Source organism: Citrobacter telavivensis, from assembly GCF_041807075.1.
Classification (GTDB): Bacteria; Pseudomonadota; Gammaproteobacteria; order Enterobacterales; family Enterobacteriaceae; genus Citrobacter_A; species Citrobacter_A telavivensis.
Genome location: NZ_JBGUBF010000004.1, coordinates 287,357 through 330,766 on the forward strand (window position 1 = coordinate 287,357; position 43,410 = coordinate 330,766).

General features: G+C 53.4%; 40 protein-coding genes (1 of these 40 running past the window's edge). 27 read left to right on the top strand and 13 right to left on the bottom strand.

Annotation, left to right across the window (positions count from 1 at the left end):
- The 3 genes from dgt to cdaR form a co-directional block, all read left to right on the top strand.
- Positions 1 to 1,343, top strand: the 3' portion of a protein-coding gene (dgt, locus tag ACERJC_RS18495) for a dGTPase (protein WP_152405822.1). It extends 175 nt beyond the left edge of the window; 1,343 of the gene's 1,518 nt are visible here — the last part of the coding sequence; the start codon falls outside the window, past its left edge; its stop codon occupies positions 1,341 to 1,343.
- A gap of 129 nt (positions 1,344 to 1,472) precedes the next feature.
- Positions 1,473 to 2,903, top strand: a complete 1,431-nt coding sequence (gene degP / locus ACERJC_RS18500) for a serine endoprotease DegP (RefSeq protein ID WP_046475779.1) — start codon at positions 1,473 to 1,475, stop codon at positions 2,901 to 2,903.
- Between the two features lie 150 nt (positions 2,904 to 3,053).
- Positions 3,054 to 4,211, top strand: coding sequence for a DNA-binding transcriptional regulator CdaR (cdaR, locus tag ACERJC_RS18505; RefSeq protein WP_042323710.1), 1,158 nt, complete (start codon positions 3,054 to 3,056; stop codon positions 4,209 to 4,211).
- Positions 4,212 to 4,477: 266 nt separating this feature from the next.
- On the opposite strand, the gene ACERJC_RS18510 is transcribed toward cdaR, so the two are convergent.
- The 4 genes from ACERJC_RS18510 to map all read right to left on the bottom strand — a co-directional run bounded on the left by ACERJC_RS18510 (position 4,478) and on the right by map (position 9,404).
- A complete protein-coding gene (locus tag ACERJC_RS18510; protein ID WP_042289892.1) occupies positions 4,478 to 4,864 on the bottom strand; it encodes a DUF3461 family protein in 387 nt (128 codons plus the stop codon).
- Between the two features lie 109 nt (positions 4,865 to 4,973).
- Complete coding sequence (gene dapD / locus ACERJC_RS18515; RefSeq protein WP_152405821.1) at positions 4,974 to 5,798, bottom strand: 2,3,4,5-tetrahydropyridine-2,6-dicarboxylate N-succinyltransferase; 825 nt, start codon at positions 5,796 to 5,798, stop codon at positions 4,974 to 4,976.
- Between the two features lie 30 nt (positions 5,799 to 5,828).
- Positions 5,829 to 8,501 carry a bifunctional uridylyltransferase/uridylyl-removing protein GlnD gene (glnD, locus tag ACERJC_RS18520; protein ID WP_371896251.1) on the bottom strand — a complete coding sequence of 891 codons (2,673 nt, stop codon included), beginning with the start codon at positions 8,499 to 8,501 and terminating at the stop codon, positions 5,829 to 5,831.
- Between the two features lie 108 nt (positions 8,502 to 8,609).
- The gene (gene map / locus ACERJC_RS18525) at positions 8,610 to 9,404 is read right to left on the bottom strand and encodes a type I methionyl aminopeptidase (RefSeq protein ID WP_152405820.1); all 795 of its coding nucleotides are present in this window, start codon (positions 9,402 to 9,404) and stop codon (positions 8,610 to 8,612) included.
- Between the two features lie 405 nt (positions 9,405 to 9,809).
- Here map and rpsB point away from each other — a divergent pair, with 405 nt between their 5' ends.
- The 20 genes from rpsB (at position 9,810) to tilS (ending at position 33,358) form a co-directional block, all read left to right on the top strand.
- Positions 9,810 to 10,535 (top strand): 30S ribosomal protein S2, encoded by a 726-nt coding sequence (rpsB, locus tag ACERJC_RS18530; protein WP_042323700.1) that lies wholly within the window; start codon positions 9,810 to 9,812, stop codon positions 10,533 to 10,535.
- A 134-nt stretch (positions 10,536 to 10,669) separates the two neighbouring features.
- On the top strand, positions 10,670 to 11,521 hold the full coding sequence (gene tsf / locus ACERJC_RS18535) for a translation elongation factor Ts (protein ID WP_042323696.1): 852 nt from the start codon (positions 10,670 to 10,672) through the stop codon (positions 11,519 to 11,521).
- Positions 11,522 to 11,675: 154 nt separating this feature from the next.
- Positions 11,676 to 12,401: a UMP kinase gene (gene pyrH / locus ACERJC_RS18540; RefSeq protein WP_042323694.1), complete on the top strand. Its 726-nt coding sequence runs from the start codon at positions 11,676 to 11,678 to the stop codon at positions 12,399 to 12,401.
- Positions 12,402 to 12,543: 142 nt separating this feature from the next.
- Positions 12,544 to 13,101, top strand: coding sequence for a ribosome recycling factor (gene frr, locus ACERJC_RS18545; protein ID WP_371896238.1), 558 nt, complete (start codon positions 12,544 to 12,546; stop codon positions 13,099 to 13,101).
- 158 nt (positions 13,102 to 13,259) lie between these two features.
- Positions 13,260 to 14,462 carry a 1-deoxy-D-xylulose-5-phosphate reductoisomerase gene (ispC, locus tag ACERJC_RS18550; RefSeq protein ID WP_152405819.1) on the top strand — a complete coding sequence of 401 codons (1,203 nt, stop codon included), beginning with the start codon at positions 13,260 to 13,262 and terminating at the stop codon, positions 14,460 to 14,462.
- A gap of 182 nt (positions 14,463 to 14,644) precedes the next feature.
- Positions 14,645 to 15,403, top strand: a complete 759-nt coding sequence (ispU, locus tag ACERJC_RS18555; RefSeq protein ID WP_152405818.1) for a (2E,6E)-farnesyl-diphosphate-specific ditrans,polycis-undecaprenyl-diphosphate synthase — start codon at positions 14,645 to 14,647, stop codon at positions 15,401 to 15,403.
- Between the two features lie 12 nt (positions 15,404 to 15,415).
- Positions 15,416 to 16,273: a phosphatidate cytidylyltransferase gene (gene cdsA, locus ACERJC_RS18560; protein ID WP_152405817.1), complete on the top strand. Its 858-nt coding sequence runs from the start codon at positions 15,416 to 15,418 to the stop codon at positions 16,271 to 16,273.
- An 11-nt stretch (positions 16,274 to 16,284) separates the two neighbouring features.
- On the top strand, positions 16,285 to 17,637 hold the full coding sequence (gene rseP / locus ACERJC_RS18565) for a sigma E protease regulator RseP (protein ID WP_152405816.1): 1,353 nt from the start codon (positions 16,285 to 16,287) through the stop codon (positions 17,635 to 17,637).
- Between the two features lie 31 nt (positions 17,638 to 17,668).
- A complete protein-coding gene (bamA, locus tag ACERJC_RS18570) occupies positions 17,669 to 20,098 on the top strand; it encodes an outer membrane protein assembly factor BamA (RefSeq protein WP_371896239.1) in 2,430 nt (809 codons plus the stop codon).
- A gap of 122 nt (positions 20,099 to 20,220) precedes the next feature.
- Entirely contained in the window at positions 20,221 to 20,706 is a 486-nt protein-coding gene (gene skp / locus ACERJC_RS18575) for a molecular chaperone Skp (RefSeq protein WP_042323679.1), read from the top strand.
- 3 nt (positions 20,707 to 20,709) lie between these two features.
- On the top strand, positions 20,710 to 21,735 hold the full coding sequence (gene lpxD, locus ACERJC_RS18580; RefSeq protein WP_042323678.1) for a UDP-3-O-(3-hydroxymyristoyl)glucosamine N-acyltransferase: 1,026 nt from the start codon (positions 20,710 to 20,712) through the stop codon (positions 21,733 to 21,735).
- 103 nt (positions 21,736 to 21,838) lie between these two features.
- Entirely contained in the window at positions 21,839 to 22,294 is a 456-nt protein-coding gene (fabZ, locus tag ACERJC_RS18585; protein ID WP_003018528.1) for a 3-hydroxyacyl-ACP dehydratase FabZ, read from the top strand.
- Between the two features lie 3 nt (positions 22,295 to 22,297).
- On the top strand, positions 22,298 to 23,086 hold the full coding sequence (gene lpxA, locus ACERJC_RS18590; RefSeq protein ID WP_373672225.1) for an acyl-ACP--UDP-N-acetylglucosamine O-acyltransferase: 789 nt from the start codon (positions 22,298 to 22,300) through the stop codon (positions 23,084 to 23,086).
- Complete coding sequence (gene lpxB, locus ACERJC_RS18595) at positions 23,086 to 24,234, top strand: lipid-A-disaccharide synthase (protein ID WP_373672226.1); 1,149 nt, start codon at positions 23,086 to 23,088, stop codon at positions 24,232 to 24,234. Before lpxA ends, lpxB begins: the two co-directional genes overlap by 1 nt.
- A complete protein-coding gene (rnhB, locus tag ACERJC_RS18600) occupies positions 24,231 to 24,827 on the top strand; it encodes a ribonuclease HII (RefSeq protein WP_152405813.1) in 597 nt (198 codons plus the stop codon). The genes lpxB and rnhB overlap by 4 nt, the downstream gene beginning before the upstream one ends.
- Before the next feature lie 24 nt (positions 24,828 to 24,851).
- The gene (dnaE, locus tag ACERJC_RS18605; RefSeq protein ID WP_373672227.1) at positions 24,852 to 28,334 is read left to right on the top strand and encodes a DNA polymerase III subunit alpha; all 3,483 of its coding nucleotides are present in this window, start codon (positions 24,852 to 24,854) and stop codon (positions 28,332 to 28,334) included.
- Between the two features lie 12 nt (positions 28,335 to 28,346).
- Positions 28,347 to 29,306, top strand: a complete 960-nt coding sequence (accA, locus tag ACERJC_RS18610) for an acetyl-CoA carboxylase carboxyl transferase subunit alpha (protein WP_046475834.1) — start codon at positions 28,347 to 28,349, stop codon at positions 29,304 to 29,306.
- Between the two features lie 98 nt (positions 29,307 to 29,404).
- Entirely contained in the window at positions 29,405 to 31,543 is a 2,139-nt protein-coding gene (gene ldcC, locus ACERJC_RS18615) for a lysine decarboxylase LdcC (protein WP_286631213.1), read from the top strand.
- A 65-nt stretch (positions 31,544 to 31,608) separates the two neighbouring features.
- Positions 31,609 to 31,998, top strand: a complete 390-nt coding sequence (locus ACERJC_RS18620) for a VOC family protein (protein ID WP_373672228.1) — start codon at positions 31,609 to 31,611, stop codon at positions 31,996 to 31,998.
- A gap of 61 nt (positions 31,999 to 32,059) precedes the next feature.
- Positions 32,060 to 33,358: a tRNA lysidine(34) synthetase TilS gene (gene tilS / locus ACERJC_RS18625; RefSeq protein WP_373672229.1), complete on the top strand. Its 1,299-nt coding sequence runs from the start codon at positions 32,060 to 32,062 to the stop codon at positions 33,356 to 33,358.
- 91 nt (positions 33,359 to 33,449) lie between these two features.
- Here tilS and rof read toward each other — a convergent pair whose 3' ends face one another.
- Both rof and ACERJC_RS18635 read right to left on the bottom strand, forming a co-directional pair.
- On the bottom strand, positions 33,450 to 33,710 hold the full coding sequence (gene rof / locus ACERJC_RS18630; protein ID WP_042323659.1) for a Rho-binding antiterminator: 261 nt from the start codon (positions 33,708 to 33,710) through the stop codon (positions 33,450 to 33,452).
- The gene (locus ACERJC_RS18635; RefSeq protein WP_042323658.1) at positions 33,697 to 33,897 is read right to left on the bottom strand and encodes a YaeP family protein; all 201 of its coding nucleotides are present in this window, start codon (positions 33,895 to 33,897) and stop codon (positions 33,697 to 33,699) included. Before ACERJC_RS18635 ends, rof begins: the two co-directional genes overlap by 14 nt.
- Before the next feature lie 188 nt (positions 33,898 to 34,085).
- Between ACERJC_RS18635 and ACERJC_RS18640 the strand changes: the two genes are divergently transcribed.
- Genes ACERJC_RS18640 through nlpE form a run of 3 tightly spaced genes read left to right on the top strand, consistent with a single transcriptional unit; the run spans position 34,086 to position 35,778 of the window.
- Positions 34,086 to 34,631, top strand: a complete 546-nt coding sequence (locus tag ACERJC_RS18640; protein WP_152405808.1) for a YaeQ family protein — start codon at positions 34,086 to 34,088, stop codon at positions 34,629 to 34,631.
- Positions 34,628 to 35,047 carry an alternative ribosome rescue aminoacyl-tRNA hydrolase ArfB gene (arfB, locus tag ACERJC_RS18645; protein WP_042323653.1) on the top strand — a complete coding sequence of 140 codons (420 nt, stop codon included), beginning with the start codon at positions 34,628 to 34,630 and terminating at the stop codon, positions 35,045 to 35,047. Before ACERJC_RS18640 ends, arfB begins: the two co-directional genes overlap by 4 nt.
- Before the next feature lie 32 nt (positions 35,048 to 35,079).
- Entirely contained in the window at positions 35,080 to 35,778 is a 699-nt protein-coding gene (gene nlpE, locus ACERJC_RS18650) for an envelope stress response activation lipoprotein NlpE (protein ID WP_371896247.1), read from the top strand.
- 77 nt (positions 35,779 to 35,855) lie between these two features.
- Here nlpE and ACERJC_RS18655 read toward each other — a convergent pair whose 3' ends face one another.
- From ACERJC_RS18655 to metN, 7 genes are all read right to left on the bottom strand, one after another.
- Positions 35,856 to 36,680 carry a YaeF family permuted papain-like enzyme gene (locus ACERJC_RS18655; RefSeq protein WP_152405806.1) on the bottom strand — a complete coding sequence of 275 codons (825 nt, stop codon included), beginning with the start codon at positions 36,678 to 36,680 and terminating at the stop codon, positions 35,856 to 35,858.
- 53 nt (positions 36,681 to 36,733) lie between these two features.
- Entirely contained in the window at positions 36,734 to 38,452 is a 1,719-nt protein-coding gene (gene proS, locus ACERJC_RS18660) for a proline--tRNA ligase (RefSeq protein WP_373672230.1), read from the bottom strand.
- Positions 38,453 to 38,562: 110 nt separating this feature from the next.
- Positions 38,563 to 39,270 carry a tRNA (N6-threonylcarbamoyladenosine(37)-N6)-methyltransferase TrmO gene (gene tsaA / locus ACERJC_RS18665; RefSeq protein ID WP_152405804.1) on the bottom strand — a complete coding sequence of 236 codons (708 nt, stop codon included), beginning with the start codon at positions 39,268 to 39,270 and terminating at the stop codon, positions 38,563 to 38,565.
- Entirely contained in the window at positions 39,267 to 39,671 is a 405-nt protein-coding gene (gene rcsF, locus ACERJC_RS18670; protein WP_042323642.1) for an envelope stress sensor lipoprotein RcsF, read from the bottom strand. Before rcsF ends, tsaA begins: the two co-directional genes overlap by 4 nt.
- A gap of 118 nt (positions 39,672 to 39,789) precedes the next feature.
- Positions 39,790 to 40,605 (bottom strand): methionine ABC transporter substrate-binding lipoprotein MetQ, encoded by an 816-nt coding sequence (gene metQ, locus ACERJC_RS18675; protein ID WP_373672231.1) that lies wholly within the window; start codon positions 40,603 to 40,605, stop codon positions 39,790 to 39,792.
- A gap of 39 nt (positions 40,606 to 40,644) precedes the next feature.
- A complete protein-coding gene (locus ACERJC_RS18680) occupies positions 40,645 to 41,298 on the bottom strand; it encodes a methionine ABC transporter permease MetI (RefSeq protein ID WP_042323638.1) in 654 nt (217 codons plus the stop codon).
- Positions 41,291 to 42,322, bottom strand: coding sequence for a methionine ABC transporter ATP-binding protein MetN (metN, locus tag ACERJC_RS18685; RefSeq protein ID WP_046475860.1), 1,032 nt, complete (start codon positions 42,320 to 42,322; stop codon positions 41,291 to 41,293). The genes ACERJC_RS18680 and metN overlap by 8 nt, the downstream gene beginning before the upstream one ends.
- A 189-nt stretch (positions 42,323 to 42,511) precedes the next feature.
- Between metN and gmhB the strand changes: the two genes are divergently transcribed.
- Entirely contained in the window at positions 42,512 to 43,078 is a 567-nt protein-coding gene (gmhB, locus tag ACERJC_RS18690; RefSeq protein ID WP_152405803.1) for a D-glycero-beta-D-manno-heptose 1,7-bisphosphate 7-phosphatase, read from the top strand.
- Positions 43,079 to 43,410: the final 332 nt, after the last annotated feature.

The window sequence follows — 43,410 nt, forward strand, 5'->3', positions numbered from 1 at the left end:
GTAATGCCGCCGTGCGTACGCGTCTTACCCATTCGATGGAAGTTCAGCAGGTGGGGCGCTATATCGCCAAAGAGGTCTTAAGCCGCCTCAAAGAACAGAAATTGCTGGAACAATACGGCCTGGATGAGTTGACGGGACCGTTTGAGAGCATCGTCGAAATGTCCTGCCTGATGCATGACATTGGCAACCCGCCGTTTGGCCATTTTGGTGAGGCGGCGATCAATGACTGGTTTCGCCAGCGCTTACATCCGGCGGATGCGGAAAGCCAGCCCTTAACGGAAGATCGTTGCATTGTGGCGACGTTGCGTCTGCGTGAAGGCGAGGAGTTGCTGAATGATATCCGTCGTAAAGTACGCCAGGATCTGTGTCATTTCGAAGGGAATGCGCAGGGAATTCGGCTGGTACACACGTTGATGCGGATGAACCTGACATGGGCCCAGGTTGGCGGGATCTTAAAATATACTCGCCCGGCATGGTGGCGGGGAGACACACCCGCGACGCACAACTATTTAATGAAAAAACCGGGCTATTACCTTTCTGAAGAACCGTATATTGAGAGGTTACGTAAAGAACTGGATCTCGCCCTTTACAGTCGCTTTCCGTTAACCTGGATAATGGAAGCCGCCGACGATATCTCTTATTGTGTAGCCGATCTGGAAGATGCAGTAGAGAAAAGAATCTTCAGCGTTGAGCAACTCTATCATCATTTACATGAAGCCTGGGGACAGCATGAGAAAGGTTCGCTCTTTGCGCAGGTTGTCGAAAATGCCTGGGACAAATCACGCGCAAATTATCTGAGTCGCAGTACTGAAGATCAGTTTTTCATGTATTTGCGGGTAAATACGCTTAATAAACTGGTGCCCTACGCCGCGCAGCGTTTCATTGATAACCTGGCGGAGATCTTCGACGGAAGGTTTAATCAGGCGTTGCTGGAAGACGGCAGCAGTTTTAGTCGGTTGCTGAAGATCTATAAAAATGTTGCGATGAAACATGTGTTTAGCCATCCTGATGTGGAGCAACTCGAATTACAGGGTTACCGGGTGATCAGTGGCTTACTCGATATCTACCGTCCTTTATTAAGCCTGCCGCTTGCGGATTTCAGTGAATTAGTGGAAAAAGAGCGCCTGCAGCGTTTTCCTATCGAATCGCGCTTATTTCAGAAACTGTCAACGCGTCACCGACTGGCCTACGTGGAGGCCGTGGGTAAATTAACGTCAGATTCACCTGAGTATCCTGTGCTGGAATATTATTACCGTTGCCGGCTGATCCAGGATTATATCAGCGGCATGACCGACCTCTATGCCTGGGATGAATATCGTCGCCTGATGGCGGTTGAACAATAAGCTGAGTTTTGTAAAGACGGACAATAAATTTTTACCTTTTCCATAAACTTCTGTCCGGAACTTAGCGCTATAAAATGAATCTGACGTACACAGCAATTTTGCGTTATCTGTTAATCGAGATTGAGACACATGAAAAAAACCACATTAGCAATGAGTGCACTGGCTCTGAGTTTAGGTTTGGCGTTATCCCCGCTTTCTGCAACGGCAGCTGAAACTGCATCAGCCACGACCGCACAGCAGATGCCAAGTCTGGCACCGATGCTCGAAAAAGTGATGCCATCGGTGGTCAGCATTAACGTGGAAGGTAGTACAACCGTCAATACGCCGCGTATGCCGCGTAATTTCCAGCAGTTCTTTGGTGATGATTCCCCGTTCTGCCAGGACGGTTCACCGTTCCAGAGCTCGCCATTCTGTCAGGGTGGCGGTATGCAGGGCGGTAACGGTGGCGGCCAGCAGCAGAAGTTCATGGCGCTGGGTTCTGGTGTCATCATTGATGCTGCGAAAGGCTATGTCGTCACCAACAACCACGTGGTGGATAACGCCACGGTGATTAAGGTTCAACTGAGCGATGGCCGTAAATTCGACGCTAAGATCGTCGGCAAAGACCCGCGTTCTGATATCGCGCTGATCCAGATTCAGGATCCGAAAAACCTGACGGCGATTAAACTGGCTGACTCCGACGCACTGCGCGTGGGGGATTACACCGTCGCCATCGGTAATCCGTTTGGTCTGGGCGAGACGGTGACTTCCGGTATTGTCTCAGCGCTGGGTCGTAGCGGCCTGAATGCGCAAAACTATGAAAACTTCATCCAGACCGATGCGGCGATCAACCGGGGTAACTCCGGCGGTGCGTTGGTTAACCTGAACGGCGAGCTGATCGGCATTAACACGGCGATCCTCGCGCCGGATGGCGGCAACATCGGTATCGGTTTTGCGATCCCAAGTAATATGGTGAAAAACCTGACCTCTCAGATGGTGGAATTCGGCCAGGTGAAACGCGGTGAGCTGGGGATCATGGGTACCGAACTGAGCTCTGAGCTGGCGAAAGCGATGAAAGTCGACGCTCAGCGCGGCGCGTTTGTCAGCCAGGTCATGCCGAACTCGTCTGCCTCGAAGGCCGGAATTAAAGCCGGGGATGTGATCACCTCTCTTAATGGTAAACCGATCAGCAGCTTCGCCGCACTGCGTGCGCAGGTTGGCACCATGCCGGTGGGCAGCAAAATTACGCTCGGCCTGCTGCGTGACGGTAAGCCGGTTACCGTTAATCTGGAACTGCAGCAGAGCAGCCAGACTCAGGTTGATTCCAGCTCCATCTTCAGCGGCATTGAAGGGGCTGAAATGAGCAACAAAGGTCAGGATAAAGGCGTCGTGGTGAACAACGTGAAAGCGAACACCCCGGCGGCGCAGATTGGCCTGAAGAAAGGGGATGTGATTGTTGGCGCTAACCAGCAGCCGGTGAAAAACATCGCTGAACTGCGTAAAATCCTCGACAGCAAACCGTCTGTCCTTGCGCTGAACATTCAGCGTGGCGACAGCAATATCTACCTGTTGATGCAGTAATTCCCCCAGAACCCCTTCCTTTCACAGGAAGGGGTTTCTTTTTGTGATACTTCCCACAACTCCATACTTCTTCCCTTTGCTTTGTGCATTTGCACAATGCCAGCGTTCCTTATCTTCTTTATGCTGGAGCTCTGCTCACAGGAGGGGTTTATGGCTGGCTGGCATCTTGATACCAAAATGGCGCAGGATATCGTGGCACGCACGATGCGCATCATTGATACCAATATCAACGTAATGGATGCCCGTGGGCGGATCATCGGCAGCGGCGATCGCGAGCGTATTGGTGAATTGCACGAAGGCGCACTGTTAGTCCTCTCTCAGGGCCGTGTGGTGGATATTGATGACGCTGTCGCGCGCCATCTGCACGGTGTTCGTCAGGGGATCAACCTGCCGCTGCGTCTGGAAGGCGAGATCGTGGGCGTGATAGGCCTGACCGGCGAGCCTGAGCATCTGCGCAAGTATGGCGAACTGGTGTGCATGACGGCGGAGATGATGCTGGAACAATCGCGCCTGATGCACCTGCTCGCGCAGGACAGTCGCCTGCGTGAAGAGCTGGTGATGAACCTGATTCAGGCAGAAGAGAACACGCCGGCGTTGACCGAATGGGCGCAACGTTTAGGCATTGATCTCAACCAGCCGCGCGTAGTGGCGGTGGTGGAAGTGGACAGCGGGCAACTCGGCGTGGACAGCGCCATGGCGGAGCTGCAGCAGTTACAGAATGCACTGACCACCCCGGAGCGTAATAACCTGATTGCGATTGTTTCGCTGACTGAGATGGTGGTGTTAAAACCGGCGCTGAATTCGTTTGGCCGCTGGGATGCGGAAGATCACCGCAAGCGCGTTGAGCAGCTTATTGCGCGCATGAAAGAGAACGGGCAGTTACGCTTTCGCGTTTCGCTGGGCAATTACTTTACCGGGCCTGGCAGTATCGCGCGTTCGTACCGTACCGCGCGCACAACGATGATGGTTGGCAAACAGCGAATGCCGGAAAGTCGTAGCTATTTTTATCAGGATTTGATGCTGCCGGTGCTGCTCGACAGTCTGCGCGGCGGCTGGCAGGCCAATGAGCTGGCGCGTCCGCTGGTACGACTGAAGGCGATGGACAATAACGGTCTGTTGCGCCGCACTCTGGCGGCATGGTTTCGTCACAACGTGCAGCCGCTGGCCACCTCGAAGGCGCTGTTTATTCACCGTAACACGCTGGAGTATCGACTGAATCGCATCTCGGAATTGACCGGTCTGGATTTAGGGAACTTTGACGACCGGTTGCTGCTGTACGTAGCGTTGCAACTGGATGAGCAGCGTTGATGAATTGCCTGATGGCGCTACGCTTATCAGGCCTACGAGGATGCACCTGTAGGCTGGATAAGGTGTATGAGGATGCACCTGTAGGCCGGATAAGGCGTATGACGCCGCCATCCGGCAACAAACTGGATGAGCAGCGTTGATGAATTGCCTGATGGCGCTACGCTTATCAGGCCTACGAGGATGTACCTGAAGGCCGGATAAGGCGTATGAGGATGCACTTGTAGGCCGGATAAGGCGTATAACGCCGCCATCCGGCAACAAACGGCTTATTTACGCGTCAGTTTTTCCAGATCGGCTTCGATCTCGGTGATTTTATTCGCCACCACGCTTTCCAGATGGCGTAAGTCATCAAGGATCTTGCGTTTCAGATCCACTTCAGTGCGATCGCGCTGGCAAATTTGATCGAGTTCGTCGATCACGTAGCGCAGGTTAGGACTGATCTCCTGCACCTCTTTGTATCCCTGACCGATACCATCGGCGACCACGGTTTTGCGTTGGCGGGGGTATTTAAACTTCACGCTTTTGGCAAAGAATTCACCTTTATCCTTCTGGAAATAGATTTTCAGGATATCGTTGTTGGCTTCTTGCCGCAGGCTGTAACGATCGATTTCTTCAGGATTAGTAATGCCCAGACTTTTCAGATTGTCATACATAGCGGTACCCTTAAGCTCACTATAACTATTGAATAATTAACGAAAAGCCCTGTTTCTGCCACTCGCAGATGTAAAAAAAGCGGGCTAAGCCCGCTTTTTCAAATCACCGTTAGTCGATGGTGCGCAACAACTCGTTGATGCCGACCTTGCCGCGCGTTTTGGCGTCGACTTTTTTCACAATCACCGCACAGTACAGGCTGTACTTGCCATCTTTCGACGGCAGGTTGCCGGAAACGACAACCGAGCCCGCCGGAACGCGGCCATAATGAACTTCGCCAGTTTCACGGTCGTAAATACGGGTGCTCTGACCAATATAAACGCCCATTGAAATCACGGAGCCTTCTTCCACGATCACGCCTTCTACCACTTCAGAACGCGCGCCGATGAAGCAGTTGTCTTCGATAATGGTCGGGTTCGCCTGCAGCGGTTCCAGTACGCCACCGATGCCGACGCCGCCGGACAGGTGAACGTTTTTGCCGATCTGCGCGCAGGAACCGACGGTTGCCCAGGTATCGACCATCGTGCCTTCATCAACATAAGCGCCGATGTTGACATAAGACGGCATCAGCACGGTGTTACGGGCGATAAATGCACCCTGACGCACTGCTGCAGGCGGAACCACACGGAAGCCTTCTTTCTGAAAGCGCGCGTCGTCGTAGTTCGCGAATTTCATCGGCACTTTATCGAAGTAGCGGCTTTCCGCACCGTCGATCACCTGGTTATCGTTGATACGGAAAGAGAGCAGAACCGCTTTCTTCAACCACTGGTGAGTCACCCACTGACCGTCTACCTTTTCTGCCACGCGCAGTACGCCGGAATCCAGCAGAGAAATCACCTGATTCACCGCTTCACGGGTCACGGTATCCACATTGGCCGGAGTAATGTCGGCACGGCGCTCAAAAGCGGTCTCAATAACGTTCTGTAACTGCTGCATTGTTAAACTCTTTCCCTATAAATAAACACACTACCCTTTATCGTTTGGATTGAGGGCCTCTGTCAACCGTTGATGCACTTCCTGCTGAAGCTCATTATTAAGCGCACGCCGGTCCGCTGTGGCGATTATGAATAAATCTTCTACTCGCTCGCCAATGGTTGTAATTCGGGCGCCATGAAGCGAAATTCCGAGATCGGCAAAAATTTGCCCGACCCGCGCCAGCAGCCCGGGCTGATCGAGCGCGATAAGCTCGAGGAACGATTTGCGGTCGGTGTGTGTCGGCAGGAACGTGACCTCGGTATCGACGGTAAAATGGCGCAATTTTGCCGGCTGTCGACGCGGCTGCGGCGGCTGCCAGCTGTGCTGGGTGATTGCCTGTTCCAGTCCAAAGCGGATGGCTTCATGTCGGTCTGACGACAATGGACTGCCGTCCGGTTCCAGTACGATAAAGGTATCCATCGCCATTCCGTCGCGGGTCGTAAAAATCTGCGCATCGTGGACGCTCAGATTACGTCTGTCCAGCTCGGCGCAGACGGCGGCAAACAGATACGGTCTGTCCGGACTCCAGATGAATATTTCCGTCCCGCCGCGCGTCGCCTGCGGGCTGAGCAGAATTAACGGCTCGCTGAGGTTGTGCTGCAACAGATGACGCGCATGCCAGGCCAGCTGATTTGGGCTGTGGCGCACGAAGTAGTTGGCGCGACAGCGCGACCAGATATGGTGCAGCGCTTCTTCATCAATGTTATCCATCCGCAGCAAAGCCAGCGCCTGCAACTGATGATGACGCACGCGCTCGCGCATGTCCGGCGTGTTTTGCATCCCCCGACGCAGCTGTTTTTCCGTGGCGAAGTACAGTTCACGTAGCAGGCTTTGCTTCCAGCTGTTCCACAGCGTTTCGTTGGTGGCGCAAATATCCGCTACCGTCAAGCAGACCAGGAAGCGCAGGCGGTGTTCCGTCTGCACTTCTTCGGCGAACTGCTTAATGACTTCGGGATCCTGAATATCCCGGCGCTGAGCGGTCACCGACATCAGCAGATGCTGGCGAACCAGCCAGGCAATCAGTTGCGTTTCGCGCGAGTTCAGACCATGCAGTTCAGCGAATTTGAGCACGTCTTGCGCACCCAGCACCGAGTGGTCGCCGCCGCGCCCTTTGGCAATATCATGGAACAGCGCGGCGATAAAAATCAGCTCGGGCTGACGCAGACGCGGCCAGAGATCTACGCACAGCGGGTGACGCTGACGGGTCTCTTCTTTGGCAAAACTTTCCAGCTTCAGCATCACGCGAATCGTGTGCTCGTCCACCGTGTAGGCGTGGAACAGGTCAAACTGCATCTGCCCGACAATACGTGACCACTGCGGCATGTAGGCCCACAGCACGCTATGGCGGTGCATTGGGAGCAGACCGCGGCTGACCGCGCCAGGGTGACGCAGCATACTGAGAAACAGCGACCGCGCCTCCGGGATATAGCACAGCGGCTGATTCAGATGGCGGCGCGCATGACGCAGATGGCGCAGAGTGGTGGAGTAGATCCCGGTGATCGCACTGTTGCGTACCATGGTGTAGAACATCCGCAGGATCGCTTCCGGTTCACGGATGAACAGATCGTCCTGACGCAGATCGATTAGCGTGCCGCGCAGTTGAAAGTCGTCATCAATAGGACGCGGTTTCTCGTCGGCGGACAGCGCGAGGATCGCTTCGTCAAACAGTTGCAGCAGCATCTGGTTGAGTTCAGTAACGCGGCGGGTGACGCGGAAATAATCCTTCATCATCTGCTCGACCGGTTCGTTACCTTCGCCGCTGTAGTTCAGGCGTTGAGCGACGCTCAACTGGCGATCGAACAGCAGGCGGTTATCGTAACGACTGACCACTAAATGCAGAGCAAAACGAATACGCCACAGAATGTGCAGGCATTCGTTCAGCTCAGCGCGCTCTGCTTGGGTCAAAAAGCCGAAGCCCACCATCTCGTCGAGCGAGGTGGCGCCAAAATGGCGACGAGCGACCCACTGCAGCGTATGGATATCGCGCAGGCCGCCGGGACTGCTTTTGATATCGGGTTCGAGATTATAGCTGGTACCGTGATAGCGCTGGTGGCGCTGATGCTGCTCTTCCACTTTGGCGGCGTAAAACTTATCGGACGGCCAGAAGCCTTCGCTGAAGATATGCTTTTGCAGCTCCAGAAAAAGGGCCACGTCGCCAATCAACAAACGGGTTTCAATCAGGTTGGTGGCAACAGTCAGGTCCGATAACCCTTCCAGCAGGCACTCTTCCAGCGTACGCACGCTGTGCCCGACCTCCAGTTTGACGTCCCATAGCAGCGTCAGCAGTTCGCCGACCTTTTGCGCCTGTTCGTCCGGTAATTTTTTACGGCTCAGGATGAGCAGGTCGATGTCGGAAAGCGGATGCAGCTCACCGCGCCCGTATCCGCCAACGGCGACCAGCGCCAGGTCGGCAATCTGTCCAAAACCGGCGTCGATCCACAGGCGTTGCAGCAACTGGTCGATAAATTCGGTACGGGCTTCAATCAATTGTTCGGCGGAAATTCCACTGTCGAAGGCATCGCCCAACCACTGCTGGAAGGTGTCGATGCGCGTTTTGACTCCGGAGACGGTGAGTTCGTCGCGAGACCAGGTACCCGGATTCTGCGGCTGACCGGGGAGGGTGGGGAGTGCGGTATTCGCGTGCTGTTCAGGAAGTGTATTCATCATGCGCCACCCATTAAAAAAGCCGGATACGGCGAAAGCGCCTTATCCGGCCTACGGAATAGTGCCATTTGTAGGCCTGATAAGCGAGAGCGCCATCAGGCAAAAAAGTTATACGTCGTGCGTGAGTACCGCCGGGATGGTGTCATCCTTGCGTAACGTCAAAATTTCACAGCCGTTTTCGGTTACCACAATAGTATGCTCGTATTGCGCAGACAAGCTCCTGTCTTTGGTTTTGACCGTCCAGCCGTCTTTCATGGTACGGATGCGGTAATCACCGGCGTTCAGCATCGGTTCGATGGTAAAGGTCATGCCCGGCTGCAGTACCACGCCGCCGTCGTCCGCATCATAGTGCAGCACCTGCGGCTCTTCGTGGAAGCCGCGGCCAATACCGTGTCCGCAGTATTCACGTACCACGGAGAAACCTTCGCCTTCCGCATATTTCTGGATTGCCGCGCCGAGGGTGCGCAGACGGATACCCGGTTTTACCATTCGCAGCGCCAGATACAGGCTTTCCTGCGTGACGCGGCACAGACGCTCGCCCAAAATGGTCGGTTTGCCGACGATAAACATTTTGGAGGTGTCACCGTGGTACTCATCTTTGATGACGGTCACGTCGATGTTGACGATATCGCCGTCTTTCAGATGCTTGGCATCATCCGGAATGCCGTGACACACCACTTCATTAATAGAGATGCAGACGGATTTCGGATAACCGTGATAGCCGAGACAGGCGGAGATCGCGTGCTGCTCGTTGACGATATAGTCATTACAGATACGATCCAGTTCACCCGTGCTGACGCCCGGTTTGATATACGGTTCGATCATCTCCAGCACTTCCGCGGCCAGACGGCCCGCGACGCGCATTTTTTCGATTTCTTCAGGGGTCTTGATTGAGATAGCCATGAATTCTGTCCATCAGTGTCGGTTATTTCGACAATAATTGTGTAAGTGCTGCCAATGGTATCAGCCAGGGGTATACCCTGCCAAATTGAGAATCATTCTGAACTTCGCCTTTCGTGCCACAAGTGCGTTGGCTGCTTAGTGACTCCGCCCCTGTCGGGGCCGCTGCTGGCATCGTTCAATTCAGCACAGACCGCCAACAATTATTGGTGTCTGTGGCGTATTTGTGGTATAAAGCGCGCCGGACTTCCGATCTCATTTCGTATACACAGAATAGACGGAAGCGACAAATCTCACTTTGTGTAACAACACACACGTATCGGCACATATTCCGGGGTGCCCTTTGGGGTCGGTAATATGGGATACGTGGAGGCATAACCCCAACTTTTATCTATAGAGGTTTTAATCATGGCAACTGTTTCCATGCGCGACATGCTCAAGGCTGGTGTTCACTTCGGTCACCAGACCCGTTACTGGAACCCGAAAATGAAGCCGTTCATCTTCGGTGCGCGTAACAAAGTTCACATCATCAACCTTGAGAAAACTGTACCGATGTTCAACGACGCTCTGGCTGAACTGAACAAGATTGCTTCTCGTAAAGGTAAAATCCTTTTCGTTGGTACTAAACGCGCTGCAAGCGAAGCGGTGAAAGACGCTGCTAACAGCTGCGACCAGTTCTTCGTGAACCATCGCTGGCTGGGCGGTATGCTGACTAACTGGAAAACCGTTCGTCAGTCCATCAAACGTCTGAAAGACCTGGAAACTCAGTCTCAGGACGGTACTTTCGAAAAGCTGACCAAGAAAGAAGCGCTGATGCGTACTCGTGAGCTTGAGAAACTGGAAAACAGCCTGGGCGGTATCAAAGACATGGGCGGTCTGCCGGACGCTCTGTTCGTTATCGATGCTGACCACGAGCACATTGCTATCAAAGAAGCAAACAACCTGGGTATTCCGGTATTTGCTATCGTTGATACCAACTCTGATCCGGACGGTGTTGACTTCGTTATCCCGGGTAACGACGACGCCATCCGTGCTGTTAGCCTGTACCTGGGCGCTGTCGCTGCAACCGTTCGTGAAGGCCGTTCTCAGGATCTGGCTTCCCAGGCGGAAGAAAGCTTCGTAGAAGCTGAATAATAAGGCACGCTCGTTCGAGCCCCCTTATAAACCAGGTAGTATCACGTTTGGTTAGGGGCCCTTTAGGCCCCTTTTTCACTTTTAAATCTGTGCGGTTTGACGCCGGGCAGATCAAATCTTCCGAGGATTTTAGAATGGCTGAAATTACCGCATCCCTGGTAAAAGAGCTGCGTGAGCGTACTGGCGCAGGCATGATGGATTGCAAAAAAGCACTGACTGAAGCTAATGGCGACATCGAGCTGGCAATCGAAAACATGCGTAAGTCCGGTGCTATCAAAGCAGCGAAAAAAGCAGGCAACGTTGCTGCTGACGGCGTAATCAAAACCAAAATCGATGGCAACATCGCTTTCATTCTGGAAGTTAACTGCCAGACTGACTTCGTTGCTAAAGATGGTGGTTTCCAGGCATTTGCTGACAAAGTCCTGGACGCTGCTGTTGCGGGCAAAATCACTGACGTTGAAGTGCTGAAAGCGCAGTTCGAAGAAGAGCGCGTTGCGCTGGTTGCGAAAATCGGTGAGAACATCAACATCCGTCGTATCGCTTCTCTGGAAGGCGACGTTCTGGGTAGCTATCAGCACGGTGCGCGTATCGGTGTTCTGGTTGCGGCTAAAGGCGCTGACGAAGAGCTGGTTAAACAGCTGGCGATGCACGTTGCTGCAAGCAAGCCTGAATTCGTTAAGCCGGAAGACGTGTCTGCTGAAGTGGTAGAAAAAGAATACCAGGTCCAGTTGGACATCGCGATGCAGTCTGGTAAGCCGAAAGAAATCGCAGAGAAAATGGTTGAAGGCCGCATGAAGAAATTCACCGGCGAAGTTTCTCTGACTGGTCAGCCTTTCGTTATGGAGCCGAGCAAGTCTGTTGGTCAGTTGCTGAAAGAGCACAATGCTGACGTAACTGGCTTCATCCGCTTTGAAGTGGGCGAAGGCATCGAGAAAGTTGAGACTGACTTTGCAGCAGAAGTTGCTGCGATGTCCAAGCAGTCTTAATTGTCGAAAAGGAGCCGCCTGAGGGCGGCTTCTTTTTGTCACCCATCACGCAAAAATCAGTATGGCTCTTATTTCGTTGTACTGAGTAGCGGCATATCATTTGTCGCCAGAATTAACCCCCATTTTTAATCGTCGACAGTCTCAGGAAAGAAACATGGCTACCAATGCAAAACCCGTCTATAAACGCATTCTGCTTAAGTTAAGTGGCGAAGCTCTGCAGGGTTCGGAAGGCTTCGGTATTGACGCAAGCATACTGGATCGTATGGCTCAGGAAATCAAAGAACTGGTTGAACTGGGTATTCAGGTTGGTGTGGTGATTGGTGGCGGTAACTTGTTCCGTGGTGCTGGTCTGGCGAAAGCGGGTATGAACCGCGTTGTGGGCGACCACATGGGCATGCTGGCCACCGTGATGAACGGCCTGGCAATGCGCGATGCGCTTCACCGCGCCTATGTGAACGCCCGCCTGATGTCCGCCATCCCACTTAATGGCGTATGTGACAACTATAGCTGGGCAGAGGCTATCAGCCTGCTGCGCAATAACCGCGTGGTTATCCTTTCTGCGGGTACGGGGAATCCTTTCTTCACCACTGACTCTGCGGCCTGCCTGCGTGGCATTGAAATCGAAGCTGACGTGGTTCTGAAAGCGACGAAAGTTGATGGCGTCTTTACTGCCGATCCGGCGAAAGATCCTTCTGCTACCATGTACGAGCAACTGACTTACAACGAAGTGCTGGATAAAGAACTGAAAGTAATGGATCTGGCTGCGTTCACGCTGGCGCGTGACCATAAGTTGCCGATTCGTGTCTTTAACATGAACAAGCCTGGCGCACTGCGTCGCGTAGTCATGGGTGAAAAAGAAGGCACATTAATTACGGAATAATTCCCGTAACGGCTAAATAGAGGTAAGATTCCGCGTTAATATCGCGGGCTTACCCGCAATATTTTAATCAGGGCTATACTAAGCACACCTCTGCAGGTGTCCTGTCTGGTCTGACTGAGACAAGTTTTCAAGGATTCGTAACGTGATTAGCGATATCAGAAAAGATGCTGAAGTACGCATGGAAAAATGCGTAGAAGCGTTCAAAAACCAAATCAGCAAAATACGCACGGGTCGTGCTTCTCCCAGCCTGCTGGATGGCATTGTCGTGGAATATTACGGCACGCCTACGCCGCTGCGTCAGCTGGCAAGCGTAACGGTAGAAGATTCCCGTACCCTGAAAATCAACGTGTTTGACCGCTCCCTGAGCCCGGCCGTTGAGAAAGCGATTATGGCTTCTGACCTCGGTCTGAACCCGAGCTCTGCGGGCAGCGATATTCGCGTTCCACTGCCTCCGCTGACGGAAGAACGTCGTAAAGATCTGACGAAAATCGTTCGTGGTGAAGCTGAACAGGCGCGTGTTGCCGTACGTAACGTCCGCCGTGACGCAAACGACAAAGTGAAAGCGCTGCTGAAAGACAAAGAGATCAGCGAAGATGACGATCGCCGCTCTCAGGACGACGTACAGAAAATGACTGACGCCGCTATCAAGAAAGTGGATGCGGCGCTGGCAGATAAAGAATCAGAACTGATGCAGTTCTGATTCTCCTGTACGCTCAAAACGCCGCTCAGAAGATCGTTTAGGATCGGCTGGCGGCGTTTTGCTTTTTAATCTGTCCATACCCTGGATAATTTGCGTCGCAGGAAAGCTAACACACCTGCAATGTGAAGGATGACAGGTATCATTTTGCTGGATGTTTGATGAAGCAATTAACCATTCTGGGCTCGACCGGCTCTATCGGCTGCAGCACGCTGGACGTGGTGCGCCATAATCCTGAGCACTTCCGTGTTATCGCGCTGGTGGCAGGTAAAAATGTCAGTCGTATGGTGGAGCAGTGCCTGGAATTTTCCCCGCGCTATGCCGTGATGGATGATGACGCCAGCGCGCGCCTCCTCAATGCCACGCTGAAACAGCACGGTAGCCAGACGGAAGTCCTGAGCGGACAACAGGCGGCCTGTGATATGGCGGCGCTTGATGAGGTTGATCAGGTGATGGCTGCCATCGTGGGCGCTGCGGGCCTTCTGCCAACACTTGCCGCTATTCGTGCGGGAAAGACCATTCTGCTGGCAAACAAAGAATCTCTGGTGACCTGTGGACGCCTGTTCATGGATGCCGTGAAGCGCAGTAAAGCCCAACTTTTGCCGGTAGACAGCGAACATAACGCTATTTTTCAGAGTATGCCCCAACCCATTCAACACAATCTGGGATACGCTGACCTGGAGCAGAATGGCGTGATGTCCGTTTTGCTTACCGGGTCTGGTGGCCCGTTCCGGGAAACGCCGCTGCATGAGCTGGTGTCGATGACGCCCGATCAGGCATGCCGTCATCCGAACTGGTCGATGGGACGTAAGATCTCCGTCGACTCAGCCACTATGATGAATAAAGGTCTGGAATACATTGAAGCGCGTTGGTTGTTTAACGCCAGTGCACGCCAGATGGAAGTGCTGATTCACCCGCAGTCGGTGATTCACTCGATGGTGCGTTATCAGGACGGCAGCGTTCTGGCGCAATTGGGTGAGCCGGACATGCGCACGCCTATCGCTCATACGATGGCCTGGCCGAATCGCGTAACCTCCGGCGTGAAGCCGCTCGACTTCTGCAAACTCAGCGCGTTGACGTTCAGCGCGCCGGATTACCAACGTTACCCATGCCTGAAGCTGGCGATGGAGGCGTTTGAGCAGGGGCAAGCTGCCACAACCGCGCTGAATGCAGCCAATGAAGTTGTCGTTGCTGCATTTCTTGCTGAAGAAATACGCTTTACCGATATCGCCGATCTCAATTTAGCTGTGCTGGAGCAGATGGATCTGGAGGAACCCCAGAGCGTTGATGACGTACTGAGGGTGGATGCGATTGCGCGAGAAGTCGCCAGAAAACAAGTGATGCGACTCGCAAGCTTAGGATAATCCTTCTACAGGAGATCGTGCTATTTGTTAGCGTTGTGCTTCAGTGATATAGTCTGCGCCACCTGATCGCAGGTATTTGGCTTTTTTGGGTCAGGTAAGCCGTGGTTTGACACGGCTTTTTTGTGTAAAGGCTTCAGTATTCCTGAGTACCGCTAAATCCTTTCAGGGACTATAAACGCGTTATGTTGTCTGCAACTCAACCAGTAAGCGAAAATTTGCCTGCACATGGCTGTCGTCATGTCGCGATCATTATGGATGGCAATGGTCGCTGGGCGAAAAAGCAAGGGAAGATTCGCGCATTTGGGCATAAGGCCGGAGCGAAATCCGTCCGCCGGGCCGTCTCTTTTGCTGCCAACAATGGTATTGATGCGTTAACGCTGTATGCCTTTAGTAGTGAAAACTGGAACCGACCGGCGCAGGAAGTGAGTGCGTTAATGGAGTTATTTGTGTGGGCGCTTGATAGTGAAGTTAAAAGCCTGCATCGCCATAACGTCCGCCTGCGCATTATTGGCGACACCAGTCGATTTAACGCGCGTTTGCAAGAACGTATTCGTAAGTCTGAAGCGATTACCGCCCAGAATACCGGGTTGACGCTGAATATTGCGGCGAATTACGGCGGACGTTGGGATATTGTCCAGGGAGTCAGACAGCTGGCAGAACAGGTGCAGGAAGGTTTACTGCGGCCTGAGCAGATTGATGAAGACATGCTCAATCAACAAATCTGTATGCATGAGCTGGCTCCGGTGGATTTAGTAATTAGGACTGGGGGAGAGCATCGAATAAGTAACTTTTTGCTTTGGCAAATCGCCTATGCCGAACTTTACTTTACAGATGTTCTCTGGCCCGATTTCGATGAACAAGACTTTGAAGGTGCGCTGCATGCCTTTGCTAATCGAGAGCGTCGTTTCGGCGGCACCGAGCCCGGTGATGATAAAGCCTGATGGGGGTCGCTTTTGCTGAAGTATCGCCTGATTTCTGCTTTCGTTTTAATACCCGTGGTCATCGCGGCGCTGTTTCTGTTGCCGCCGGTGGGGTTCGCCATTGTGACGCTGGTTGTTTGTATGCTGGCCGCGTGGGAATGGGGACAGTTAAGCGGTTTTGCCACGCGCACGCAACGCGTCTGGCTGGCGGTGCTGTGCGGGTTGTTGCTCGCACTGATGCTGTTTCTGCTGCCGGAATATCATCATAATATTCATCAGCCGTGGGTCGAGGCCTCGCTGTGGGCGTCGTTGGGCTGGTGGATTGTTGCGTTAGTGCTGGTGTTTTTTTATCCTGGCTCGGCGACTCTCTGGCGCAATTCGAAGACATTACGCATAATTTTTGGCGTGCTGACGATCGTTCCCTTCTTTTGGGGAATGCTGGCGCTGCGTGCCTGGCACTACGACGAGAATCATTACAGTGGCGCAATATGGCTACTCTATGTCATGATCCTGGTCTGGGGAGCGGACTCCGGGGCGTATATGTTTGGCAAACTGTTTGGCAAGCATAAACTGGCACCAAAAGTGTCGCCGGGGAAAACCTGGCAGGGCTTTTTTGGTGGCCTTGCCACGGCAGCTGTCATCTCCTGGGGTTACGGCATGTGGGCGAATCTGGATGTTGCGCCTGTCACCTTATTAATCTGCTCTATTGTCGCCGCGCTGGCCTCCGTGCTGGGCGATCTGACTGAGAGCATGTTTAAGCGTGAAGCGGGAATTAAAGACAGCGGTCATTTGATTCCAGGACACGGTGGTATTCTGGACCGTATTGATAGCCTGACGGCGGCAGTGCCGGTCTTTGCTTGCCTGTTGTTACTGGTATTCAAAACGCTTTAACGGAAGGTTTTATGCTGAGTATTCTCTGGAATCTGGCTGCATTCATTGTCGCACTGGGTGTGCTGATCACCGTGCATGAATTTGGTCATTTCTGGGTTGCCCGGCGCTGCGGTGTCCGTGTTGAGCGCTTTTCCATTGGATTTGGTAAAGCGCTCTGGCGCCGTACCGATCGGTCTGGGACCGAATATGTCATCGCCCTGATCCCTTTGGGCGGCTATGTCAAAATGCTGGATGAGCGCGCGGAACCGGTGATCCCGGAGCTGCGTCACCACGCTTTCAACAATAAAACCGTTGGCCAGCGCGCAGCAATCATTGCAGCCGGTCCGGTTGCCAATTTCCTCTTTGCCATCTTCGCTTACTGGCTGGTGTTTATCATCGGCGTCCCCGGTGTTCGTCCGGTTGTTGGTGAAATAACGCCCAACTCGATTGCCGCCCAGGCGCAAATTATTCCAGGCACGGAACTTAAAGCCGTTGATGGCATCGAAACCCCTGATTGGGATGCAGTGCGTTTACAGTTGGTCGCAAAAATTGGCGATGAACAGACGACAATCAGCGTGGCGCCTTTCGGCAGCAACCAGCGACAGGAAAAAACGCTGGATTTGCGGCAGTGGGCATTTGAGCCTGATAAGGAAGATCCTGTATCTTCTTTAGGGATTCGACCGCGCGGACCGCAGATTGAACCGGTGCTGTCAGAAGTCCAGCCGCAGTCCGCCGCAAGTAAGGCGGGTTTGCAAGCAGGCGACAGGATCGTTAAAGTCGATGGTCAACCGCTAACGCAATGGATGACGTTCGTGACCCTGGTGCGCGATAATCCAGGTCAGCCGTTAGCGCTGGAGATTGAAAGACAGGGGAGCGCCTTGTCTTTAACATTAATTCCGGATTCGAAATCGGGTAATGGGAAGGCAGAAGGTTTTGCCGGCGTTGTGCCGAAAATCATTCCTCTGCCGGATGAGTACAAGACAGTACGCCAGTATGGGCCGTTCAGCGCCATTGCACAGGCCACGGATAAAACGTGGCAGTTGATGAAGCTGACGGTCAGTATGCTGGGAAAATTGATAACCGGTGATGTGAAACTGAACAACCTCAGTGGGCCGATTTCTATCGCTCAGGGGGCTGGGATGTCAGCGGAGTTCGGGGTGATTTATTATCTGATGTTCCTTGCGCTGATTAGCGTGAACTTAGGGATAATCAACCTGTTTCCGTTGCCCGTTCTTGACGGGGGGCATCTGCTGTTCCTGGCGATTGAAAAGCTTAAGGGCGGACCGGTATCCGAGCGGGTTCAAGACTTTAGTTATCGCATTGGCTCGATATTGCTGGTGCTGTTAATGGGGCTTGCACTTTTCAATGATTTCTCTCGGTTGTAAGAGAGATAGTTAGGAAGAACGCATAATAACGATGGCGATGAAAAAGTTGCTCATAGCGTCGCTGCTGTTTAGCAGCGCGACCGTATACGGTGCTGAAGGGTTCGTAGTGAAGGACATTCATTTCGAAGGCCTGCAGCGTGTCGCCGTTGGTGCGGCCCTCCTCAGTATGCCGGTGCGCACAGGCGACACGGTTAATGATGAAGATATCAGTAATACCATTCGCGCACTGTTTGCCACTGGCAACTTTGAGGATGTTCGTGTCCTTCGCGATGGCGATACGCTTCTGGTTCAGGTAAAAGAACGTCCGACTATTGCCAGCATCACCTTCTCCGGTAACAAATCGGTGAAAGATGACATGCTGAAGCAAAACCTCGAGGCTTCTGGCGTGCGTGTTGGCGAATCTCTGGATCGCACCACCATTGCCGATATCGAGAAAGGTCTGGAAGACTTCTACTATAGCGTCGGTAAATACAGTGCCAGTGTGAAAGCGGTTGTCACACCACTGCCGCGCAACCGTGTTGACCTTAAACTGGTGTTCCAGGAAGGGGTATCGGCGAAGATCCAGCAGATCAACATCGTCGGTAACCATGCCTTCAGCACGGATGAACTGATCTCTCACTTCCAGTTGCGTGATGAAGTCCCGTGGTGGAACGTCGTTGGCGATCGCAAATACCAGAAGCAGAAACTGGCAGGTGACCTTGAAACCCTGCGCAGCTACTATCTGGATCGCGGTTACGCACGTTTCAACATCGATTCAACGCAGGTCAGCCTGACCCCGGATAAGAAAGGGATCTACATTACCGTGAACATCACGGAAGGCGAGCAGTATAAGCTTTCTGGCGTTCAGGTAACGGGGAACCTGGCGGGGCACTCAGCGGAGATAGAAAGCCTGACGAAAATTGAGCCGGGCGAACTCTATAACGGCACCAAAGTGACCAAAATGGAAGATGATATTAAAAAGCTTCTGGGTCGCTATGGCTATGCTTATCCGCGCGTTCAGTCACAGCCTGAAATCAACGACGCTGACAAAACCGTTAAACTGCGCGTAAACGTCGATGCGGGTAACCGTTTCTACGTGCGTAAGATCCGTTTTGAAGGTAACGATACGTCCAAAGATGCCGTCCTGCGTCGCGAAATGCGTCAGATGGAAGGGGCATGGCTGGGCAGCGATATGGTTGATCAGGGTAAAGAGCGTCTGAACCGTCTGGGTTACTTTGAAACGGTCGACACCGACACGCAGCGTGTTCCGGGCAGTCCGGACCAGGTTGATGTGGTCTATAAGGTGAAAGAGCGTAACACCGGTAGCTTCAACTTCGGTGTCGGTTACGGTACGGAAAGCGGCGTAAGCTTCCAGGCGGGTGTTCAGCAGGATAACTGGCTGGGTACGGGTTACGCGGTGGGGATTAACGGTACCAAGAACGATTACCAGACCTACAGCGAACTCTCCGTTACCAACCCGTACTTCACCGTTGATGGTGTGAGTCTGGGCGGTCGTATCTTCTATAACGACTTCGATGCGAACGATGCGGATCTGTCTGACTATACCAACAAAAGTTATGGTACAGACGTCACGCTGGGCTTCCCGGTCAACGAATACAACACGTTGCGTGCTGGCTTAGGGTATGTGCATAACTCCCTGTCCAACATGCAGCCGCAGGTCGCGATGTGGCGTTATTTGAACTCCGTGGGTGAATACCCGAGTGAATCGAATGACCGTAACTCTTACAGTGCCAACGACTTCACCTTCAACTATGGTTGGACGTATAACAAGCTTGACCGTGGCTTCTTCCCGACGGAAGGGACCCGCGTTAACCTGAACGGTAAGGTGACCATTCCTGGCTCTGATAACGAGTTCTACAAAGCGACGCTGGATACCGCGACCTACGTACCGATCGATGACGATCACAAGTGGGTGGTCCTCGGTCGTACCCGTTGGGGCTACGGGGATGGAATCGGCGGTAAAGAGATGCCGTTCTATGAGAACTTCTATGCCGGTGGCTCCAGCACCGTGCGTGGCTTCCAGTCTAACACCATTGGTCCGAAAGCCGTTTATTATCCATCCAGCAGTCGTCATGATGGCGATAGCGACTACGATAACGAATGTGAGAGCACTCAGTCAGCGCCGTGTAAATCGGATGATGCAGTGGGCGGTAACGCCATGGCTGTCGCCAGCCTGGAATTCATTACCCCAACACCGTTCATCAGCGATAAATACGCGAACTCGGTGCGTACCTCGTTCTTCTGGGATATGGGTACCGTCTGGGATACTAACTGGGATTCAAGTGCATATTCCGGTTATCCAGACTACAGTGATCCGAGCAATATCCGTATGTCTGCTGGTATCGCATTACAATGGATGTCCCCATTGGGGCCGTTGGTCTTCTCCTACGCCCAGCCGTTTAAGGATTACGATGGAGACAAAAAAGAGCAGTTCCAGTTTAACATTGGTAAAACCTGGTAATTGTTCTTCGCAAAGGAATGTAATGGTAGTGTAGCGATGACTTTAGGCGATCTTGCATGGGATCGCCTGGCCACGCAAAGAACTGTACCTTCGGGTGCAAATGGGATGGTAAGGAGTTTATTGTGAAAAAGTGGTTATTAGCGGCAGGTCTCGGTTTAGCAATGGTTACGTCTGCACAGGCTGCTGACAAAATTGCAATCGTCAACATGGGTAGCCTGTTCCAGCAGGTTGCGCAGAAGACCGGTGTTTCCAACACGTTGGAAAATGAGTTTAAAGGCCGCGCGAGCGAACTGCAGCGTATGGAATCCGATCTGCAATCTAAAATGCAGCGTCTGCAGTCCATGAAAGCGGGGAGCGATCGTACCAAGCTGGAAAAAGACGTGATGGCTCAGCGCCAGACCTTCTCTCAGAAAGCGCAGGCTTTTGAGCAGGATCGTGCACGTCGTTCCAACGAAGAACGTGGCAAACTGGTTACCCGTATCCAGACTGCTGTGAAATCTGTTGCCAGCAGCCAGAGCATCGATCTGGTCGTTGACGCGAACACCGTTGCTTACAACAGCAGCGACGTAAAAGACATCACTGCTGACGTACTGAAACAGGTTAAATAAGTAATGCCTTCAATTCGACTGGCTGATTTAGCAGAGCAGTTGGATGCAGAATTACACGGTGATGGCGATCTCGTCATCACCGGCGTTGCGTCCATGCAATCTGCGCAAACGGGTCACATCACGTTCATGGTGAATCCGAAATACCGTGAGCACCTGGCCTTATGCCAGGCGTCTGCCGTTGTCATGACGCAGGACGATCTTCCTTTTGCTAAGAGTGCTGCGCTGGTAGTGAAGAATCCCTACCTGACGTACGCGCGAATGGCGCAAATTTTAGATACCACGCCGCAGCCGGCGCAGAACATTGCACCGAGTGCAGTGGTTGATGCGACGGCAACGCTGGGTAGCAATGTTTCAATTGGCGCGAATGCGGTGATTGAGTCTGGCGTGGAGCTTGGCGATAACGTGGTTATCGGCGCGGGCTGCTTCGTCGGAAAAAATACGAAAATTGGGGCCGGTTCGCGCCTGTGGGCGAATGTATCGGTTTACCACGACATTCAGATCGGTGAGAATTGCCTGATCCAGTCCAGTACGGTCATTGGTGCTGACGGTTTTGGCTATGCCAACGATCGTGGCAATTGGGTGAAGATCCCGCAGTTAGGTCGCGTCATTATTGGCGATCGTGTGGAGATCGGCGCTTGTACTACCATCGACCGCGGTGCACTGGATGATACGGTGATCGGCAATGGGGTTATCATTGATAACCAGTGTCAGATTGCACATAACGTTGTGATTGGCGACAATACGGCGGTTGCCGGGGGCGTCATCATGGCGGGCAGCCTGAAGATTGGCCGTTACTGCATGATCGGCGGTGCCAGCGTAATCAACGGGCATATGGAAATATGCGACAAGGTTACCGTGACGGGCATGGGGATGGTGATGCGTCCCATCACTGAACCTGGCGTCTATTCCTCAGGCATTCCGCTGCAACCTAACAAAGTATGGCGTAAGACAGCCGCACTGGTGATGAATATTGATGATATGAGCAAGCGCCTCAAAGCCATTGAGCGCAAGGTTAATCAACAAGACTAAACTCTCACCCGGTCACACATACTTTACGGCCTGTCGGCATTCATACGATTGCGGCAGGCCGTGTTATTATTGGCTTTTAGTATATTTGGACAGGAAGAGTATTTTGACTACTAACACTCATACTCTGCATATTGAAGAGATTTTAGAACTTCTGCCGCACCGTTTTCCGTTTTTACTGGTTGACCGCGTGCTGGACTTTGAAGAAGGTCGTTTTCTGCGCGCAGTGAAAAATGTCTCCGTTAACGAGCCGTTTTTCCAGGGCCATTTCCCGGGTAAACCTATTTTCCCAGGCGTGCTGATTCTGGAAGCAATGGCACAGGCTACGGGTATTCTTGCGTTTAAAAGCGTAGGGAAACTGGAGCCAGGAGAACTCTACTATTTCGCGGGTATCGATGAAGCACGCTTTAAGCGTCCCGTCGTGCCAGGCGATCAGATGATCATGGAAGTCACTTTCGAGAAAACGCGCCGTGGCCTGACCCGCTTTAAAGGGGTTGCGCTGGTTGACGGTAAAGTAGTTTGCGAAGCAACGATGATGTGCGCTCGTAGCCGGGAGGCCTGATACGTGATTGATAAATCCGCCTTTATTCATCCAACCGCCATTGTGGAAGAAGGCGCCTCACTCGGCGCTAACGTTCACATTGGTCCTTTTTGCCTCGTTGGACCCCATGTTGAAATTGGTGAAGGTACCGTACTGAAGTCTCACGTTGTCGTGAATGGTCATACTAAAATTGGCCGCGATAACGAGATATATCAGTTCGCCTCCATCGGTGAAGTGAACCAGGATCTGAAATATGCGGGTGAACCGACCCGTGTGGAAATTGGCGATCGTAACCGCATTCGTGAAAGCGTTACCATTCATCGTGGTACAGTACAGGGCGGTGGATTGACGAAGGTGGGCAGCGATAACTTACTGATGATTAATGCCCATGTGGCACACGATTGCACAATAGGGGATCGCTGTATTCTGGCAAATAACGCCACGCTTGCGGGTCACGTTTCGCTGGATGATTACGTCATCATCGGTGGCATGACCGCAGTGCATCAGTTCTGCATTATTGGTGCACACGTGATGGTCGGTGGCTGTTCTGGCGTTGCTCAGGACGTTCCACCGTACGTTATTGCTCAGGGCAACCACGCGACGCCGTTTGGCGTCAACATCGAAGGGTTGAAGCGTCGCGGATTTACCCGCGAAGCGATCACCGCTATCCGCAATGCTTACAAAGCGTTGTACCGTAGCGGCAAAACCCTGGACGAAGTGAAACCGGAAATCGCTGAACTGGCGAAGCAGTATCCGGAAGTTCAGGCGTTCAGCGATTTCTTTGCCCGCTCAACGCGCGGACTGATTCGTTAATGGCTGAACAGCGCCCCTTAACGATTGCCCTGGTCGCCGGAGAAACCTCCGGCGATATTCTTGGTGCTGGCTTAATCCGGGCGCTGAAAGCGCGCGTACCTGATGCGCGTTTTGTCGGCGTCGCCGGCCCGCGCATGCAGGCTGAAGGCTGTGAAGCCTGGTATGAAATGGAAGAACTGGCGGTGATGGGCATTGTGGAAGTGCTTGGACGCCTGCGTCGTCTGCTGCATATCCGCGCCGATCTGACCCGTCGATTCACCGAGTTGCAGCCCGATGTTTTCGTCGGTATCGATGCACCCGATTTCAATATCACTCTCGAAGGGAATTTGAAAAAACAGGGCATCAAAACGATTCATTATGTCAGTCCGTCCGTCTGGGCGTGGCGACAGAAACGCGTTTTCAAAATAGGCAGATCCACCAACATGGTTCTGGCTTTTCTGCCTTTCGAAAAAGCGTTTTACGACAAGTTTAATGTACCGTGCCGTTTTATCGGTCACACGATGGCGGATGCCATGCCGCTGGACCCGGATAAAAACGCGGCGCGGGATGTGCTGGGTATTTCCCATGATGCCCACTGCCTGGCGTTATTGCCTGGTAGCCGTGGTGCAGAAGTCGAAATGTTGAGTGCCGATTTTTTAAAAACAGCACAACTGTTGCGACAGACATACCCTGACCTTGAAGTCGTGGTGCCATTGGTCAATGCCAAACGCCGCGAACAGTTTGAACGCATCAAGGCTGAGGTTGCACCCAATCTTCATGTTCACTTGCTGGATGGGATGGGACGCGAAGCGATGGTCGCCAGTGATGCAGCATTGCTGGCATCGGGCACCGCTGCGCTTGAGTGCATGCTGGCGAAATGCCCGATGGTAGTGGGATATCGCATGAAGCCCTTTACGTTCTGGCTGGCGAAGCGGTTGGTGAAGACTGATTATGTCTCACTGCCAAACCTGCTGGCGGGAAGGGAACTGGTGAAAGAGCTATTGCAGGAAGAGTGTGAGCCCCAAAAGCTGGCTGAGGCGCTCCTCCCCTTGTTGGCCAACGGTAAAACCAGCCATGCGATGCATGATACTTTCCGCGAACTGCATCAGCAGATCCGCTGTAACGCCGATGAGCAGGCGGCGGATGCGGTCCTGGAGTTAGTACAATGATCGAATTTGTTTATCCGCACACGCAGTTAGTGGCGGGTGTGGATGAAGTCGGACGCGGTCCATTGGTCGGCGCGGTCGTCACTGCTGCCGTGATCCTCGACCCAGCGCGCCCGATTGTGGGTCTTAACGATTCCAAAAAATTATCTGAAAAGCGCCGTCTGGCGCTGTATGACGAAATCAAAGAAAAAGCGTTGAGCTGGAGCCTCGGTCGTGCAGAACCACACGAAATCGATGAGCTGAATATTCTCCACGCCACCATGCTGGCTATGCAGCGAGCGGTGGCGGGGTTACACATTGCGCCGGAATATGTGCTGATCGATGGCAATCGCTGTCCGGCATTGCCTGTGCCATCCCTGGCGGTGGTGAAGGGCGACAGTCGGGTGGCGGAAATCAGCGCCGCGTCTATTCTTGCAAAAGTCACGCGTGACGCCGAAATGGCCGAGCTGGATATCGTTTTCCCGCAATATGGTTTTGCCCAACACAAAGGGTATCCAACCGCTTTCCATCTGGAAAAACTGGCTGAACATGGCGCAACGGAGCATCACCGACGTAGTTTTGCTCCCGTTAAACGCGCACTGGGACTCGCGTCCTGATTCTTGTGTTGAAGGAATCTGAAGATGTCTGAACCTCGTTTCGTCCACCTGCGGGTGCACAGCGACTACTCCATGATCGATGGGCTGGCGAAAACCGGGCCGCTGGTGAAAAAGGCGGCCGCGTTAGGCATGCCTGCATTGGCGATCACCGATTTTATGAACCTCTGTGGTCTGGTGAAGTTCTACGGAGCGGGTCATGGCGCAGGGATTAAACCCATTGTTGGCGCTGACTTCCATGTTCAGAGTGAGCAGATGGGCGATGAACTCACGCATCTGACGGTACTCGCCGCGAATAACACCGGTTATCAAAATCTCACCCTGCTGATCTCCAAAGCCTATCAGCGCGGCTATGGTGCGGCGGGGCCGATCATCGACCGCGACTGGCTGATCGAGCTGAAAGAAGGGTTGATCCTGCTCTCCGGCGGCCGGATGGGCGACGTCGGGCGTAGCCTGCTGCGCGGCAATAGCGCGCTGGTGGAAGAGTGTGTCGCTTTCTACGAAGAGCACTTCCCGGACTGTTACTTCCTTGAGCTGATCCGTACCGGTCGACCGGATGAAGAGACCTATCTGCATGCGGCCGTTAAGTTGGCGGAATCGCGGGGGTTGCCGGTGGTGGCCACCAACGACGTGCGCTTTATCAACAGTGAAGACTTTGACGCGCATGAAATCCGCGTCGCCATTCACGATGGCTTTACGCTCGACGATCCCAAGCGTCCGCGCAACTATTCGGCGCAGCAGTATATGCGCTCGGAAGAGGAGATGTGTGAGCTCTTCTCCGACATTCCGGAAGCGCTGGAAAACACCGTCGAAATTGCCAAACGCTGCAACGTAACGGTGCGTCTGGGCGAATACTTCCTGCCACAGTTCCCGACCGGCGATATGACCACGGAAGATTTCCTGGTACAGAAATCGAAAGAGGGTCTGGAAGAGCGTCTGGAATTCTTGTTCCCGGATGAAGCCGAGCGGAAAGAGAAACGTCCGCCGTACGATGAACGCCTGGACATTGAGCTACAGGTGATCAACCAGATGGGGTTCCCAGGCTACTTCCTCATCGTGATGGAGTTTATCCAGTGGTCGAAAGACAACGGCGTGCCGGTAGGCCCTGGCCGTGGTTCCGGTGCGGGATCGCTGGTGGCCTATGCGCTGAAAATCACCGACCTCGATCCGCTGGAATTTGACCTGCTGTTCGAACGTTTCCTTAACCCGGAACGTGTCTCCATGCCTGACTTCGACGTTGACTTCTGTATGGAGAAACGCGACCAGGTGATTGAACACGTTGCGGACATGTACGGTCGTGATGCGGTATCGCAGATTATTACCTTCGGTACGATGGCGGCGAAAGCGGTTATTCGCGACGTGGGCCGTGTACTGGGCCACCCGTACGGTTTTGTCGACAGGATTTCGAAGCTGGTACCGCCTGATCCTGGGATGACGCTGGCGAAAGCCTTCGAAGCTGAACCGCAACTGCCAGAAATTTACGAGGCAGATGAAGAAGTTAAAGCGCTGATCGACATGGCGCGTAAGCTGGAAGGCGTGACCCGTAATGCCGGTAAACATGCCGGTGGGGTGGTTATCGCACCGACGAAAATCACCGATTTTGCGCCGCTGTACTGTGATGAACAGGGGCTGCATCCGGTTACCCAGTTTGATAAAAACGATGTGGAATATGCCGGCCTCGTGAAGTTCGACTTCCTCGGCCTGCGTACGCTCACCATCATCAACTGGGCGCTGGAGATGATCAACGCCCGCCGCGAGAAGCACGGCGAGCCGCCGCTGGATATTGCCGCTATCCCGCTGGACGACAAGAAAAGTTTCGATATGCTGCAACGCTCGGAAACTACGGCGGTCTTCCAGCTTGAATCCCGCGGCATGAAAGACCTGATTAAGCGTCTGCAGCCTGACTGCTTCGAAGATATGATAGCCCTGGTGGCCTTGTTCCGTCCGGGGCCGTTGCAGTCCGGGATGGTGGATAACTTCATCGACCGTAAGCACGGGCGTGAAGAGATTTCCTATCCGGATGTGCAGTGGCAACACGAAAGCCTGAAACCGGTACTGGAGCCGACCTACGGCATCATCCTGTATCAGGAACAGGTCATGCAGATTGCTCAGGTGCTCTCTGGCTATACCCTTGGCGGCGCGGACATGCTGCGTCGTGCGATGGGTAAGAAAAAGCCGGAAGAGATGGCCAAGCAGCGCGGCACCTTCGAAGAAGGGGCGAAAAAGAACGGCGTTGACGGCGAACTGGCAATGAAAATCTTCGACCTGGTGGAGAAATTCGCCGGGTACGGATTTAACAAATCGCACTCTGCTGCCTACGCGCTGGTCTCTTACCAGACGCTGTGGCTGAAAGCACACTATCCTGCCGAGTTTATGGCGGCGGTCATGACCGCTGATATGGACAACACCGAGAAGGTGGTTGGACTGGTGGACGAATGTTGGCGCATGGGGCTGAAGATCCTGCCGCCCGATATCAACTCCGGGCTGTATCACTTCCACGTCAACGACGACGGCGAGATTGTTTACGGTATCGGCGCGATCAAAGGCGTGGGGGAAGGTCCGATCGAGGCGATCATTGAGGCGCGTAACAACGGCGGCTATTTCCGCGAGTTGTTCGATCTTTGCGCGCGCACCGATACCAAAAAGCTCAACCGTCGGGTGCTGGAAAAACTGATCATGTCCGGGGCGTTTGACAGGCTGGGGCCGCATCGCGCCGCACTGATGAACTCGCTGGGCGATGCGCTGAAAGCCGCCGACCAGCACGCGAAAGCGGAAGCGATTGGCCAGGCGGATATGTTCGGTGTGCTGGCAGAAGAGCCGGAGCAAATTGAACAGTCCTACGCCAGCTGCCAGCCGTGGCCGGAACAGGTGGTGTTAGATGGGGAACGTGAAACGTTGGGGCTGTACCTGACGGGTCACCCTATCAATCAGTATTTGAAAGAAATTGAGCGCTATGTCGGAGGCTACCGGCTGAAAGACATGCATCCGACAGAACGTGGTAAAGTGACCACGGCTGCGGGGCTCGTCATTGCCGCAAGGGTTATGGTCACCAAGCGCGGCAATCGTATCGGCATCTGTACGCTGGATGACCGTTCCGGACGTCTGGAGGTGATGTTATTTACCGACGCCCTGGATAAATACCAGCAATTGCTGGAAAAAGACCGCATACTTATCGTCAGCGGACAGGTCAGCTTTGATGACTTCAGCGGGGGGCTTAAAATGACCGCCCGCGAAGTGATGGATATTGACGAAGCCCGGGAAAAATATGCTCGCGGGCTTGCTATCTCGCTGACGGACAGGCAAATTGATGACCAGCTTTTAAACCGACTCCGTCAGTCTCTGGAACCCCACCGCTCGGGGACAATTCCAGTACATCTCTACTATCAGAGGGCGGATGCACGTGCGCGGTTGCGTTTTGGCGCAACGTGGCGTGTCTCTCCGAGCGATCGTTTGCTAAACGATCTCCGTGGCCTCATTGGTTCGGAGCAGGTGGAACTGGAGTTTGACTAATACAGGAATACTATGAGTCTGAATTTCCTTGATTTTGAACAGCCGATTGCAGAGCTGGAAGCAAAAATCGATTCTCTGACTGCGGTGAGCCGTCAGGACGAGAAACTGGATATTAACATCGATGAAGAAGTGCATCGCCTGCGTGAAAAGAGCGTAGAGCTGACGCGCAAAATCTTCGCCGATCTTGGCGCATGGCAGGTTGCCCAACTGGCACGCCATCCGCAGCGTCCTTACACCCTGGATTATGTTCGCCTGGCGTTTGATGAATTTGACGAACTGGCGGGCGATCGCGCCTATGCCGACGATAAAGCTATCGTCGGCGGCATCGCGCGTCTGGACGGTCGTCCGGTGATGATCATTGGTCATCAGAAAGGCCGCGAGACCAAGGAAAAAATCCGTCGTAACTTTGGTATGCCGGCGCCGGAAGGCTATCGTAAAGCGCTGCGTCTGATGGAAATGGCCGAGCGTTTCCACATGCCGATCATTACCTTTATCGACACGCCGGGTGCCTATCCAGGCGTCGGTGCGGAAGAGCGCGGTCAGTCTGAAGCTATCGCACGAAACCTGCGTGAAATGTCACGTCTGAGCGTTCCGGTTATCTGCACCGTGATCGGTGAAGGGGGATCCGGTGGCGCGCTGGCAATCGGCGTGGGTGACAAAGTGAATATGCTGCAATACAGCACCTATTCCGTGATCTCCCCGGAAGGCTGTGCGTCCATTCTGTGGAAAAGCGCGGACAAAGCGCCGTTGGCCGCTGAAGCAATGGGTATCGTCGCTCCGCGTCTGAAAGAGCTGAAGCTGATTGATTCCATCATCCCTGAACCACTGGGCGGTGCGCACCGCAACCCGGAAGTGATGGCGGCTTCGCTGAAAGCGCAACTGCTGGCCGATCTTGCCGATCTCGATGTACTGAGCACCGAAGATTTGAAAAACCGTCGCTATCAGCGTCTGATGAGCTACGGTTACGCATAAACGTTGACCATTCCGAAAAGGGCCACAAATTGTGGCCCTTTTTTTTACCTGTGGTTTGAACCCGCTATGATTAGCGTAGGTTTTTCCAGGAGGAACGCATGAACATCATCGCCATCATGGGGCCGCACGGGGTTTTTTATAAAGATGAGCCCATCAAGGAGCTTGAGCGTGCGCTGCAATCACAGGGATTTCAGATAATCTGGCCACAGAACAGCGTCGACCTGCTGAAATTTATCGAACACAACCCGCGCATCTGCGGGGTAATTTTTGACTGGGATGAGTACAGTCTCGATCTGTGCAGCGAGATTAACCAGCTTAATGAGTATTTACCGCTGTATGCGTTTATCAACACGCATTCAACCATGGACGTCAGCGTTCACGATATGCGCATGGCGTTATGGTTTTTTGAGTATGCGCTGGGGCAGGCGGAAGATATTGCGACGCGCATTCGCCAGTACACCAACGAGTACCTCGACAATATCACGCCGCCCTTCACCAGGGCGCTGTTCACTTACGTGAAAGAGGGGAAGTACACCTTCTGTACGCCGGGGCACATGGCTGGAACGGCCTATCAAAAAAGCCCGGTTGGCTGCTTGTTCTATGACTTTTTCGGCGGCAATACCCTAAAAGCAGATGTGTCGATATCGGTCACTGAGTTGGGTTCGTTACTCGACCACACCGGACCGCATCTGGAGGCCGAAGAGTACATTGCCAGAACCTTCGGTGCAGAGCAGAGTTACATGGTGACCAACGGCACCTCTACCTCAAACAAAATTGTGGGGATGTACGCCGCGCCGACCGGCAGTACGCTGCTGATTGACCGCAACTGCCATAAGTCGCTGGCGCATTTGCTGATGATGAGCGACGTGGTCCCAATCTGGCTGAAACCGACGCGTAACGCGCTTGGCATTCTGGGCGGCATTCCTAAGCGCGAGTTTACGCACGAGAGTATTGCGAGCAAAGTTGCCGCCACGACCCAGGCACAGTGGCCGGTTCATGCCGTGATAACCAACTCAACCTATGACGGACTGCTGTATAACACCAACTGGATCAAACAGACGCTGGATGTTCCCTCTATCCACTTCGATTCTGCCTGGGTGCCGTATACCCACTTCCATCCCATTTATCAGGGGAAAAGCGGGATGAGCGGTGAGCGAGTGCCTGGCAAGGTGATTTTTGAGACACAATCCACTCACAAAATGCTGGCGGCGTTGTCGCAGGCGTCGCTTATCCATATTAAAGGGGAATATGACGAAGAGACCTTCAACGAAGCCTTTATGATGCACACCTCTACCTCACCGAGCTATCCCATTGTTGCCTCCATTGAGACGGCGGCGGCGATGCTGCGTGGAAATTCGGGTAGGCGGTTAATCAACCGCTCGGTAGAGCGTGCGCTGCATTTTCGCAAAGAGGTACAGCGATTGCGTGAAGAGTCTGACGGTTGGTTCTTTGATATCTGGCAGCCAGAAGAGGTTGATGAAGCGGCGTGCTGGCCGGTTGCGCCAGGTGAAGACTGGCACGGATTTACCGATGCCGACGACGACCATATGTTCCTCGACCCGGTAAAAGTGACTATCCTGACTCCCGGCATGGATGAGCAGGGGAAGATGAGTGACGAAGGGATCCCCGCCGCGCTGGTGGCAAAATTCCTTGATGAGCGCGGCGTGGTAGTGGAGAAAACCGGCCCGTACAACCTGCTGTTTCTCTTTAGTATCGGGATTGATAAAACCCGGGCAATGGGGCTGTTGCGTGGCCTGACCGAATTTAAACGCTCTTACGATCTCAATTTGCGTGTGAAGAATATGCTGCCGGATCTGTACGCGGAAGATCCTGATTTTTATCGTCACATGCGTATTCAGGATCTGGCGCAAGGGATCCATAAGCTCATTCGCCAGCACGATCTTTCCGGACTGATGTTGCGAGCGTTTGATACGCTGCCGGAAATGATCATGACGCCGCATCAGGCCTGGCAACGGCAGATCAAAGGCGAAGTCGAAACGGTGACTCTCGATCAGCTGGTGGGACGCGTGTCAGCGAATATGATCCTGCCGTATCCCCCAGGCGTTCCGCTGCTGATGCCGGGAGAAATGATCACCGGGCAGAGTCGCGCAGTGCTCGATTTCCTGTTGATGCTCTGTTCCGTCGGCCACCACTATCCGGGCTTTGAAACGGATATTCACGGGGCGAAACAGGATGACGATGGCGTATACCACGTACGAGTCTTAAAAACAGCATGACGACTTGCCTTCAGCGCCCTCTGGCGGGTAACGTGCTGATGATAAATAAAGGAGATGAAGACACTATGCTGGGATTAAAACAGGTTCACCATATTGCGATTATTGCGACAGACTATGCCGCGAGTAAGTCCTTCTATTGCGATATTCTGGGGTTTACGCTGATGAGCGAAGCCTATCGCGAAGAACGAGACTCGTGGAAGGGTGATCTGGCGCTAAACGGACAATATGTGATTGAGCTTTTTTCATTTCCTTTCCCGCCAGCGCGTCCAGGTCGCCCGGAAGCCTGCGGACTGCGCCATCTGGCGTTCAGCGTGGATGACCTGGATAACGCGGTTGCGCATCTGGAGGAGAATCACGTCAGTTGCGAAGTCATCCGCATCGATCCCTTCACCAACAAGCGCTTCACCTTTTTTAAAGACCCGGATGGCCTGCCGCTCGAACTGTATGAGCAGTAAGACTTGTTATTGCGGCGATTGCCCGGTAACGTGCCGGGCAACGTCACTGTAAATAACCGCTATGACAACACTCACGCTGAACACTTCGCTTTTCACCTCCCGACAGATACTGGTCGCTTTTAGCGGCGGTCTGGACTCTACCGTGCTCCTGCACCAACTGGTGCAATGGCGGGCGCAGCAACCGACGCTCTCACTTCGCGCAATTCACATCCATCACGGGCTAAGCGCTCACGCCGATGCGTGGGTAGCGCATTGCGAAGCCGTCTGTGCGCAATGGCAGGTACCGCTGGTGGTGGAGCGGGTAACGCTGGCGGACGCGGGACTGGGGATTGAAGCTCATGCCCGACAGGCGCGGTATCAGGCGTTTGCCGACGCATTGTTGCCCGGTGAAGTGCTGGCGACCGCCCAGCATCTTGACGATCAGTGTGAAACTTTTTTACTGGCACTCAAACGTGGCAGCGGCCCGGCGGGGCTGTCTGCGATGGCGGAGATTTCTGCGTTTGCCGGCACGCAACTCATCCGTCCGCTGCTGACGCAAACCCGTGCGGCGCTGGAGCAATGGGCAAGGCAATATCAGCTTCGCTGGATTGAAGATGAAAGCAATCAGGATGACGCCTACGATCGCAACTTCCTGCGTTTGCAGGTTCTGCCGCTTCTGCAACAGCGCTGGCCGCATTTCGCTGATGCCACAGCGCGCAGCGCCGCGCTGTGCGCCGAGCAGGAGAGTCTGCTGGATGAACTGCTTGCCGATGAACTGTCTGGTTGCACCACGGCAAACGGAACGCTGGCGCTTACGCCGCTCATGGCAATGAGCCGTGTCCGGCGTGCAGCGCTGCTTCGCCGCTGGCTGGCTGCGCAAAATGCGCCAATGCCTTCACGCGATGGACTTGACCGTCTCTGGCAGGAGGTGGCGCTGGCGCGTGAAGATGCTTCACCGTGTCTGCGCTTTGGCGACTATGAAGTGCGACGTTATCAGGGGCAACTGTGGTGGATTAAATCTGCTGTCGGGCAGAGTGAGACCATACTGCCCTGGCCTTGCTGGCAGATGCCGCTCACGCTGCCTGCCGGTCTGGGCTATCTCCGGCTACAACCGGGTGGCGAATTGCGCATGCCCCGCGAGGATGAATGCGTCAGCATCCGTTTTAAAGCATCCGGAATGCTGCATATTGTTGGCCGCAACGGTGGGCGTAAGTTAAAGAAAATCTGGCAGGAGCTGAATGTGCCTTCCTGGCGACGAGATACCACGCCGTTGCTGTTTTACGGTGAAACGCTGATTGCCGCTGCGGGCGTATTTGTCACGCGTGAGGGGCTTGCAGAGGGGGAATCAGGGGTGAAATTGGTGTGGGATAAGAGCATCTGAAATGCCTGATGACGCTGCGCTTATCAGGCCTACGTATCGCATGGCGCGTAGGCCGGATAAGGTGCTTGCACCGCCATCCGGCAACACATATTCAGGATTCGCTAACCACCACGGTACCGATTTCCGGATGGCTGAAGCTGACAATTTTATCGAGACGAAGCTCGCGCGTTTCACCCGCAACCTCGGTGATCAGATATTCCACGTTTTTCCGCGAAACCAGATCGTTGGCTTTCGCCTGCAAAACTTCACCATCTTTCAGTTCCAGCGTCAGTAATAAATGATGCTGGCAGGCGAGCTCGAGGTTGTCGTAGTCATCACAGTTGATGGGTTGGTATGTATCATTCATTGACATAATCGCTCACCAGTAAGTTCGCCGCAGCATAGGCCGCCTTTTCCCTGACCGACTCTGAAAGGGCACTGTCTGCCGCTATTTCATTAAGCACCTTCAATACGCAACCCAGCGCATCCGGGATATACCCTAAGTCTCCGCTGGCGATTTCCGCATACCGCTTGCGTATTAACTCACAATATTTTTCCACATGCCCTCCTGTCAGCATTCTGACTTAACCGTGGATGCAAGTCTAAGCCTACGAAGATAAACTCTGTTTAGCAAGGTGACTATACCACAGCCATTCGCGCAATATCAGCGCCTTGATAGATGATCCTCTGACAGCCTTTTGGCTTCATTTTCGCTACAATGATCGCCTGATTCGAAAGGAGTTTTTCCATGGCGCTTAAAGCGACAATTTATAAAGCCGTTGTTAACGTGGCGGACCTTGACCGTAACCAGTTTCTTGATGCGGCGTTGACGCTGGCGCGTCACCCCTCTGAAACCCAGGAGCGCATGATGCTGCGTCTGCTGGCGTGGATTAAGTATGCGGATGAGCGTCTCCAGTTTACGCGTGGCTTAAGCGCGGAGGATGAGCCGGAAGCATGGTTGCGTAACGATCATCTGGGTATCGACCTGTGGGTCGAGCTGGGATTGCCGGATGAAAGGCGTATTAAGAAGGCGTGCACGCAGGCCGCCGACGTGGCGCTGTTTGCCTATAACAGTCGGGCAGCGCAGATCTGGTGGCAGCAAAACCAGAGTAAATGCGCGCAGTTTTCGAATCTCACGGTCTGGTATCTGGATGATGAACAACTGGCCCAGCTCAGCGCCTTTGCGAACCGTACCATGACGCTACAGGCGACGATTCAGGATGGTGCTATCTGGCTGTCTGATTCTCAGAATAATCTGGAAATTCATCTGACGTCGTGGCATCAGCCGGCATGATCGTCATTTCGCGAACTGTCTCAATCCCTGACGATGAGCTGGAGATCACCGCCATTCGAGCTCAGGGCGCAGGGGGACAGCACGTCAATAAGACCTCAACGGCGATACATTTGCGTTTTGACATTCGGGCCTCCAGCCTGCCAGAGTATTATAAGGAACGTCTGCTGGCCGCCAGCCATCATCTGATTACGGCCGATGGTGTGATGATTATTAAGGCGCAGGAATATCGCAACCAGGAACTCAACCGGGAAGCGGCGCTTGCCAGGCTGGTGGCGGTCATAAAAGAACTCACCGCAGAACAAAAAAGCCGACGCGCAACCCGACCAACGCGGGCATCGAAAGAACGAAGATTAAATTCGAAGGCGCAGAAATCCTCAGTAAAAGCCCTTCGCGGGAAAGTCCGTCGCGATGACTGACGGGCAGGAATAAAAATTGATAGGGAGTCAGGGTGAAAAAAACACTACTTTCAGCGATGGCGGCGTTTACGCTCTTCGCATTGATTGGTTGTAATAACCGTTCAGACGTTGACGTTATCCAGCCGACTCAGGTTGCAGAATTAAAACCGATGCAGCAAAGCTGGCGAGGCATTCTACCTTGTGCCGACTGCGAGGGAATTGAGACGTCTCTGTTTCTGGAGAAAGATGGCACATGGGTAATGAACGAACGCTATCAGGGCGTACGTGAAGAGCCGTCTTCTTTTGCCTCCTACGGCACCTGGGCGCGTACGGCCGATAAACTGGTGCTGACCGACAGTCAGGGCGAGAAATCCTACTATCGTGCGAAAGGAGAAGCGCTGGAGATGCTGGATCGGGAAGGTAACCCTATCGAGTCTCAGTTTAACTATACGCTTGCGCCTGTGAAATCGAGCTTGCCAGTGACGCCGATGGCGATGCGTGGCATGTATTTCTATATGGCGGATGCCGCAACCTTCACCGACTGCGCGACAGGAAAGCGGGTATCCGTTGCCAGTAACGCCGAGCTGGAACGCGGTTATCTTGCGGCGCGTGGCGCCAGTGAAAAACCGGTGCTGTTGTCTGTCGAAGGGCACTTCACGCTGGAGGCGAATCCGGATACCGATGAGCCTGTGAAAACGCTGATGGCCGATAAAGAGATTAAATTTATCCCGGGTAAGAGCTGCACCGACTGAGTGGCAGACTGAAAGATAGCGGTCCGGTCACCGGACCGCTATCGTCTTACCTGCGGTGATGCTATGGCGTCTGCTGCTTAGCGCGTCAGTCCTACAAAACGTCCCGTCTTGATATAAATCCCTAACTTCAAATGACCGACATAGCGAAGCTGCGTTTCTGGCTTAAACGCGGCAAGGTCGCCTTCCCGCATGTGCATCAGGTCGGCAGGGCTTATCCAGCCCGACTGCGCCAGAGTTAGCGGATGTCCCGCTTTAGCAAACGCATCGGTTACGAATTCGGAACAAAACCACGCCGTTTTCTCTCCCGCTCGGGGATCGCTCAGCTGCGCTTTCGCCAGTCCGCTGACGCACTGCTGCCGGAAATCTTCGGAGAAGGGGTTAAGCGAACACATCTGGCGGGTCATCATAAACGGAATGAATTCCACGATACCGCGATAGTTGTAGCCGCTGTTTTTGATTTTATAGGCGAAGGTTTTGATCTCCGCGGCCTGTTGCGGGGTCAGTTCAGGAACTCTCAGGGCAAAAAGCTTATCGCTATGCTTCATCGCCTGTTCGAGTGAAACGATTTGCACGCCAGCCCCGGTGGCTTCCGCCACTTCATTATTTCCCAGATAGACGGCAACGTGGCTTACGGAAGCGTTACTGAACGCGCGGATGCCTAATGAGGTGACCCCAAGGCTGGAGGAGAACAGGAGATCGCCTGGCTTAAGTTCGGTATCAGTAATTTCGACCAGTGCTTTATTCGTGAATGAGCTTTGGCGCTGGAATTTAACCGCCCATTTTTTGGATTGCGCATCAATGGCGGTGGCGGATTTATTCGGTGGGCTGACGTCAACGGTGCAGGCCGAAAGCAAAAGAAGGCAAGGGAGGAACAGGCGGTAATACGCCGTTGGTTTAGCCATTTTATACAATCCATGTAAAAAAGAGGCCCTGAAAATCAGAGCCTCTTATGACATCAGCCTTTAATCTGTTTAACCAGATAGTTGACGATGTCGCCGGTTTTAATCAGCTGTTTCTCGCCATTGCGGCGGTATTTGTATTCAATATCGTCGTTGTCGAGGTTACGGTCGCCCAGCACGATAGTGTGCGGAATACCGATCAGTTCCATATCCGCGAACATCACGCCAGGACGCTCTTTACGGTCGTCCATTAGCACTTCAATGCCTTGCGCACGCAGCTCAGCATACAGTTTTTCAGCCAGTTCCTGCACGCGATAGGACTTGTGCATGTTCATCGGCAGAATCGCGACCTGGAATGGGGCGATGGCGTCAGGCCAGACGATGCCGCGATCGTCGTAGTTCTGTTCAATGGCAGCCGCCACTACACGTGTAACCCCGATACCGTAGCAGCCCATGGTCAGGATCTGATTGCGGCCATCTTCACCCTGAACGGAGGCTTTCATCGCTTCCGAATATTTGGTGCCCAACTGGAAGATGTGACCGACTTCGATACCGCGTTTGATAAGCAGCGTGCCTTTACCATCCGGGCTCGGATCGCCGGCGACGACATTACGGATGTCAGCAATTTCTGGGGTTGCGACATCGCGATCCCAGTTGATACCGAAGTAGTGTTTACCATCCACGTTAGCGCCCGCCGCGAAATCACTCATTACAGCCACGGTACGGTCGATAATCACCGGCACCGGCATGTTCACCGGCCCCAGGGAACCCGGACCGGCTTTCACCAGTGCGCGGATCTCTTCTTCGGTGGCGAACGTCAGCGGGCTGGCAACCTGCGGCAGTTTTTCCGCTTTGACTTCGTTCAGCTCATGATCGCCACGAACCAGCAGCGCGACCAGCGGAGACTTGCTGTCTTCCACGGCTTTTACCAGCAGAGTTTTAACGGTTTTTTCGACAGGCAGATTAAACTGTTCAACCAGCTCGGCGATGGTTTTCGCATTCGGCGTATCAACCAGCGTCATCTCCTGCGTTGCCGCAGCACGCGGTTCTTTCGGCGCAACAGCTTCAGCAAATTCAATGTTGGCCGCGTAGTCAGAGGAGTCAGAGAAGATCACATCGTCTTCACCGCTCTGCGCCAGTACCTGAAATTCGTGCGAGGCGCTGCCGCCGATAGAACCGGTGTCAGCCTGCACCGCGCGGAAATCCAGCCCCATACGGCTGAAGATCTTGCTATAAGCCGCGTACATCACGTCGTAGGTTTCCTGCAGCGATTCCTGAGAAGTATGGAAAGAGTAGGCATCTTTCATCAGGAATTCACGGGAGCGCATCACGCCGAAACGCGGACGCACTTCGTCACGGAATTTCGTCTGAATCTGGTAGAAGTTCAGCGGCAACTGTTTGTAAGAGCTGAGCTCATTACGAATCAGGTCGGTGATCACTTCTTCGTGCGTTGGGCCGAGTACGAACGGACGCTCGCCACGGTCAACAAAACGCAGCAGCTCCGGACCGTACTGTTCCCAACGGCCACTCTCTTGCCACAGGTCAGCAGGCTGAACGACTGGCATAGACACCTCGATGGCACCGGCGTTGTTCATCTCTTCACGCACGATGTTCTCGACTTTTTTCAGGACGCGCACGCCGGTCGGCAGCCAGGTGTATAACCCGGAGGCCAGCTTGCGGATCATCCCGGCGCGCAGCATCAGCTGATGGCTGATAACCTCGGCGTCGGCAGGTGTCTCCTTCAGAGTGGAGAGCAGGTATTGGCTAGTACGCATGTTGTTACGGTTCCAGTTGAACGATCGAACAGGCTCAATGCGAGCCTGACACAAAAAAAGTAACTCAGTTTACCAGCGAGAAAGGGATGTCAAAAGAGAAGGGCGTGAAATTAGCGGGGTTCTAGCGCAAAGACTTCGAAACCCGTCTCGGTTACGCGCCAGCGCACGTTGAAATCGTGCAGCCAGACGGCGTAGGTTTTGCCTGTCTCTTCCCCTTTCCGATAGGCTGGACGCGGGTCCTGTGCCAGCACATCGCGAATAAACGTTTTCAGCAGGGGGTAATGCTTTTCCAGTGCAGGAAACTGTTGTTCAATCTCGTCGGTAAAACTCACCGCCATTTCGGCCTGAGGTGCCTGTTGTGCGTAGCTGGCGGTTGCATCCGGCAAAGATTCCGCGAACGGCAGATAGGGCTTGATGTCGATGACCGGCGTACCATCGACCAGATCCAGACTACCCAGTTGCAGAATAACCTGATCTTTCTGACAGACAATGCCTTTCAGTTCGACCAGCGACATGCCGACGGGATTGGGGCGAAACGTTGAGCGCGTGGCGAATACGCCCATACGCGCGTTACCGCCAAGACGAGGCGGGCGCACGGTTGGGCGCCATCCCCCTTCCATCGTCTGATGGAAAACAAAGATCACCCATAAGTGGCTGAATGCTTCAAGACCGCGTACCGCATCGGCCTGATTATAGGGCGACAACAGGTGCAGTTCGCCGTTGACGCTTTTTACCAGTCCTGGCTGGCGGGGAACGGCGAACTTCTCTTTGTAGGGCGAGCGAATGACACCGATTTGCTCAAACTGAAAATGACTCATTTAGCCGAGATGTTGAGCGCAGAACCAATACAGACGGCCTGACGATAGCAGCCTGGTGTCCCGCTGGTGACTTCACAGCTATGCAGTAAAACGGCATTGGCTTTCATTTTCGACGCATTAATCTGCATGCGTTTACGTGCCGTCGGGATGTTCGGCGGAGAGTCCTGATTAGAGGCCTGACAGGATTCACCGGTTACTTCGCCGAGATCGCGGAACGGCTTGCCGACCAGATCTTCCGCATTGGTGTAAATTCTGACGGGGACCGCGCGCGGCGCTTTCGGTTTTTCCGGCTCCGCTTTAGGCGGGGTTGCGGTGCTTTGAACGGGTTCAACAGGGGATCTGCTTAGCATAGAACAGCCGCTCAGCATGAGTGCCAATAAACAGATCGGTAAAGCACGCATAATATTTCCTCAATGAATGATCTAACTGTCACATATTGAATCAGGAGCTTGCATAAATGACAAGACGGGCAAACGCCCGTCCTGAATGATATTACAGATTGTGAAAAGCGCCTAAAAATTACCAGCCCTTAACAGCGCCACCGTTGAAGACTTTGTTTGCGGCTTCGTAAACTTCGTCAGACTGATAAGCCTGGACGAATTTCTTCACGTTCTCCGCGTCTTTGTTATCTTCACGGGTCACGATCAGGTTAACGTACGGGGAATCTTTATCTTCAACAAAGATACCGTCTTTTGCCGGCGTCAGGTTGATCTGGCTGGCATAGGTCGTGTTGATCACCGCCAGGGCAATCTGCGCATCATCAAGAGAACGCGGCAGTTGCGGGGCTTCCAGTTCGACGATTTTCAGATTTTTCGGATTTCCGACGATATCCAGTGAAGTCGGCAGCAGGCCTACGCCATCTTTCAGTTTGATCAAGCCCACTTTCTGCAGCAGCAGCAGGGAACGGCCCAGGTTGGTCGGATCGTTCGGAACCGCTATCTGTGCGCCATCCTGAAGTTCATCCAGAGATTTGATTTTTTTGGAGTAGCCAGCAATCGGATAAACGAAGGTATTGCCTGCGGCAACCAGTTTGTACCCGCGATCTTTGATCTGCTGATCCAGATACGGTTTGTGCTGGAAGGCGTTGGCATCGATATCGCCTTTGCTCAGCGCTTCGTTCGGCAGAACGTAGTCATTGAAGGTCACCAGCTCAACGTCCAGACCGTATTTTTCTTTTGCGACTTTTTGTGCGACTTCAGCAACCTGTTGTTCCGCACCGACAATCACGCCGACTTTGATGTGGTTTGGATCTTTTTCATCCTGACCGCAACCCACGAGTGCCAGTGAACCAATCAGGGCGCCTACTGCCGCAATGGTTTTGAATTTGAACGCCATGCTTATTTCCTTAATGTGATATTTGTGTTTTGTAGAACGTTACTTGTGCGTCACTGTCCGGACGATGCGATCGCCCGCGAACTGAATTAAATAAACCAGAACAACGAGTAATACCAGTACCGTATTCATAACAGTAGCATTGTATCCAATGTAGCCGTACTGATAGCCTATCTGTCCAAGACCGCCGGCACCCACGGCACCCCCCATAGCGGAATAGCCGACCAGTGTAATCAGCGTAATGGTCGCCGCGTTCACCAGCCCTGGTAGGGCTTCCGGCAGCAGCACTTTGCGTACAATTTGCAGCGGCGTCGCGCCCATTGCGCGCGAGGCTTCAATCAGCCCCGTCGGGATTTCGAGCAGGGCGTTTTCCACCATACGCGCGATAAATGGCGCAGCACCGACGGTGAGTGGGACAATCGCGGCCTGCAAACCGATTGACGTCCCGACAATTACGCGAGTGAACGGAATCATCCATACCAGCAGAATAATGAACGGAATCGAACGGAAGATGTTCACAACCGCAGACAGGGTGCGGTAGAGCTTCGCGTTCTCAATGATTTGTCCGGGGCGCGTCACGTATAGCAGTACGCCAACTGGCAGACCGATCACAAAACCAAAGAAACCCGATACGAAGGTCATCGCCAGCGTTTCCCAGACGCCACGAACCAGCAGCCACATCATCGGCTCAGACATAACCTAGTACCTCTACTTTTACATGGTGTTCTTGCAGCCAGGCAATTGCGGCCTGCGTTTCTTCTTGTGTGCCGTGCATTTCAGTCAGCATGATGCCGAACTTCACGCCGCCAGCGTAATCCATCTGCGCGCTGATAATGTTGTTATTCACGTTAAAGCGGCGCGCCGTTTCGGAAAGCAGCGGAGCATCAACCGACTGACCGGTAAATTCCATGCGTAGCATCGGGACGCTGTCGGCTGTCGATTCCGCCTTGAGGCGCGCCAGATAATCTTCCGGAATATCCAGGTGCAGCGTTGACTGAATAAACTTTTGCGCCAGAGGCGTTTTTGGGTGTGAAAACACTTCGCTGACGGTATCTTGTTCAATCAGTTCACCATTACTGATAACGGCCACGCAGTCGCAGATCCGCTTAACCACGTCCATCTCGTGCGTAATCAGCAGAATGGTCAGGCCAAGGCGACGGTTAATGTCTTTCAGCAGTTCGAGGATGGAGCGAGTGGTGGCAGGATCCAGCGCGCTGGTGGCTTCGTCGCACAGCAGTACTTTGGGCTGGCTTGCCAGCGCACGGGCGATGGCGACACGCTGCTTCTGACCACCGGACAGGTTTGCAGGGTAGCTGTCGTGCTTATCACCCAGTCCCACGAGATCGAGCAGTTCTGTCACGCGACGCTTAACCTCTTCTTTCGGCGTGTTGTCGAGTTCCAGTGGCAGAGCGACGTTACCAAAAACGGTACGGGAGGACAGCAGGTTAAAGTGCTGGAAAATCATGCCAATCTGGCGACGCGCTTTGGTTAGCTCAGATTCAGATAGCGTGGTCAGCTCTTGTCCACCGACCTGAACGCTCCCTTCCGTCGGGCGCTCCAGCAGGTTTACGCAGCGGATCAGTGTGCTTTTACCGGCTCCTGAGGCACCGATAACGCCATAAATTTGTCCGGCAGGGACATGCAGGCTAACGTTGTTCAACGCCTGAATGGTGTGAGTCCCCTGATGGAATACTTTGGTGATACTCGAAAGTTTAATCATTGATTATTTATTATCGTAATGAAGTTACCGTGGCATTTTCGTCTGTCTGATGCGGTCAAAAGCCGTCAACAAAATGGATGTTAAGGCATCCAGACGTCTAAATCAATCAGGGTTTCTACGATGAGCACTTTCTTGCCTGCCGAAACATGCGATACTAGCGCTACATGCCTTATTCAGGAGCTATAAAAGGTGGCAAAGTCCGTACCCGCAATTTTTCTCGACCGTGACGGTACAATTAATGTCGATCACGGCTACGTACATGAAATCGACGAGTTCGAATTTATCGAAGGTGTTATTGATGCCATGCGCGAGCTTAAAACCCTGGGCTATGCGCTGGTGGTTGTCACCAACCAGTCAGGGATTGCGCGCGGCAAATTTACCGAAGCGCAGTTTGAGACATTAACAGAGTGGATGGACTGGTCGCTGGCCGATCGCGATGTCGACCTCGATGGTATCTATTACTGTCCGCACCATCCGCAGGGCAGCGTGGAAGAGTACCGCCAGGTCTGCGATTGCCGTAAACCGCATCCGGGGATGCTGATCTCGGCCCGCGATTTCCTGCACATTGATATGGCAGCGTCTTATATGGTGGGCGACAAATTAGAAGATATGCAGGCGGCTGCCGCGGCAGGAGTCGGGACAAAAGTGTTAGTTCGTACCGGCAAGCCGATCACCCCGGAAGCAGAAAATGCGGCCGATTGGGTATTAAATAGCCTTGCTGACCTGCCATCGGCGATCAAAAAGCAGCAAAAATAAGCATTATGGTCAAAAGGTGAGCGGTTGAAATAAATCTGCATTTTTCCGCTTGTCTTCCTGAGTCGACCCCCTATAATGCGCCTCCATCGACACGGCGGATGTGAATCACTTCACAGAAAAACGCCAGTGAGATTGAAGAGAAAAATCCTGAAAAAAGATTGACTCTGAATGAGGAAAACGTAATATACGGGACCTCGCGACAGAGCGCTAAAGCGCGTCGCAACTGCTCTTTAACAATTTATCAGACAATCTGTGTGGGCACTCAAAGTGACATGGATTCTTAATGTCTTCGGACACTAAATGAATACCAAGTCTCAAAGAGTGAACACGTA

Excerpts from the sequence above, each read along its gene's own strand:
- map (WP_152405820.1), bottom strand. The coding sequence starts at position 9,404 with ATGGCTATCTCAATCAAGACCCCTGAAGAAATCGAAAAAATGCGCGTC.
- bamA (WP_371896239.1), top strand. The coding sequence starts at position 17,669 with ATGGCGATGAAAAAGTTGCTCATAGCGTCGCTGCTGTTTAGCAGCGCG.
- lpxD (WP_042323678.1), top strand. The coding sequence starts at position 20,710 with ATGCCTTCAATTCGACTGGCTGATTTAGCAGAGCAGTTGGATGCAGAA.
- dapD (WP_152405821.1), bottom strand. The coding sequence starts at position 5,798 with ATGCAGCAGTTACAGAACGTTATTGAGACCGCTTTTGAGCGCCGTGCC.
- ACERJC_RS18640 (WP_152405808.1), top strand. The coding sequence starts at position 34,086 with ATGGCGCTTAAAGCGACAATTTATAAAGCCGTTGTTAACGTGGCGGAC.
- rnhB (WP_152405813.1), top strand. The coding sequence starts at position 24,231 with ATGATCGAATTTGTTTATCCGCACACGCAGTTAGTGGCGGGTGTGGAT.
- dnaE (WP_373672227.1), top strand. The coding sequence starts at position 24,852 with ATGTCTGAACCTCGTTTCGTCCACCTGCGGGTGCACAGCGACTACTCC.
- degP (WP_046475779.1), top strand. The coding sequence starts at position 1,473 with ATGAAAAAAACCACATTAGCAATGAGTGCACTGGCTCTGAGTTTAGGT.
- ACERJC_RS18510 (WP_042289892.1), bottom strand. The coding sequence starts at position 4,864 with ATGTATGACAATCTGAAAAGTCTGGGCATTACTAATCCTGAAGAAATC.
- rpsB (WP_042323700.1), top strand. The coding sequence starts at position 9,810 with ATGGCAACTGTTTCCATGCGCGACATGCTCAAGGCTGGTGTTCACTTC.
- tsaA (WP_152405804.1), bottom strand. The coding sequence starts at position 39,270 with ATGAGTCATTTTCAGTTTGAGCAAATCGGTGTCATTCGCTCGCCCTAC.
- ispC (WP_152405819.1), top strand. The coding sequence starts at position 13,260 with ATGAAGCAATTAACCATTCTGGGCTCGACCGGCTCTATCGGCTGCAGC.
- arfB (WP_042323653.1), top strand. The coding sequence starts at position 34,628 with ATGATCGTCATTTCGCGAACTGTCTCAATCCCTGACGATGAGCTGGAG.
- accA (WP_046475834.1), top strand. The coding sequence starts at position 28,347 with ATGAGTCTGAATTTCCTTGATTTTGAACAGCCGATTGCAGAGCTGGAA.
- ldcC (WP_286631213.1), top strand. The coding sequence starts at position 29,405 with ATGAACATCATCGCCATCATGGGGCCGCACGGGGTTTTTTATAAAGAT.
- ispU (WP_152405818.1), top strand. The coding sequence starts at position 14,645 with ATGTTGTCTGCAACTCAACCAGTAAGCGAAAATTTGCCTGCACATGGC.
- metQ (WP_373672231.1), bottom strand. The coding sequence starts at position 40,605 with ATGGCGTTCAAATTCAAAACCATTGCGGCAGTAGGCGCCCTGATTGGT.
- cdaR (WP_042323710.1), top strand. The coding sequence starts at position 3,054 with ATGGCTGGCTGGCATCTTGATACCAAAATGGCGCAGGATATCGTGGCA.
- rcsF (WP_042323642.1), bottom strand. The coding sequence starts at position 39,671 with ATGCGTGCTTTACCGATCTGTTTATTGGCACTCATGCTGAGCGGCTGT.
- rseP (WP_152405816.1), top strand. The coding sequence starts at position 16,285 with ATGCTGAGTATTCTCTGGAATCTGGCTGCATTCATTGTCGCACTGGGT.
- metN (WP_046475860.1), bottom strand. The coding sequence starts at position 42,322 with ATGATTAAACTTTCGAGTATCACCAAAGTATTCCATCAGGGGACTCAC.
- proS (WP_373672230.1), bottom strand. The coding sequence starts at position 38,452 with ATGCGTACTAGCCAATACCTGCTCTCCACTCTGAAGGAGACACCTGCC.
- lpxB (WP_373672226.1), top strand. The coding sequence starts at position 23,086 with ATGGCTGAACAGCGCCCCTTAACGATTGCCCTGGTCGCCGGAGAAACC.
- ACERJC_RS18620 (WP_373672228.1), top strand. The coding sequence starts at position 31,609 with ATGCTGGGATTAAAACAGGTTCACCATATTGCGATTATTGCGACAGAC.
- rof (WP_042323659.1), bottom strand. The coding sequence starts at position 33,710 with ATGTCAATGAATGATACATACCAACCCATCAACTGTGATGACTACGAC.
- ACERJC_RS18655 (WP_152405806.1), bottom strand. The coding sequence starts at position 36,680 with ATGGCTAAACCAACGGCGTATTACCGCCTGTTCCTCCCTTGCCTTCTT.
- tsf (WP_042323696.1), top strand. The coding sequence starts at position 10,670 with ATGGCTGAAATTACCGCATCCCTGGTAAAAGAGCTGCGTGAGCGTACT.
- tilS (WP_373672229.1), top strand. The coding sequence starts at position 32,060 with ATGACAACACTCACGCTGAACACTTCGCTTTTCACCTCCCGACAGATA.
- pyrH (WP_042323694.1), top strand. The coding sequence starts at position 11,676 with ATGGCTACCAATGCAAAACCCGTCTATAAACGCATTCTGCTTAAGTTA.
- glnD (WP_371896251.1), bottom strand. The coding sequence starts at position 8,501 with ATGAATACACTTCCTGAACAGCACGCGAATACCGCACTCCCCACCCTC.
- ACERJC_RS18680 (WP_042323638.1), bottom strand. The coding sequence starts at position 41,298 with ATGTCTGAGCCGATGATGTGGCTGCTGGTTCGTGGCGTCTGGGAAACG.